Genomic DNA, 57,671 nt, shown 5'->3' on the forward strand with positions numbered 1-57,671 from the left:
CTCAGTGACAACTTGCAATTTAAAGGACATCGAATAGTCCTTCTGTGTACGCTTAACGTACTGTGAATGATTGATTTCTTTCATAACGCTACTTTTTGTGTAACGCTATTTCAGGACGAGACACTATCACAAAAAAAGAAAGGTTGGTATTCTCTACCAACCCTTTCTCAATCAACCTAAACCTAAACTAAACCAAAAACCAAACCATCTCTATGGTGAGTAATTTTATTCAATCTTTGTTCTATGAAACAATCGGTTATAAAAAAGGTTTAAAACTTTAGTTCTATTCTTTAACTTTCAAAATGTACGATTCCAACGCTGGCAAATCGAGGTAAATGCTTCCCTCTCCTTCTTTTACAATCAGCTGTAAATCTTCACGTCCACTTAGTTGATCAACCAACGAAAATGTGCCGTCTTCAAGTTCCAATTGTTCAAGTGTTTCCTCATCGATTCTTAGCTGAAACGCATGTTCCTTTTCCTCAAAATTACTAACGATTATAAGCCGCTCATCGCCTTTCCAACGAACAAACGAAAACACTTTATCAGAATATCCTTCTGTATTTTGGCGGTTGAATGAATGAATCTCCCTGTACGCTCCCATCAGCGCTTCTGAATGTGCCGAGAAGCTCAGTAACGTTTTATAAAAATGATCTAGCTCTTTTTCAGCAGGACTCAACTGTCCCCCGTCAAATTTTCCGTTGTTCATCCAGCGCTGGTGTGCAGGGACTCCGCAATAATCGAAAATCGACGTCCGCGATTCGCTGCCAAAACCCATATCTCCGTCCCCCGGTTCTCCTACATTCTGCCCAAAGTACAACAGTATTGGAGAGGTGCTCAAGCAGGTCGAAACTACCATCGCCGGTTTTCCTTTTTCAGCATTTCCGGCAAAAGGAGCACTTGCAATACGTTGTTCATCGTGGTTCTCCAGAAAATGCAGCATGTGGTGTTCAATGTCAGCCAGACCGTTGTAAATTGCCGGAAGATGATCGGTACTTCCGTGGCCCTGCATAATGTGTTTCAAAGTATCATACAGTTCCACCTTGTCGTACAGATAATCCATTTTTCCCTTAAAAATGTAATCGCGGTACAAAGCCGGATTATAAACCTCGGCCAAAAGAAAAGCCTCCTTGTTTTTCATTTTGATCGCCGAATTCATGTAGCTCCAGAATTCAACCGGAACCATTTCTGCCATGTCGTAACGAAAACCGTCTACCCCTTTATCAAGCCAAAACAGTGCAATATCCCTGAATTTCTTCCACGAATCCGGGACATCTTTGTCTTTCCAAAATTCAAAATGCCCGCGGTAATCCTTTTTATCAAAACCTCCCGGCAGAACATCGAAATCATAGGTCCCGTCCGGACGAACTCCGTAATTCACTTTAACGGTTTCGTACCAGTCGTAAAAATCAGGTTGCGCTTTTCTCGAGCCATTTCCCGTCCATTTAGCCGGATATTCATCAAATTTACCGTCAGCCATCGGGTGCTTTTCGCCACCCAAAGGAAAGTAGCCATTTTTACTTTCAGGTACCTTAAAAGCTTCGCCCGGTATGTAATAGAAATTGTTGTTTCGTGCATATTCCACCGAAGTATCGTCGTTCTCACCAAAATCAGCTACACCTTCCGGGCTCGAAATTGAATGGTAATTCCGGGCAACGTGATTGGGAACAATATCGATGATTACTTTCATCCCGTGTTGATGCGTTCGGTCGATAAGCGCTTCAAATTCTTCCATTCTTTTGGCCGGATCAACCGCCAGATCAGGATCCACATTGTAGTAATCTTTGATGGCATAAGGCGAACCTGCACGCCCTTTTACCACATCCGGGTCGTCGTTCGAAATGCCATAAGCGGTGTAATCGCGGATCACATCGTGGTGCGGAACGCCGGTGTACCAGATATGCGTCACTCCCATCGATTTGATCTCATCCAGCGCCCGGTCGGTAAAATCATTGAACTTGCCAACACCATTCTCTTCAATGGTTCCCCACGGTTTATTGGTGGTGTTTGTATTTCCAAACAAACGGGTAAAAACCTGGTAAACCACCAGTTTCCCTTTAGAAGATGCTGACTGATCCGCTTCTTGTTTTTGAGGAGACTGGCAGGCAGAAAAAGCCAAAAAAATAAGTAGGATTGATAGTTTCTTCATAATTATGAAACGCTGATGACACGGTTATAACTGATAGCACAGATTATAACTGCGAAAATCTTCCTAATCTGTGTTATCAGTGTTCTTATTCGTTACTTTTTCAATTCAACAACAACAGCCGATTTTGCCGGAACAGTAATGCTGCTGATGTCTGATATTTGCTGTCCGCTTATAATTTCTTTCCCTGAACGATAACCATCCATCACTTCCTTAAAACGATCTGTAGTAATCGTTTTTTCTTCTTCGTTTTTATTCAGAATGACCATCACTGCTTCGTTATCGGTATAACGGAAATACGCATAAGTTCCGTTTTCAGGAATAAAATGCATCAGTTTCCCGTTGTGAATGACCGTGGCATTTTTCCGCCAGTTCTGCAGGTTTGCCACATATTTCTGCATGTCTTTGGCTGCATCGCTTAATCCTTCGCCGGTAAATGCATTCACCTTGTCACCTGCCCAACCTCCGGGAAAATCAGCGCGAATATCGCCGTGCTCGCTGCCATCGTGCCGCATTAGTATTTCTGTGCCGTAATAAATTTGTGGAATTCCGCGTGTGGTAAGGAAAAATGCCACTCCCATTTTCAGCAGGTTCACATCTTCTCCCACCTGAACAAAAAATCGCGACATATCGTGGTTATCCGGGAAAATAGTCAGTTTGTACGGATCGGGATAAAGAAAGTCGTTCGAAAGCGCTTCATAAATCTGAATCAAACCGGTATCCCAGGTTTCATCGTTTTTCAGACCACTGGCAACGGCACTCTGCAAGGGAAAATCCATCATGCTGGGCGCGTAGTTTTTATATCCGTCCTGGTTGTATTTCCCTTTTTGCCAGTACGAAACAATGGCCGGATTACCGCTCCATTCTTCTCCCACAATATTGAAATCGGGGTATTCTTCGAGCATTTCTTTGGTCCATTCGCTCATCATATTTTTATCGGGATAGGGCCAGGTATCCTGACGGATTCCTTCCAGTCCAACATACTCAGTCCACCAAATGCTGTTTTGAATCAGATACCTCGCCACAAAAGGATTTCGCTGATTCATATCGGGCATTGCCGGGACAAACCAACCATCTACCATGCCACTGATATCGACCTGCGAGGCGTGCGGGTCTTCGTTTACCGTCCGGCGGTGATTGGTGATCTTCATGTCCGGATAATTATTAATCCAGTCTTTCATGGGCATGTCGTGCATCCACCAGTGCTCCGAACCGCAATGGTTAAAAATCATATCCATGATGAGCTTCATTCCCCGTTTGTCGAGCTCTTTATTCAATTCGCGGTATTCGTCATTCGTTCCAAAACGCGCATCCACCTTGTAAAAATCGGTTGTTGCATACCCGTGATATGATTCCTTTGGCATATCGTTTTCCAGTACCGGATTCAGCCAAACAGCCGTATAACCAAGATTCTGCAAATAATCAAGTGAATTTATAATACCCCGAATATCGCCTCCGTGACGCCCCCATTTGTAACTCCTGTCCAATCCTTCTTTCATGCCCGGCACTTCATCGTTACCCGGGTCTCCGTTTACAAAGCGATCGGGTGTAATCAGGCAGATCATATCCGAAGCATTAAATCCTACGCGGTTTGCTGAATTCGCTTCCCGTTCCCATAATTCATACAAATAAGTAGCCACAAGCTTTTTCCCACGCTTAAATTCGATGTTGAATTTCCCGGGTTTAACGTTGCTTGCCAGTTTAAGATCCAAAAACAGGTAATTCGGATTTTCAACTTTTGTTACCGATTCCAGATTCACACCCGGGTAATTTAAGGTCACGTCGGTTTGTGAAATGTTTTCTCCATGAACCAGCAGCTGGAGTTGTGTTGATTTCATCCCGGCCCACCAGTTGGGCGGTTCAACACGATCCAGGTTCTGGGCGCTTGCCACAAATGTTAGTATTGTAAATAAGAATGTTATGAATGTCTTCATTATCTCAGTTTTATTGAGTTTTCGCTATTTTTTAAAAGTTGTTTCGCTGTTTCCTTTTATCAACGATTCGTCTCCCCAAACCGTCACCGGCACATCCACATTTGAATGATTGATGACCGTAAACACATTTCGCTGATTTCGTACTTCAAGATGAGCCCCACCAAAATTGATTTTGAATCCGTAAGAATTCCATTTTTCGGGCAGAAAAGGTTGAAACGTGAGTTTACCTTCCTTCACCCGCATTCCACCAAGTCCCATTACAAAGGCCATCCAGGTTCCTCCCATGCTGGTGATGTGAAGCCCGTCCTCGGTATCGTTGTTGTAATCATCCAAATCCAGACGGGCGGTGCGCAGGTACATTTCGTACGACTTCTCGCTATACCCGATGCGCGCGGCCAGAATGGAATGCACACATGGCGAAAGCGACGATTCGTGAACCGTTAACGGCTCATAAAAATCGAAATGCCGACGCAATTCATCGATTTCAAAATTTTCCTGGAACAAATACAGACTCTGAAGCGTATCCGCCTGTTTGATATACGGCGCGCGCAAAATTCGGTCCCACGACCATTTTTGATTGATCGGCCGGTCTTCAGGCGATAATTCCGCAACCGGTGTTAAATCTTTGTCCAGAAATCCGTCCTGCTGCAAATAAATTCCGCGTTTTTCATCCCTCGCAAAATACATGTTCTGAATAATATCTGCCCAGCGTTCGGTTTCATGAAGTTCGTTGAATTTCCATTTCTGAATCAGCTCTTCAAAAAGATAAGGATGTTCCGTTTTCAGGTATTCAATAACTTCCAGCGTATACTTTAAGGTCCACACAGCAATATAGTTCGTGTGGAAATTGTTGTTCACATTATTTTCGTATTCGTTGGGACCGGTTACACCGAGCATCACATATTTCTGCTTATCCTGCGACCAGTTTACGCGCTGACACCAGAACCGGCTTATCGCCAACAATACTTCAAATCCCTGAGGTGCGAGATATTCCCGATCGCCGGTATAGTTCACATAATCGTAAATTGCATAAGCAATTGCGCCATTCCGGTGAATTTCCTCAAAAGTAATTTCCCATTCGTTGTGACATTCTTCGCCATTAATGGTTACCATCGGATAAAGTGCAGCGCCACCTGTAAAGCCTAGTTTTTCTGCATTTTCAATGGCTTTCTGAAGGTGCTTATGACGGTATATCAGAAGATTTCTGGAGACGATTTGCGGAGCAGTACTCAGGTAAAACGGAAGACAATAAGCCTCCGTATCCCAATAAGTTACGCCGCCATATTTCTCGCCGGTAAATCCTTTCGGGCCGATGTTCAACCGTTCATCCTCTCCCGAATAGGTTTGATTCAGCTGAAAAATATTAAAGCGAATGCCCTGTTGCGCTGCCACATCTCCTTCGATACGAATATCGCTGGTTTCCCATTTTTCGAGCCAGTGGTTTTTATGACTTTCGAACAGTACATCAAATCCGGCAGAAGCGGCCAGTTCTATTACTTCCGTTGCTTTTTTCACCAGCTGTTCTTTTGAATAATACAGCGAAGAAACCGTGGAAGAAAGCTTTTCGATTACCAGTTCGTCCCCTTTTTTCACCTGGACTTTTTGGGTTGCTTCAAGATATTTTTCCCGATCAATATAAGTGATCTCTGAGTCTACCTTTTTACCGTTCCGTGTGATCTGAAACCACATTCCGGTACACACCCAGAATTCTGTTTTGAGCGTTTCCACCGTCAGGTAAGCTTTCTGCCCGCCAATGGCACGTGAAACTTCCACCCAGAATTTTTCGTCGTAGTTGGAATCTTCGTTCACCACATCTCCATCCAAATACGGCGAAAATTTAATCTCGCCCGAGAAATTCAAGGCTTTAACCGAATACCGGATCGCCCCAATTTCGGTGGCATTGATACTCACAAAACGATGAGAACTTACCTCTACCTGGTTCCCGTTCTTAAGCTCGGCTACAAAACGCCGCGAGAGCAATCCGTGCTGCATATCGAGCTCACGGGCAAACGAAAGCACTTTTACTTTTGCCAGGTCCAGCTCTTCACCGTTGATCCGGATGTTAATCCCAATCCAGTTTGTCGAATTGATGATTTTGGCGAAATACTCCGGATATCCGTTTTTCCACCAACCCACACGCGTTTTATCCGGATAGTAAATTCCGGCGACATAGGTTCCGTTCAGCGAATCGCCCGAATATTTCTCTTCGAAATTGGCACGCTGTCCCATTTTTCCGTTTCCAATGCTGAAAAGACTTTCAGAAATACGGTTAAACTCAGGATTGAAACCCTCTTCTATAATTTTCCATTCGTGATGGATTATATAATCCTTCATTGTTTCTTTCTAATAAGTTTATTTTTCTGCTGCTACATCTTTCACAAATAGCACCATAACTGCCGCAACCGCCATGGACACTCCTCCAAAAACCAATGCATAAATTGCTTCGCCATTAAACAGGTCCTGCACCATAAATCCAAGAATTGTGGCTGCGAGTATCTGCGGAATTACGATGAAGAAATTGAAAATTCCCATGTAAACTCCCATTTTCTGCGCCGGCAACGACCCCGTGAGAATGGCGTAAGGCATGGAGAGAATACTCGCCCAGGCAATGCCGACTCCAACCATGGGCAAGATCAACCAGTTCGGATCTTTGATCAGGTAAATGGATGCCAGGGCAACACCGCCAATCACTAAACTTATGGCATGTGTGATTTTCCGGTTGGTAAGTTTTGCCACCAAAGGAAGCGCAAAAGCAATCAATGCAGCCACACCGTTATACACGCCAAAAAGCAGATTTACCCAATCGGCGCCATCGTTATACAATTTTGAGGTAGTATCTGACGTACCATAAACATGACTGGTAATACCGGCCGTTGAATAGATCCACAACGAAAAAAGTGCGATCCAGGTAAAGAACTGAACCAGCGCCAACTGTTTCATCGTAAGTGGCATGCGCAACAAATCGCTGAATATTTCTACCAATGCACTTTCTTCTCCTTTTTTGCTTTTCAAGACAACTGCCACCAACATCAAAAAACAGAACAACAGCAAAATACCTCCGAGGATATACAGTTCTTCCTTGAAATGTAAAACGCGGGTGAACACAACGATCAGCAAACCGATCAAACCGAAAATGCCACCAACTTTTACAAATTTGCCATTCGCTACCTCCAGTTCATGAGTAGCAACTGAATTCTCTGTTTGCTTTTTCTCGCTTTCTTCAAACTCCTTTAGTTTTTCGGGCGGATATTCTTTTGTCGACAAAATGGTCCAAAGAATCGCCGCAAAAAACACAGCCGCGCCAATGTAAAACGACCACCGAACTGAAGGCGGGATAATGCCCTCGGGCGCTGTATTCGGAATGTTCAGCCAATTGGTCATGATATATGGCAGCAGGGATCCAACCACTGCCCCGGTCCCAATAAAAAAGCTTTGCATAGCAAATCCCTGGGTTCGCTGTTCATCGGGAAGCATATCGCCCACAAACGCTCGAAAAGGCTCCATCGACACATTAATTGAAGCATCCATGATCCACAAAGTGCCTGCAGCCACCCACAAGGCAGGTGAATTGGGCATCAGCAGAAGTGCCAGAGATGCAAATATGGCCCCAAACAGAAAATACGGCCGTCGTCGTCCCAGGCGATTCCAGGTCTTGTCGCTCGCATGCCCGATAATCGGCTGAACAATAAGACCGGTTACAGGGGCGGCAATCCATAAAATAGGTATATCTTCAATTTTGGCACCCAGCGTTTCGAAGATACGGCTCACGTTGGCATTTTGCAGGGCAAAGCCAAACTGGATGCCCAGAAAACCAAAACTCATGTTCCATATCTGCCAAAAGCTTAACGTAGGTTTTTTACTCATAGCCATTGTCTTTTTGTATAAGTTAAGCTGTAAAAATGTAAATGAAAATTACAGCAAGTGAACTTTGCTGTTGAAAATAATATGGGAGTAACCGATGATTTTGCCTGAACAAATATAAAACAGAAGAATTCAAAAATCAAAATCAAAATCGCATGCAAACACCAACAAACATGAGCATTACAGAGCGAAACACCCATTTCAAACGTTTGCGGAAACTCAAATATATTCTACAACATATTTTCAGTAAAATCAAAAAATGCCTGTGAAAGCAGATGAAAATGTGCCGGGTGATGATTTAGCTCACAAAAACACAGACGACCCACGAACAATCAGGTTGGCATTGAGCACCCGTGTTTCCCACGGATAGTCGTTGTCGTCGTTGGTGATTCTTCGCAAAAGCATTTCTGTGGCGGTTGTCCCCATTTCGTAACCATGCTGATCGACCGAAGTAAGCGTAGGATCAGTGATTCCCGAAAAACGACCATCGGAAAAACCAACCACTGCAATTTCTTCCGGAATTTTCAGACCTCTTTTCTGAATGGTTTGCATGGCGCCAATGGCGGTCAGATCATTCACCGCAAAAACGCCGTCGAATTTCTTCTTCTCATTTAAAAGGCGCATCACAGCCATTCGTGCCTTCTCAAATGAGTCGGCTTCAATAATTAAAGAAGGGTCCACTTCAAGCCCCGCTTCCTCCAGGGCCTTGATATATCCGTTTTTACGATGTTGCCCGATCAGTAATTTTTGAGGACCCGCAAAATGCACAATGCGCTTCCGCCCTGTTTCAATCATATGCTGGGTGGCCCTGTAGGCAGCATCCATATCATCGATGATCACCTGATCAGCTTCCATTCCCGGTACTATCCGGTCATAAAATACCATCGGAATGTTGTTGTTCCTTAAATTATAAAGATGCTGAAAGTCTTCGGTGTTTTTGGAAATAGATACCAACACTCCGTCGACACGGCTGGCCAGCAAAGTACGGGCATTCGTCACTTCGCGTTCGTAACGCTCGTTCGACTGGCAGATAATTACGTTAAAACCTGCGTCGTAGGCCACGTCTTCAATGCCACTGATCACCGAGGAAAAAAAGTAATGTACAATTTCAGGAATAATTACGCCGATAGTGTGACTGCGTCGCTGTTTCAAACTCAACGCCACCGCGTTGGGCTGATAATTCAGCTTTTGTGCCAGCTCATTTACAGCACGTTTGGTTTCTTCGCTAATATCGGGATGATTTTTCAGCGCGCGCGAAACAGTTGATGCCGAAATTTTCAGTTCACGGGCTATATCTTTTATGGTAACAAGTCCGCTTTTCATAATTTTTTTCCGACAAGAACAGAATAAAGACCATAAAGTTGATCTCCGGTTTCATCGTTGTCTATACAAATATACATTTTTAACCCAATTCTGCCCCTTTTTTGAACGGCCTGCTTTTATCCCACCAGTAACTACCTGTTTTATAACATGTTCAATGCAAACGACACCGCAAACGTTTGCAGGAAACCCACTGTTAAAAAGCGTGAATTTTTCTTAACAAATACTATACATTCGCTCGTGGAATTTGATTTTGTTGAATATGATTAAGATGTAATCGGTTGATTTTTTGCCATTTAAACCAGTTAAAAATTATTTAACAAAAACAAGTAGTTACAAACTAATAAAATTAAAAATGAGGATTATTCGTAAAAACCTTAAAGTTGTCTTGTTTTTGGTTGCCATGCTGGGCTTTAGCTTTAGTTATGCGCAGGTAAAAACAATAACAGGTAAAGTTACCGACGCTGGTAGCGGCGAACCTTTACCTGGTGTTACCATTGTGGTAAAAGGCACTACTAACGGTACCATTACCAATTTTGACGGAGACTACTCGATTAAAGTAGACATGGACCAAATACTACAGTTCTCTTTTGTAGGCTACCTTAAACAGGAAATTACTGTCGGCAATCAAAATGTTCTCAATGTACAATTGAAAACGGATACTGAACAGTTAGAAGAAGTAGTAGTGGTAGGTTATGGTATTCAGAAAAAGCGTGAGATTGTTGGTTCTATCGCCAAGGTAGAAAGTGAAGATATCGGAAACAAACTTACCTCGTCGTTCGAAGGCGTTTTGGCCGGACAGGCATCGGGGGTAAGCGTAACAACCGGTAGCGGTATGGCGGGTTCAAGTGCCATTGTAAGGGTAAGAGGTGTTGCCTCGATTAACTCGGCCGGCGATCCGCTTTATGTTGTTGACGGAATTCCGATTACCAACGATATTTTTGGTTTGGGAGGAAGAACCGGCGGTATGAATGTTAACCCGCTTTCTTCGATCAATGCCAACGACATTGAATCTATTGAAGTACTGAAAGATGCCTCGGCAACCGGGATTTATGGTTCGCGCGGAGCCAACGGTGTTATACTTATTACCACTAAAAAAGCAAAGGGTAACGAAGTAAAAGTGGAGTTCAGTACCAAGCAAAGTATTAGCAATCCGACCAAGAAAGTTAATATGACCAATTCGGCTGAATGGTTGCAACTGTATAAAGAAGCCTGGGAAAACGATGGAAACACGGGCATTCCGACTGGACTTCCGGGTGGATTAACCTGGCAACAAGCTCAAAATACAGATACCGACTGGTGGGACCAGGTAACACGAACCGGCCACAAACAGGATTACAACCTGAATGCTAACTTTGGACTCGCCAAAAACCTGATTGCCAGAATCAACTGGGGAGTTACACAGGACAATACCTATTTGGTAGACAACGATTTGGAGCGTATCAACCTTGGATTGAATCTTCAATATATCCCATCATCCAAATTCAGTTCCTCATTCTCATCAACTTCAGCTCAAACATCCACCAGTCTTCCGGGCAATCCCTGGGACGGAGGTTTAGGTGCAGCCATGGGATACGCGTTGCCGATTTATCCTATTTATAATTCAGACGGTACTTTTTTCCGGGGAGGCGGAAACTCAGGAAACCCGGTAATGATGAACAAACTAAGAGACGATTCAAACGATGAGACGCGATTGATCAATGCCCTCACTTTTAATTATTCGCCCACCGAAAAAGTTTCGTTCAATTTTAGTGGAGCACTCGATTACATGAACTTCAACAACGATGGTACTGAAAGCGGTCAACTGCGAAGTTCAGGCTATGATTATCGTTGGGAAAACAACCGCAAAGTATACAACTGGAATTACAGCATTGTAGCCAATTACGACTTTCAGTTAGCGAATACCGATCACGACCTGAAAGCAATGCTTGGGCACGAACTGCAGGAATCGCTAACCACCGGTACTAACTACAACTGGGATTACAGCCGCGATGAAGTAAAGTCTACTGAACCCCTGAGAGACGAACACTGGCGTTTTATCAGTTTCTTCGGAAGAATGAACTACATGTATAAAAGTCGTTACATTGCCCAGGCAACGTTACGAACCGACGGTTCATCACGTTTCGGAAAGAACAACAAATACGGATACTTCCCCACTGTGGCTTTGGGCTGGATTGTTTCGGAAGAAAATTTTCTAAAAAACAGCAGTGTCATTTCATTCCTGAAACTAAAAGCCAGTTACGGGATAACCGGAAACTCCAATATTCCCAACTACGAACACATTGGAACCTACCGGATTTCAACCAACGAAAATGAAAAATACAATGAATTACCGATTCGTTATCCGGAAAAATTTGCCAATCCTGACTTAAAGTGGGAAACCACCAACAGCTATGACCTGGGTATTGATGCGCGTTTCTTTGATGGAAGAATATCAACTGAAGCAGCTTATTACTTTAAAGAATCAAAAGATGTGTTTGTGAACCTGGCCATTACGGCTACATCGGGCTACGGAAGTCAGTGGCAAAACCTGGCCACCATCGAAAACGAAGGCCTGGAGTTTAGCATTACCACTCAAAACCTTGTTGGAGAATTTGAGTGGGAAACCCAGTTCAACATCACCACTTTACGAAACGAAGTTACTGACCTCGGAGGTTTAACAACCGAAGAAATTGGCGGTGGAACAAACGACACCCGTATTTTGAAAGGCTATCCCGTTGGAACCAACCGTCTGGTTCGGGTTTCAAGAATAGACCCTGCTGACGGGCGACCGGTTTACCTCGACAAAGACGGCAACGAAACCAAAACCTACAAATTTGAAGGCGGAGAAGGATTTGCTGTAGCAGCCGGCAAAGTTATTCCCGATTTCACAGGAGGTTTCACCAATACTTTCAGGTACAAAAACCTTTCTTTAAGCGCTTTATTTACCTTTAGTGTTGGCGCCCAAATCTACGATTCATCGGCGAAACGTCAGATGGGGTTAGCATCAGACTGGAATTTCAGAACCGATATATTCGACCACTGGAGAGAGCCCGGCGACATTGCCAAATACCCAAGAATGTCGCGTGAGGGTGCTACCTACGGAAAAGACGGAGAACAGTGGTTCAACTCCACCATGTGGTTGTTCGATGGCGACTATTTGCGCCTGAAAAACCTGACACTCTCATACAGCATTCCGCCCAAGGCCTTAAATAAGTTCGGCATTTCCGGAACCAAGCTTTTTGTCACCGGAACCAACCTGCTGACTTTCACCAAGTACCCGGGTGCCGACCCGGAAGTAGCAAGGGACCATGATGATCCTCGTGACAGGAACATGAGTGCTAACGTAAGTTTCCTTACTCCTCCGCAAGAGAGGGTATATACCGTTGGTTTAAATGTCACATTTTAAAACTCTTATCAAATGAAAAAGAAATTTCTATATATACTGATGCTTACAGGGATCCTGTTTTCAGGTTGCGAAAGCATGCTTGAAATCAATCCGGAAGACGAAGGAGTAATCCTGGAATCGGATGCGTTAAATACGAAACAGGATTTAACCGAGCTACTTAATGCAGCTTACGATGTTGTTAATGGATTTTATGGTGGCCGGTTTCAACGCACCTCTGAATTATTAAGCGATAATGTTGTACTGCGTGATGGTATTACCGATGAGATGGTTAACATTTACAAACGGTATACCACCGGTTATTTTACCGATAACGAAAGCTATGACCAGGCGTATATCTGTATTCTTCGTTCAAACCTGGTGCTCGAAAACCTGGGCAATGTTTCCGGCCTGTCCGATACCGAAGCCACACAAATGGCTGCTGAAGCAAAATTTCTGAGAGGAATTGCTCATTTTGCAGTGGTGCGGCTTTTCGCACAGCCTTACGGGTATACTCCCAATAACGACCATTTGGGGATTGTTATCAAAACCAGTTCAAAAGTGGAGCTATTACCAAGAAACACGGTTGCCGAAGTTTACAACCAAATTATAACCGACTTAACTGATGCAGAGTCGGATCTGCCCGAAAGCAATTCGAATTTTGCCTATGCTACCACTTGGGCTGCAAAAGCTGCACTGGCACAGGTCTATTTTCAAATGCACGATTACGACAACGCTTTCAGTAAAGCCAACGATGTAATCAGCAATGGTCCGTTCACCTTTATTACTGATCTTGATGAAGCTATGCCGGGTTCAACTGAAGACATCTTCAGACTGGTATCGAGCCAAACGACGGGAAAAACTGTAGGTGGCGATTTTGGAGTATTTCGTTGCGATGGCACCAATATTCCCAACATCAGGATTGCACCCGATGTGTACAAAAACATTGTTAAAGCTGGCGCAGGTGACGCGAGAGTAAATGCCTGGTATCAGGTATTTAATGCAGGTGCCGAAAACGAATACGTTGGCCTAACAAAATTCAATACCAACTATCCTACCGTACCTGTACTGCGACTGACAGAGTTAAAACTTTTACGTGCCGAAGCCGGGATTTTAAAATCTTCTCCCGACAAAGCGACTGCTATTCAGGACGTCAATGACATCAGGGAAAGAGCCTATGAAGGCGCTTCCAAAAACCTGCTGGAAACTGCAACCGACGAAGCGGTTTTAAATGCAGCACGTACCGAGCGCCGCCTGGAACTGATGGGAGAAGGTTATCATTTGCACGATTTAAAACGACGCGGCGCCGATGGTGAAGATATCGTAGTCAGAGGCGTAGACTGGGATTACGTCGGACTGGTAATTCAATTTGCCGCCGCCGAGGCAAACGAAGTTTTTGTTCCGAATCCGGAACCTAATTAACCGTTCGCCCATAAAACTAAAGGAGATTTAAGCGAAAATAATCAAAAGAAAAAAAGAGATGAAAAAGATATTTTCCATACTATTTGTCACACTGCTGTTTTTCTCGTGCCAACCCGATGAGATTCCTCCTATCGGGGAACCAACCGACTACATCCCGATGTTGACAGGCACCTGGAATCTGGACAAATTTGAACAAATTGATGCAGACGCCGAATCAAAAAGCTTTCCTGATTTTGCGACTGTGAAGGATCTGACCCATGTATTTGCCGGCCATCCCTATACCGATTTCTCGATTACATTTAATGCCGACGGTACATTTACTTCTGACGCGGGTTCATCGTATATGCAGATGCTGAGCAGCGGAAACTGGGATGTGGATGACACCGAATACCCTTCTGCCATTATCTTAAGCAGTGGTTCCGAAACTCAAACCATTGCGCTAAGCAGCCTTGCCGATGTTATTCTGGGCAAAGTGGAGTTCAAGGAAGAACGCAAACAAGCCGACACCGGGAAGATCAAGATCAAATACGTTTATTCACTTTCTAAAAATTAGTGAGTTATGAGACAGATAATTATTTTATCCATAATGATATTCGGAACCTTTGTGTTGAAAGCACAGGATGCTTTGCCAAAATTTACGGTAACTCCTTCCGAAATTGACGCGTTAACCGAGAATGTTGTCATTGAATTTGATGTAACAGGCACAGCTGTGGCGGGGCTGACTGACGTTTACATTTGGTCGTGGGCCCCAGGACTCAGTCCGTCAGAAATGCTTTTGTGCTATGATCAGGGAAGCCCTAGCTGGGGTAGTATTTCCCAAAATGCCAAACTGGATCCGGTGCCCGGCCAACCCAATAAATTCAGATTAACCTTACCTAAAACGGTAACCCGTGCGGGTGTTGAAGTAACCTTTAACAACGTTGCCGAATTGTTTGGTGTAGGCGACACTCCGGGAAAGATTAAAGAATTTGGGTTCCTTCTTAGATCACAGGATGGGTCTAGCGAAGGCAAACAAACTCCCGGAGATATGAAAACCTCCATTACCTTATTGCCATTGGAATTCGAATCTTCCTACTTCAGAACGTTCCCGGCAAAAGTTTCCAGTAAAGATGTAATTACAGCTTATCTGAACCTTAGCTTAATTGAATCTTCTGAAGATCAGAAACTGGCCGTGGCAGACGAGATCACAGCAAAAGTTTCGCTTTTGGATGAAAACGGAACAGTACTGCTTACATCAGAGTCGATGGAAACAACCTTTACCAATGAAGAAGAATATGCTTTTTCGTTTCTCACAAATATGTTGGGAGAATTTCCGGAAGGCAGTTCGCTTGACGATGTTACCAAATGCCAGGTTGTTTTTTCAGGGAAAGTGTATAACCAGGATGGAACTTTCGAAACAGTCTCTTCAAAGGCTTTTGAATTTGATTTTCAGGATTACGAATAACTTAGTTTAATTACGATGAAGAAAATTATCAATTATATAGGTTTTATTGCCTTAATCGCCATGCTTTCGTCGTGCATGGAAGAAGTTGGCGATTTTACGGTAAACGGTGAAGCTATTACCGGATTCGAACTTCAGGGCCCGGATAATAACGACACGATAAAGATTAACACGCTGGCACTCACCGAAACTTACGTTTTTGAATGGGCAGCAGCAGAATCAGGACTCGAGAGCCCGATTGTCTACACGATTTTGTTCGATGCAGCCGACGGAGATTTTTCCAATCCTATATGGACGAAACTTTCCGATAATTCGGGTGCCGATGCCAAAGCCACCCTTACTTTCGACGAGTTAAAGCAAATACATGCAGCAGCCGGTGGTTCAGGGGTAGCTTCTCTCAAATGGAATGTAAAAGCAGAAAACGGCTCACCCAACGTAAAAATGGGTCAGGTTGCCAACAACTTAAAAATAGCTTTAAGTTCTGACGGTGTCAGTAATTTTGAGCTGGTAAGTCCTCTGGATAAAAGTATTTTGAAAATCGATGGCAGCAAGGAGACCGATCCGGTTGTTTTTGATTGGAACGATGCTACTTCAGGTTCGGGAACTGTAACTTACAAGTTATACATCGATGCAATAGACGGCGATTTCTCGGATCCACTCCTGACATTGGATGCCGATGACAACGGAACTGCCAGTCAAATTTCCAAAACAAACGGAGAATGGAATACGCTGTTGGAACAAAACGGCATTAAAGAAGGCTCGTTTATCTGGACAGTAAAAGCTATAAGTACCGATTTGGAATGGACCGACAACGTTTTCGAAGTTTATTTTGAATTCGTCAACTGGAACCGCCCGATATACGTGGTTGGAGACTACAACGGATGGGATAACAGCGATAATGCCAAATACATTATTTCTACTCCTACCAGCAACCGAACAGCCGAAGGATATATATATCTGAAACAGGGTGGAATTAAACTGGCTACTGACCACAGCTGGGATAATGCTCATACTTTCGGAGATGATGGTAGTGGCAATCTGACAAATCCGGGCAACAATATTTCAGTTCCTGCAGATGGGTACTACCTTGTAAGAGCCAATCTTAGCGAAATGACCTATTCGCTAACGGAAACTGTCTGGGGAGTTATCGGAGATGCCACAGCCGGAGGCTGGGGGAATCAAACAGATATGACTTATGACGCAGTTAGCCAGACGTTCCGATTGGGTATACATTTAACTTCAGGAGGTGCATTCAAATTCAGAGGAACATCTGATTGGGGAATCAACTACGGTAGTACTGCTGAAGATGGAACATCTCTGGATGCGGGAGGTAAAAATATTCCGGTGGAAATGGAAGACGATTATGCTATAACGCTTGATTTAAGTACACCAAATGAATATACCTACAGTGCGCACAGATGGGGTGTGGTTGGTGGTGCTACTCCTGATCCAACCTGGACGAATGATTTCAATATGACCTGGGATGCCGCTAATGAAGTATTCACCATCACAATAGATCTCAATCCAGGTGAATTTAAATTCAGGGCAGATGATGCCTGGAGTGTTAATTTTGGAGGTGACCTTAATGCTCTTACGCAGGACGGCTCCAACCTTTCAGTTGCAGAAGCTGGAAATTATACCCTCACGCTTGATCCGTGGAATAAAAAAGCAACAGTTACAAAAAACTAATTCTCTAATAACATTATCAGAAACCTCTTCATTTGAAGGGGTTTCTGTTTTCATAAACAGAAACTTTTTTCAAAGAAAAATTCAAAGCCATGCTTTCAAGAACTTCTTTCCTATTCATTTTCATCCTGTTGGTTTTTGCCGGAAATGCGCAGCTTACCACTAATCCTGCATTACCGGTAGCATCAGGCGCCGTAACGCTTACGCTAAATTCGGCCGAAGAAAGTCGCCTCGGATACTTCACGGCCGACTTGTATGCACACACCGGAGTAATTACCACAAACAGCACAAACAACGACGATTGGAAATATGTGATTGGAAGCTGGGCAAACAATACAACACAACCCAAACTTACCAACAAGGGAAACGGTATTTACGAACTCACCATTTCACCCGATGTTTATTCTTTTTACAGCGTTCCCAGTAGTGAAAAGATCCTAAAAATGGCTCTTGTTTTTCGCTCTGCCGACGGATCGAAACAAACCAACAACCTGTATGTTACGGTTTACGCCGAAGGCCTGGTGGTGGAAATCACAGAACCTTCGGGAAATCCGATTCTTGAAAAAAACAAAGCCGTGACTCTGTCTGCCACAGCGTCGCAGGAAGCAACTTTACAACTCAGCCTCGACGGTACACTTTTGTCGGAAACCAGCGGAACAAGCATCTCTACGCAATATACTTTTACCAGTGGAGGTACTTATGAACTGATCGCAAAGGCAAGTGTTGGCGAAGAAACAGTTTCTGATACTACAGAGATTTTTGTGCGCGACGATGTTGTCGAAGAAAGCAAACCGGCTGCCTACCGAAAAGGAATTAATTACGTGGATGACAATACTGCTGCCCTCGTGCTTTATGCTCCGTTAAAAGAATTTGTGTTTGTGATCGGCGATTTTACAAACTGGAAAGTAAACGCTGACTTTCTGATGAAAAAAGACGGCGATTTTTTCTGGCTCGAAATCCCAAATCTTGAAAAAGGAAAAGAATACATCTTTCAGTACTTCATCGATGGCGAAATAAAGATTGCCGATCCTTATTCAGAAAAAATTTCTGATCCGCTCGACAAATACATTCCGGAAGCCAATTACCCCAACCTGATTGCTTATCCTGATGGAAAAGCAAGTGGAATTGCCACAGTCATTCAAACCGGGCAAGAGCCCTACAACTGGCAGGTAAGCGATTTTGAAGCTCCTGAAAAAAACAAAATGGTGATTTACGAATTACTGGTTCGCGATTTTACCACCGATCAAAATTACCAGGCCGTTATCGACAAACTGGATTACCTGGAAGATCTGCGTGTCAATGTTTTGGAGCTGATGCCGGTAAATGAGTTTGAAGGGAACGACAGCTGGGGCTACAATCCTACGTTTTATTTTGCGCCGGACAAATTTTATGGCACCAAAAACAAGTTAAAAGAACTGATTGATGAATGCCATAAACGCGGAATTGCAGTGGTAATCGACATGGTGCTGAACCACAGTTACGGACAAAGTCCGCTGGTACAAATGTACATGGACAACTGGACAATAACTGCTGATAATCCGTGGTACAACATTTCATCGCCCAATTCGACTTACTCGTGGGGCTACGATTTTAATCACGAATCGGCAGCAACACAGGAACTGGTGGACAGTGTAAATAGCTTCTGGATCAACGAATACAAAGTGGATGGCTTCCGCTTTGATTTCACCAAAGGTTTTACCCAGAAAACCGGAGACGGCTGGGCCTACGACGCCTTACGGATTGCGATTCTGAAACGCATGGCAGATCAAATCTGGCAACGTGATCCGGATAACCTGATCATTCTCGAACACCTTACAGATAATTCGGAAGAAAAAGAACTGGCCAATTACGGACTTATGTTGTGGGGAAACATGAACTACAACTACGCCGAGGCCGCCATGGGATACACCGGCAACTCAGACCTAAGCGGATCGCTGTATACGAACCGGGGTTGGGACAGCCCCAACCTGGTAACGTACATGGAAAGCCACGACGAAGAACGCATTACCTACAAATGCGAACAATACGGAAATACAGGAACCAACTACAGCACAAAAGCGCTGTCGACGGCGCTCGACAGGATGGAACTAAACTCCTTGTTTTTCCTTCCGCTGCCGGGACCGAAAATGATTTGGCAGTTTGGTGAACGCGGCTACGATCTTTCCATCAACCGGTGCCAGGACGGGACTATTGCTGATGAATGCCGTACTTACCCAAAACCTCCGCACTGGGATTACCTTGAAAACACCGACCGTACCGATTTATTCCGGGTAATGGCCCAACTCAACGAACTCAAACAAAGCTACAGTGAGTTCTCACCTGAAAATATGACCAGCAGTTTAACCGGCGCCGTAAAATGGTACACACTGCAATCGGGGCAAAACCATGTACTGGCGGTTGGAAATTTCAATGTGGCGGGAGCAAGCACCTCAGTTAGTTTCCCTCAAACAGGGAAATGGTACGAATTCTTTACCGCCGATTCCACTACGATCAGCTCGGGGACACAAACCCTGACTTTGCAGCCCGGTGAATATCGCATGTACTCAACCCGAAAATTTAACGATCCACATGTAATCACTGATATTGAAGATATCGAATCGCTGGGAAACGGTTTGAAAGTATACCCCAATCCGGCACAAACCTCACTTTTCCTTTCTTCTGAAAAAGAAATTGAGCAAATCGAAATCTATTCGTTAACCGGAAAACTGATGTTGAAAAATGAGATACGAAGTAAAGATCGGGAGGTAAACCTGAACGGACTACCTTCGGGAATCTACCTGCTGAGAGTTATTCAGGAAGGTGAAGTTTCGACACAAAAAATCGCGGTTCAGTAAAAAAGAAAAAGGTGCTCCGGTCAAACCTACCGAGGCACCTTTTTTATAACTGTTTTTCAATTATTCTTCTGAGAAACTTTTACCGGTTTCTTTTAAATCTTCAAGGTCGTCCACATTAAAATCGCCATAAAAAGAAACGACCAGGGCATTCCCGTTCGGATTATTGTTTCGAATAAAAATATGGCATTCCGAATATTTACTTCTTTTTCCCAAAAGCCAGATTTCAGTATTTGAATCAGCTTCTTCATCTTCGTATTTGCGATACTTTGAAGAAAGCATGGACACTGCTTTTGAAATAAATGCATCTCCAGTCCATTCTCCCTTTTCAGGATTATAGGTCATAAACCGAACCTGTTTTAAATCGCCACTTACATTTTGCTCATCACCCTCATCCCCCAGATCGATGTTAAAGGCGTCGCTCAGATTTTTGGTAAACGTAAAACTTGTTACACCATCTGTATCAGCGAACGAATCGTACATCTTATCGGCCTTGCTTTGTGCGGCAGTCAAAAGTGTTGACAATAAAAGTCCGAGAATAAAAAAAAGTGTAGTTAATGTTTTCATTTCGGTATCAATGTTTGATTATGCGAATTACAAAAACTCGCCCCGAGGTATCAGCGCGAGTTTTTTCTATTGAATTATCGGATTACTGTACTCCTTCAGTTTCTTTTAACGTCAGGCCTTCCGGCTTCATTTCCCAGAACTTGCCAATCATGTCTTTGTCCCAGGTATTGGTCGTATTTTCAATGTCGTGAATAATCTCCTGCATTCCTTCGCCCAGGTAGATGGTCTTTCCTTCGGGCACTTTCACAGTGATGTAAACTTCCTGATTTCTCCATTTATCACCTTCTCCAAGGAAAAAGTAAGGATCAAAAACGATGGTTGAATCGGTTGCGGTATAATTGTACACCACACTTTGGCTGTTTTCTTTGGCCTGATCTCTTGAACTACCGCGGGAAACACTTTTTACGGTTATCACAAATTCATCAGAACCTGAACGTACCACATCCAACTGCGGTTCTCCCACAAATACTTCTTCACCGTTTACCACATACACATTGAAACCTTCGATATCTGCATCGAGCTTGGTGTAGTCTTCGTACTTGTTATCCGCAATATTCAGATAAAGTGTCCGGCACGAGTCGCAATCAACCACCTGACTTGTTGTTATAGACGAGCGGTCTTTGAAATGTTTTAGCTGGGTGGCTGAAACCGACAGTAAAACAATAAGTGCAACAAACCAGGCTCCGATCATCGACAGCACAATGGCCGCATTGTTTGATTTAAAGCGAAAAACCATTTTCACTCCTACAAAAAGCAACGCCAGTAAGGGTATCCCGATTAAAAGACCAAGCAAAACCATTCCGAATGAAACGATGCCCGGCTCAACAAAATAATTCATAATATCGGGCACATAAACTTCAGGACTCCAGATCAACGGCCAGCTCGAAACAAAAGAATGGCCGATCACCATCGATGAAATCAATCCGAGCAACCCAAAGAACCCCGAGATAATCAGAATAACTCCAATAACTATTACAAACACCTTTAAAATGACCTTGAATACGTTATAAACCACGTCTCCGGCACCTTCTACCGATCTTTTTCCTTTTGAATAGGTATCCGATTCTTTAAACTTCTTGTAACTCTCTTTTACTTCCTTTACTTCCTCTTTTATCGATTTTTCAATGTTTTTCACCGTAGCCTCCTGGCCTCTCATTTCCAGCCGTTGAGCAGTATTGGTAGCTTTGGGCACCGCAATCCATAAGATAATGTAGGCCGGAAGCGCCACCCCTGAAGTAGCGATGAACAGGACCACAAAAATGATTCTCAAAATCACCGGATCCATGTTAAAATAGGCTCCCATACCGCCGCAAACACCACCCAGCACCCGATGCTCGGGATCGCGATACAGGCGACGTTTACGTTTGGCTTCGTAAGCAGTAGATTCATCTTCGCCTTCTTCTTCAGCAAAATCCTCGGGAGTACCCATGGTCTGAATGACTTCATTTACCCACTCCAGCGTAATTACATTTTTATCGTTATCAGACTTTGCACTAAAGATCTCTGCAATTCGGGCCTCGATGTCGGCAAGAATTTCTTTTCCTTCTTCATCGGCTCCAAAATGATTTTTCAGATTGATCAGATATTTCTGCAGCACTTCGTACGCATCATCTTCGATGTGAAAAATCGTCCCGCTTATATTAATTGTGAATGTCTTCTTCATCTTGTTTTTTGTTTGAAATTATCCGGTAATGATTAAGCTTTTTTGGTTTTTATCGTTTCAATGGCGTTGACCAGTTCGCTCCACGAATCCCCCAGTTCGGTCATTAAACTACGCCCCGAATCCGTTAATTCGTAATACTTTCTTGGTGGTCCCTGTGTTGATTCTTCCCAGCGATATGCCAGTAAACCGGCATTTTTCAAGCGGGTAAGCAGGGGATACAACGTTCCTTCCACCACAATCATTTTGGCTTCCTTCAGCGCCTCAATAATATCACTGGCGTATAATGGTTTTCCATCAAGGACGAGTAAAATACAGTACTCCAGTACCCCCTTCCTCATCTGTGCTTTTGTGTTTTCTAACTTCATTACGTGTCCCTCGTTAAATGATCCTTTGTTGTTAATCTCTCTCAGCTCTGTTTCATCTCTTCACTAAATGCCCCATACTGCTTCAGATGTCATCCAGTCTTCCAACTCAAGCGCCTTTTCGGCAGGTTCGAACAAGTTTTCATCCATCATCCATGGTTCCAGTTCCAACGGAGTGTCGGTGGCTGTTTCGATGCTGAATGTAGCCGTCGAAAACCGGGAATCGTCTGTCATCCAACTTTCCACCTCCAGTTCCGGTTCAAGTTCTGTGGCAAATTGAAAGAAACCTGCATTTTCGTGATTTGCTTCTCCTTTGCTGTAGTCAGCGTCTGCCATTGCCAATGCAATGTCGCCAAAACTACTGTTGGCCAATAATCTTTTCCAGAATTCCTGTGCGCTTACTGTGTAGCTAATCAGTACAAGGCTTACAATTACTGCTCCTGTCCTCAATACTGCTTTCTGAACATTGTTTCTTGTTTTCATGGTGATCTGTTTTTAGTTTTCTGTTAATTGTTTCTTGTTTTCATGGCCTGTTTTCAGGCTTTTCTGCTTCTTGTTTTCTGTTGTTAAGACGATGTCTTTTTCTTTCCGTTACACTGTGCAAAGAACTTTTTTTAAAAAACTACTAAGTTTTACACTGTTATTTGCATTACAAATATATGTCTTTTTTATGGTACCATGCAACACATAGTACCATAATTTTAATAAAATATTTGACCACATCTACACATAACACTCTATATCAGCTATTTAATTACACATAAGCCGTTAAATAAAATTTGAAAATTTGGATGTGATTTTTCAATACTTAACAATAATGTGTAGCCGGGCTTATCCCAAACTTGAGAAAACCGGCTCACTCACCTGTTGAAAACATCTTTATAACATGTTAACAACTATGTTAATTTTTTTAACAACTATATCTGTGATCATTTGTTTTTGAGTGCGATTAATAGCATTTTTATTCGCACAATGGTTTGTACTGAAGGGAAGAAGACTCAATAAATAATTTAACTTCTGGTTAGCATAAAGTTCACAAAGAAAGGTTTCCTTTGCGCTGTTGTTGAAAGACTGAATAACAGGAAAGAACAAGAAATAAAAACACACTGTTATTGACATGAATTTTGGTTATTTAGAAATAAAGCAAATACCCCATTGGAAAACTCTGCCAACGCCATTGTCATACTTCAAATACTCACATGCAATAACTCAATATTAAAAAACATTTATATTAATCCAAATCAAAAGTTTTATGAAAAGAATTAGAATTTTTGTCGGTGTGATATTGTTTATTACAATTATCATATCACAAGTTCATGCACAGGTAACCACATCCAGTATGAGTGGACGTATTACCGATGCAGATGGAGCTGTAATTGGTGCAACCGTGATTGCAACACACACCCCTTCCGGGACGACTTATGGCACTGTAACCAACATAGAAGGCCGGTTTAACCTAAACGGTATGCGTGTAGGCGGACCTTATTCTGTAATCGTTACTTTCATTGGATATGGTGCATACACACAAAACAACATTACGCTGAGTTTAGGTGAAAACTATGTAATGAATGCTGTACTCTCAGAACAGTTATTCACGTTAGATGAAGTTGTTGCAACGGCAACCCGCACAAGGTTCTCGAATGAGAAAACCGGAGCAGTAACCAATATAACCAATGACCAGATCGATAATTTGCCTACTGTAAACCGGAGCATTATGAACATTACCCGCCTTTCTCCGTATGGAGGTAATGGTATGAGCTTTGCCGGCACAGATGGTCGTACGGCCAACTTTACTGTGGATGGAGCTAATTTCAACAACAACTTCGGGTTGAGTGATGCGCTTCCCGGCGGAGGCAATCCAATCTCGATTGAAGCGATTGAAGAATTGCAGGTTGTAATCGCTCCATATGATGTTCGTCAAACCAACTTTATTGGAGGCGGTGTAAACGCTATTACAAAATCCGGTACAAATACCTTCAAAGCCAGCGCTTATACATACCACAGAAATGAAAACATGCGCGGCGATGCAGTCAGAAATCAACAAATCGAGGGAGCCCGAGATAAAGACCGTAATACCACCTACGGTTTCACTTTAGGTGGTCCGATTATCAAAAACAAATTGTTCTTCTTCGTAAACGCTGAAAAGGAGAAAACACCAACCATAGTCAACCGCTGGAAAGCTTCAACTGATGGTGTGGCTGATCCGGACAATTACATTTCACGCACAACAGAAAGCGATCTTAAGACGGTTTCCGATTTTGTGAGAAGTAAATATGGATATGAAACAGGATCTTACACCAATTTCCCGGCAGATGAAAGCAACAAAAAGCTTCTTGCCCGTATCGATTGGAATATCACAGACAAACATCGTTTAGCATTACGATATAACTACACGAAAAACGTTTCATGGAGATCTCCGAATGCTTCTTCTATGGATGGTGGTACTCGTATGTCTGAGGCAAGAATGTCACAGGCCTCCATGTCATATGCCAACTCGATGTATTCGATGGACAACCTTGTTCACTCCTTCTCTTTTGACTTAAATAGTCGTTTATCGGAAAACATCTCTAACCAATTCCTGGCAACATTCTCGAAACTTGACGATATCCGCGGAACAAGCTCTGCTGAATTTCCTTTTATCGACATTCTGAAAGACGACCAGGCATACCTCTCTTTGGGTTACGAGCTTTTTACCTGGAACAACGGTGTTCACAACAATGTCTGGAACATTAAAGATGAGATCTCCTATTATTTAGGTAATCATAAAATTGTTGGCGGTATTGCTTACGAATATAAAATGGCCGATAATGCTTATATGCGTAATGGTACAGGTTACTATCGCTACACAAGTCTTGATGCCTTTTTAAACGAAGAAGCTCCTGAAATTGTAAACCTGACCTATGGTTATGACGAAGAAAGCAATCCAGCCGCGCGTGTAACAACAAACAAAATTGGAGTATATGCCCAGGACGACTGGAGTATTAACGAAAGACTCAAGCTTTCGTATGGTCTTCGCCTTGATGCACTTTTCTTTAACAACAGCGACCTGATGACCAATCAAGCCATCAAGGAACTTGATTATTCTGGTCGCAGTATTGATACAGGCGAGTGGCCTTCTACCAATATTATCTTCTCTCCCCGTGTTGGTTTTGTATGGGATGCTTCCGGCGACAAGAGCTTGAAAGTTCGTGGTGGTACCGGTCTTTTCTCGGGTAACTTACCGCTGGTATTCTTCACCAATATGCCAACCAACGGCGGAATGGTACAATATCAGGCACAAATAAATGCTTCGAACGCAGCAAAAAAAGGTTTCACAATGGATGAATTTGCCGGCGGACTTGTAACTGATGCCAACGGAAAAGCCAACATTACTGCACTTTATGACAAGTTAATCTCATTGGGATATCCTTCAACTATTTCACCCGAAGATGGAACAGTTCCTTCTGCTATTGCAGCTGTAGATCCAGATTTCAAAATGCCGCAAGTATGGAAAACGTCACTTGCTGTTGACTATGCATTCCCAACATCTTTCCCATTCTCTGCAACAATTGAAGGAATCTACAACAAAACCATCAACGGTGTTTCAATTTCTGACTGGAGTATTCCATCGGCAGGTGGTTTCGCCCGTTTTAACGGAGTTGACAACCGTCCAATTTACCCTGATGGTTATCGTACCGGCACAAAGGCATTTGTATTGGAAAACACAAGCCGTGGTTATGGCTGGTCTGGCAACATCACTCTTAATGCCAAACCTGCAGAATGGATCAGCTTAATGGCCGCTTATACACATACCGTTGCCAAAGATGTAACAGGCATGCCGGGATCTAATGCAGAATCTGCATTTACCTACGTTCCTACAGTGGAAGGTCCTAACCACATTAAATTACATAATTCTCAATACAACACTCCCGATCGTTTGGTGGCATCGATTACTGCCCACGACAAGAGCGGTAACCACTATGGCATTATCTATGAAGGATGGCGCGGTGGAGCCAACTACTCCTATATGACGGTTAACGACATTAATGGTGACGGTTATAACTACGATGCAATCTATGTTCCAACTGATGATGAAGTGACAAACGGCGACTTCCGCTTTGTTTCAACTGACGATCAAACTCGTTTTATGGACTATGTGCATGCCGATGATTATTTGAAAAATCAACAAGGCAAGTATGCAGAAGCCTATAGCGTTTACTCTCCATGGGTACACCGCGTCGACTTCAGCTACAAACATGATTTTGCGCTTAAAGCAGGTAATAACGGACACAAACTGCAACTTAGCCTGGATATCAAAAACGTGATGAACTTCTTCAACTCTAACTGGGGTGTGGCTAAATATTTGAACCCGGAAATTGGTTCGGAAGCCCGTATCCTCAAATACGAAGGTGTTGATGCTGACGGTGTAGCTACATTCTCTACACCCGCCTCAATCCATGGCAATACCAAAACATTTACGCCAAGCTACTCAATTGGTCAATGTTGGTATGCATCAATCGGTATCAAGTATATTTTCAACTAATAAAAAAGAATAGATAATATGAAATTAAAATATTTATTCCCGATATTCATCGCAATACTTGCCTTAATGACAAGTTGTGACGATGAAGAAACCATGACTTTACTTCCAGAGATTCAAGTATCGTCGTCGTTCGTCACTCTCCCCCAGGGCGGAGGTTCTACATCCATCAACGTAACAGCTAAAGCCAGCTGGACGGCAGAGAAAGTAACTACCGAGAAAGATGCCGTTGAGTGGTTAACAATCTCTTCAACTACCGGCGAGGCAGGCGAGACAGAGATTAGCTTTTCTGCTCCATCTGCCATTGATGGTCGTACTGCAGAGGTTCTGCTTAACTGCGGAGGCGCAACTCAGAGAATTAACATCATGCAAGGTTTGGCACAGATTTCCGAAGCTACTGTTGCTGAGGCTAAAGCTGCTCCCGACGGGAAAACTCTCCGTATAACAGGGGTTTGTACGAAAATTACCAACACACTTTATGGCAACTGGTATTTAACTGACGAAACAGGAGAATTGTATATCTATGGTACTCTTGACAAGAAGGGTGTAGACAAAAACTTCCTGAGTCTGGGTCTTGAAGTGGGAGATGAAGTAACCATTGAAGGTCCAAAAGGTTCTTATAAAGGAGACCCACAAATGGTAAATGTAATGGTGATCCAAATCAACAAATCACTGGTGAAAGTTGATTCGGTACAAAACGCAACGCTTCCTGTCGATGGTGGTGAATTTATTGCATACCTTACCTGCAAAGGACAAGGCGTATCGGTAGAAATTCCTAATGATGCCAAATCCTGGTTATCCATTTCATCTATCCAGTCAGCAGGAAACAATACTGTTGTGAAATTCAAAGCCGAAGCGAATGCCGAAGGAGATCGTGAAACGACGCTCACCTTCAGCACTACCGATGGAAGCAAAACCTATACAACACAAACAACGCTGAGCCAGGCAGGAGCGATTGTAGATGCAACCATTGCAGAATTCCTGGCTGCAGAAGTTGGTGACAGACAATATCGTTTAAAAGGTATTATTACCAATATTTCCGATGCTACATCCGGCAAGTTAAACCTGAGAGATTTCTCAGGCGAAACCTATGTTTATAAAATTCAGGATTTTGCCACAAAAGGGTTAAAAGAAGGTGATATTATCACAATTGTTGGAAAACGTGCTGCCTATAATGGATCTCCTCAGGTAAGTGGTGCAGTGTTGGAGAGCGTTATTTCCCACGTAATTCCCGCTACCGTTACAGAGGCGCTGACTAAACCTGACGATGCCAATACTTACTATATGGTAACCGGTGAAATTACTTCAATTGCCAGCGAAACATATGGTAATCTTTATTTGAGTGACGGTACCAGTGAAATCTACGTATATGGCTGTTATCCGGGCTATGGAGCAACCGGTAATGACAGAAAAGGTTTGATTGCTGCCAAAGGTCTGAAAGTAGGTGATACACTAACAATAATTGCACCGAAGATTACCTACACAAATGCAACAACAGGAGTATCAACAATTGAACTTTCACCCAGTTTCTATTTCAGCCACGTAAGTGCAAATTAAATGAACTATTCTTCCATTATTAAATAATGGAGTAAATAAAGAAAGCCGCCTCGTGCGGCTTTTTTATTTTGATTCCACTAATTTTACCTCTTATTTTTAAAACCGAATAAAATAAATTTCTGTTATTTGTCCTGAAAATCTCTCAAAATAAAGAAAATGCACTATTCAATAAGTTGGAAAAAATCAGTTGTTTTCACGTTTTTGATCTGCCTGAACGGAATTCTCCTGGCCCAGCCAATGGGGTATTATAATGGAACGGAAAACCTCTCGGGTGAACAGTTAAAGTCAGCTTTGCATGAAATCATCAACGACCATGTGGACTTTTCGTATGCACGAGTACGAGACATCATTAATTACTCCGATGCTGATCCCAACAATCCCAACAACGTGATACTGTTCTATTCGCAAGTTTCCAGAAATGCCAGTAATTACGGAACCGGTGGCGACTACATTAACCGTGAACACGTTTGGGCCAAATCACATGGCGATTTCGAAGATATACGATCGATGAATGGCGACGCGCTAAATCTTCGCCCGGCTGATGCATCGGTAAACGAGGATCGGAGTAACCTGGATTTTGACAACGTTCAACCCAACGGAACCCGACACCCCGAAGCCACCGATTGCTGGTACTCTGCTGAAGCCTGGGAACCCGGCCCCTTAACCAAAGGACAAGTGGCGCGCATCTTGTTTTACATGGCCACGCGTTACGAAGCTGATGGCGATGAAATTGATCTGGAACTAGCAGACCAGCTTAACACCTACCCCCTGCCCAAATTCGGAAAATTGTCCACCCTCATTAAATGGAACAACGACTACCCTCCCTCCGATTTCGAGCGCAGGAGAAATGAACGCATTTTCCGCATTCAGCAAAACCGTAACCCGTTTGTCGATCATCCCGAATTTGTTGATCTTATTTGGGGCAACGGCGAACCCGCAACAACGAGCATTAACGAATTAAATATGCAGCCCGAAAAACCTCTTCCGGGCGAAAATGTAACCATTTCCTGTCGTGTTTCATCCAACACTACTCCCGACAGCGTTATGCTGTACTGGGGGCCAAACTACAATTCTGCCGAACAGTCTGTTCGCTTAAATAAAACCGACAACCTCTATAGCACTACGATTCAAATCAACGAGCTGCCGGACGAAATGATCTACTTTACAATCAAAGCCCGCTCAGGTGCAGATTCAGCCATTATGAGGGGTAGTTACCTCATCCCCGAAATAATTCAGGCTGAAAACATCACCCCGATAAAAACCGTTCAGGGAACAGGTAATAACAGTCCCTTGACGAATCAAACGGTTACTATTTCAGGAAGAATAACGGCCAACTTTGATTATTCGTTCTACATGCAGGATAGCAAAAGCCCGAGAAACGGAATTAATGTGTACAACACTTTATTCACCGGAAACGTAGGCGACAGTGTGGTGATACGCGGAAAAGTAGCGGAGTACTCAACCCTTACCGAAATTTTGGATGTAGAGTACTTTTACAATTTTGGAAATAAACAGGAAGTTAAACCGGTTACAATTACCTGCTCTCAAATTGGAGAAGATTACGAAGGAGTGCTGGTGCAGTTAAAAAATGTTTCCTTTACAAATGCGGGACAGCTTATTTCCGAAGGCAATAACACCTATAGTTTTTCTGACGAAACGGGCCAGTCGGTCTTGTTTTCAGCCTCTAACTCCCGCCTTATCGGGAAAAAACTGCCATCCAGCGAAAATAACATCGTTGGTGTAATTTCGCAATACAACGGAGTATATCAGCTATTAGCCCGCGACATTACTGACTTAAGTATTGTTACGGGAATTTTTGATGTTCGCGAAAACAAAGAACAGGTAACGGTTTACCCGAATCCGGCACAGAATATTCTTCATATTTCTGATGCTTCAGGCCTGAAATACATTCGCATTTTCACCACACAAGGTTCTCTGGTTCTCGGGAAAGAGTTGAATTCGAATCAGGTTGATGTCAGTTCGTTAAATCCGGGAATTTACCTCATTCAATTTGAAACAACAAAAGGGAAAAACGCCTTTGCCAAATTCAGCAAACAATAAACTCCTGTAGTTTACTAATTTTAAATTTGTGGGGATAAGAATTCATTTATAATAAACCAGACCCGATATCGTAATGTTATTTTTAATGAATTATTACTTTTGCGGTCTTTTAAAGGAATTCTAAAAGGGAAATGATGGAACAGACAAGCATCAATAACATGTTGGAAGAAAAGGGGTTCATCGACGAAGCGATTGATCCGGCGATTAAACTGGTAGAAGAAATTAACCGGTTGAAAAGGGAAAAGAACGCGGTGATCCTGAGTCATTTTTATGTGGATGGCCCTTTACAGGACGTTGCCGACTATGTAGGCGACAGCCTCGGACTGGCACAGGCGGCAGCCGAAACCGATGCCGAAATGATCGTTTTTGTGGGCGTTCATTTTATGGCCGAAACTGCCAAGATCATCAATCCTTCCAAAAAAGTTATTCTTCCCGATCTGAAAGCAAGCTGCTCGCTGGCAGAATCGGCCCCTGCCGACAAGTTTGCCGCATTTAAAGCTCAATATCCCGACCATAAAGTGGTGACCTATATTAACGCTACAGCGGCCCTTAAAACGATGTCTGACATTGTTTGTACTTCGGCCAACGCAGCAAAAATTGTAGAAAGCTTCCCGAAAGACCAAAAGCTGATTTTTGCCCCCGATAAAAACCTGGGGAACTACATCAACAGCATTACCGGCCGCGATATGGTGCTTTGGGACGGCGCCTGTATGGTTCACGAACAATATTCGGTAGAACGAATTATAGAGCTGATGGAACAGCACCCCGATGCTGAATTTATCGCGCATCCCGAATGTGAAAAACCGGTTCTGTTACTGGCCAAACACATCGGCTCAACCACTGCTTTGTTAAACTATGTACAGAAAAGCGCTGCCAAAAAATTTATTGTAGCTACCGAAAGCGGCATCCTGCACCAAATGACCAAGGCCTGCCCCGATAAGATCTTTATTCCGGCGCCTTCGGCCGATTCAACCTGCGCCTGCAACGACTGTTCGTACATGAAGCTGAACAGCCTGCAAAAGCTGTACATCTGTTTGAAACACGAACTACCGGAGGTTACACTTCCCGCAGATGTAATTGAACAAGCCAGGATACCGATTCAGCGGATGCTTGAAATCTCGAAGTAGTCAGATTTCTGCGGCTTCCGTTTTCATCGCGCTAAAAGAATTAATAAAAGAAGCTTTGCTTTTTGCCGTGCTTTTTAAGGCTTCGGTATTCCCAGGGCTGCATTTTTACCGAAGCCCTGAAAACTGTGAAAAACTGCTTTGTGAAAAGCCCATTATCTTTCCAATTTCCTTGAAATTTAGAGCGGTTTGCGCCACCAGGTCGCAAGCCACCAGCCGCAGGTATTCGTTAACCCAGCTGTGAACACTCATACCGGTCAGGCAACGGATGGCTCCGTCGAAATGACGAAATTCAGCCCCCATCCTCCGGGCATATTCTTTCGCGTCAACCTTTCCATACCTGCGTACCATATCGGCAAACACATCGACGTAATTATTTCCGCTGGGCTTGTTTTCCCGAATCACACCGGCCAGTTTCAGAGCGCCGGGGTTCGCATTAAGGTTCTCTGTCAACCCTGCGTATACATGTTCGGGTAAAATGGGTGTGTAACTGATTGCGGGCATCACTTTGTTTTTTATAAAAATAGCAACAATCGGGTCAATTTACATACTACTGATCGTTAAAATTAAATTCCAAGCATTTTGCGAAAAAGTCCTGATAGGACTTCCGACTCTATCCCGAGCGTTTAGGAGAAGCACTCATTTACACACTATACCAAAGACTAACGCATTACGAGTTGTATTCCTACGAATATCTTCAAAGGTTTAACTGCCGTCTTTCATTCAAACTAATGCACGGAAAAGGGATTGGTGAATTTTATTCGCCATTGTTCCTGACGCGTTTAAAAACCACGTCTCCCCTCGTAATCTCCTCATCATCCCGCTTATTCTTTATGAAAATATGGTTTTTGATAAAACATTTAAACCAATATTTTATCAAAATATACATTCTCCTAAAGTTTAGAAAGCTTTATTCGGGGAAAAACTCCCGGGGGAAGCCATGTACGAACTAAAACTTTAGGAAACTATTCATTTCGATAAAAAATCGCAGTCATATCTTTATGAAAATGTGGATTTTCATAAAAAATACAAACACAGAAACAATGCCGGCGACTACTGGCAAGGTATTCTCTTCTGTTGAAAGAAAGACCTCAGTCCAGAGGGCTTCTTCCGGTTGCTTTGAGAACTATTTCTGCGCCGTGTGGTTCATCGTGGAATCGGCTGCCTCTATCAGGTTTTGCACCAGCAAATCCTGCCGCGAAATTTCGATGGCACGCAACAGGGTTTTGTCAATTTTCTGAATGATCGGATAAAAGCCCGTATCCCCAATAATATTTCGGGCAATGTATGCTTTCAACTGTGTATTGATGATTATTCCCGATTCTTTCAAGCCGGCTGCATCCTTCTGAACGCCCTTTTCCTGCGCGTATTTCACGAAATCGTCGATGGCATGGTGTTTCTCCAGGTAAACGTCAAATTCGTCGGCATTTTTAAATTCTGAAAGTTCTGCGCGATGCTGATCGGCGTACATGTAGGCAAACGAGTAAATCAGCCCGCGGCGGTACAGTTTGCTGTAGTATTCCGAATTGCCCGTGGTATCGACCGGCACAAAAAAGTCGGGCATAATTCCACCGCCGCCATACACAATACGACCGCCTTTGGTGGTGTATTTCAGCGAATCGTTAAAATGAATACTGTCGGCCACCAGCTGCTCCATGTTGTGGAAGCGCTCGTAAATATGGTTGTAATATTCTTCGTTCCCGTCTTCGTATGGACTTTGAATGCAACGCCCGCTTGGCGTGTAAAACCGGGCTATGGTTAGGCGCAGCGCCGAACCGTCGTTTAACGGAATCTGTTCCTGAACCAGGCCTTTCCCGAACGAACGGCGCCCGATAACAATCCCGCGGTCGTTATCCTGAAGTGCACCGGCAAAAATTTCGCTGGCCGAAGCCGAAAACTCGTCGATCATCACATACAATTCTACTTCGCCAAAAGAGCCTTTGCCCGAGGCGTTGTAGGTTTTCCGGGGTTGATTTTTACCTTCGGTGTACAACATCGCATCGCCTTTGTTTAATACCTCATCCAGCATTTGCAGCACGCCCATCAGCGAGCCTCCTGGATTTCCGCGCAAGTCGATAATCACACGTTTGGCCCCTTCGTTATTCAGTTGGGTCATTCCCTCAACAAACTCTTTGTAGGTGGTGTTGGCAAAGCGGCTTATTTTTATGAATCCGGTTTCGGGATCGATCATATAGGTAACCTCCACACTAAAAAGCGGGATGTCTCCACGGGTAATTTCAAAATCAAGCTGATCGTCTTCGCCTTTCCGCAGGACGCCAACGCGCACTTTCGAATTTTTCTCGCCGCGAAGCAAATGAAGAATATCGTTACTTTCCTTCCCTACGCCAGCAATCAGCGAATCATTCACGGTAACAATGCGGTCGCCGGGTTGAATCCCGACCTGGCTCGACGGGCCTCCCGAAATCACCTCAATCACGCGTACGGTATCTTCCATCAACGAAAACTGGATGCCGATTCCCGAAAAATTGCCCTGCATCTCTTCGGTTACCTCCTGCATGTTGCTTGCCGGAATATAGGTGGTGTGCGGATCGAGCTTTTTTAGGATCTCGGGAATGGTTTCTTCCACAATTTCGCCGGTGTTCACACTGTCAACATAACCATGATCGATCAAATCGAGGATGGTGGAAATTTTATTGGGCTGACTCATGGCCAAACCACTAAATCCGCTGTTTGAATTGGTCTTCAGCATGTTTCCCATCAGCATGCCGATGGCGATGGAAATAGCGATTAAAATGGGGATCAGTATGACTATTTTCTTATTCATTGTTTCTGTTTTCCGGTTTGATACTAAAGGAGCAAAACAAACTAACTATCGACTTGTTCGACCTCGATACCTGCTCTTTTCAGCAAGTTAATTCCATCTTCGAGGCGATAACTCTCCGTAAAAACTACGCGCTTAATTCCGGCCTGAATGATCAATTTTGAACATTCGAGGCAAGGGGAAGAAGTGACATACAATGTTGCTCCATCGCTGCTGTTGCCCGATTTTGCCACTTTGGTAATGGCATTGGCTTCGGCGTGCAGCACGTAGGGTTTGGTTTTATTATCCTCGTCTTCGCAAACATTCTCAAAGCCCGCTGGCGTACCATTGTAACCGTCTGATATAATCATCTTGTCTTTGACGATCAGCGCGCCCACCTGGCGGCGTTTGCAGTATGAATTTTGCGACCAGATGTCGGCCATTTTCAGGTACCGCTGATCGAGCAATTGTTGTTTATTATCCTTAGCCATAGTTGCGTAATCTTCTAAATTGGTAGCGTTTTTCTATCCCGATTACAAAAGTAACATTGATTTTAGAATAACGGTCTTAATATAACAGCCTGAGCCCTTCGGGGTTTGATTTTAATTTTTTTTAAACCTTTTGCGGGGAAAATGACACTTCCTAAAACAAAATAACCATCATTATCAGCTATCGCCAGCAGAAATAAAAGTATAATTCGCTCCTAACTTAGAGGATATGCAAAGAGTAAAGATTCACGCAAAGAACGCCAAGCTTTTTACCAGGACCGCAAAAACAGAAACTAAGATCCTTTGAGAGAACTTGTTTTAAACTACTTTGGGAACACTTGCATTGAACAGCAAACTGTTCGTTATATGCTTTGAAGAGCTTTCGCAAAACATAACAATCATGGTGCTCAGCAATCACCAACAGATATGAAAGTATGACTTTTACTCTCCCTCACTCCCTCTCTATGCCTAGAGAGGGAAGATTGTGTCGCAGGCACAATCAGGGTGAGTCAGACAACTTTGAAACTTATTTTGCTATTGATCGTCAAAAGACTTTCAAAACAAAAAACGCCGCAAATTGCGGCGTTTAAAAATTCAAAAATGAAATATTATTCTTTGATCAATAGCCAAACATCAGAATATTTTTCGAATGTCTGTCTGATTTGCGCTACTCTGCTTCGCGCTTCTGTTTCGTTTTTGTACGAGTTTACACAAACACGGTAGTAACCGGTTTCGCTGTGTAAAATAATCGGGGTGAAACCTTCCTGCAACAAAGTAGCCCGGTAGTTTTTAGCATTGTCTAACTGACCAAACGAACCAATAATTACAAAGAATGTATTGCCTTCGTTTTTACTTTGTTCGAGCTGATCGGTAAACGATACCTGTTCTTTACGGATGGCAATGGGTTTTTCATCTGCCACGGTTTGCACAGGCTTGGCTACTTCGGTTTTGGTTTCGGCTGACGGAACCGTAAATACTTTTGTTGGAGCGGTGTTGTCGCTCGTGTACTCCGACTGAGCGGGTTGCTTAACTGTTTTACATGCGCTTAATGCTAAAACAAGTGCTACGATAAATGCTATTCTATTCATTTTTTCCTGTTTTTCATCTGTTTATAATTGCCTATTTTAATGGTAACAGATGGAACTCCCATTGATCATTCCTTCTGTACGCGAAAGTCTCCTCTTTTGGTCGTTTCAGTTTTTAAACAAAACGAAGATACACATTAAGCGTACCATCGATACATGAAACGAGGGCAAGTTTTACACAGAATTCTGTTTGCAACTAAAAAACGGAGAGGTCGGGTGTTTATTTTGTTAACATCTTGCTTTTGCCCCGCCGCCACCAAAAAAAAGCATTACTCCCAACAGGTAACCAAAGTTGTACCACCCGCCGGCATTGGGAAAGGCATAGATCTCATAATCAGTAAAAAGGCTTGCAATAAAACTGAAAAGCAAAATAAATCCGTGCAGCAATCCTTTGAGAAATCCCGGAGGATCGGTAATGTTTCCGAGCGACTGCGTGGCGCATCCGGTAAACAACAAACCGGCAAATAGCACCACAATCAAAAAAGGTAAATAGCGTTTCATACTGGTAATCGTGTTTTTGATGAATATTTCCTCAAGTTATCATTCTCCTGGATAAGGAACAAAAAAAATCGTGATTTCGGGGAATCACCAACAGAAATGAAAGTTAAGATGCTTACTCTTATCCAGAATATCCAATGTAGAATTCCCAATATCCAATTTCCCTGATTTTATTGGATATTTTACATTCAAAATTGAGAATTGAATATTTTTAAAAATTGACTTTCAGAAAAACGAATCAGCAGGACATCACTTCTATTCCAGAATAATTGCCTGCATATAACGGATAAATTCAGGGGTATTCAGCCGGGCATTTAGCATGACAAAATGTGGATTAATCAGATCCTCGCGGTTGTATTGCAGGGTCTCGAAACTATCGTGGCGCAACACTGCTCCACCAAACTCCTCGACCATTAACTGACCGGGGGCGGTATCCCATTCCGAACAGGGACCGGCTTTCAGGTACATATCGGCATTTCCCTTCACCATTTGCACCTGCTTGCGCGAGCTTCCGCAATGTACAATCTCGACGTTAAAATTTCGCTGAATTTTTTCGATCAGCTCTGCCTCGCGTGGTTTAAAAAACGACCGGCTGGTAGCAATGCAAATTACATCGCGTTCGATTACAGGCTGTTTTAACTGATGGATTTCTCCTTTTTCATTGAATTCCCAGATCCCTTCGCCTCGTTTACAGTACCACCCTGTTTTTATCAATGGCTGGTATATCCACCCCATTTCGGGCAAAGTTCCTTTTATTAAGGCCAGGTTGGTGCAAAACTCTCCGTTGCGTTTTATAAACTCTTTGGTACCGTCCAGGGGATCAACCAAAAAGTACTTTTCCCAGTTTTTCCTGACTTCGTATGCGGGAATGGATGTCTCTTCATCCAGCACGGGGATATCCGGAAACAACGCTTTTAATCCTTCGTTTATAATCTTACTGGAAGCTTTATCTGCCCGCGTAACCGGTGTATGGTCAGCTTTGGTTTGAGCGGCAAAATCTTTGCTGTTATACACTTCAACAATGGCTTTGCCGGCATCTGCGAGTATTTTAAATATCTGTTCCAGTTCTGATTTTTCCATCGCGGGTTATTGGTTTCCGTAAAATTAATCCGAAACCAACTCCAAACGATTATTCCTGCCAACAATTCAAAATCATTTAAATGTTTGTTTACAATCCTCCGGGCAGGTTTGCTTCTTGCGAACGTCAAACCAACTTCCACCCGGCATTTATACCTATCCCTTTTCGCCTATCAGTGGGGAACAATTCTTTCTTGTCGTTTAATTAAAGGTCAATCATTCCGGTTTCGCCTGGAATCGCGAACCTTCATTAACCATTTTTCTAAGCCGTACGAGAAATGGGCTTTAACTTAATTCTTTTAGCACGATGTTAAAGAGATTACTATTTTTAGCATTACATTAAGTAAAAAATGAAACAATTCGTTAAAAGCCTGCTGAAGAATTATTTTCTGATCGCAAAAATTAGAAATCGGTTTTATCCTTCAACTCAAATAACTCAACGCCAGTTATTCCACTATTATCAGGAATGTAAAAGAAATGAATGCTTACCAAAGCTCACAGATACCGGTTTTCGCGTCTTTTCTCAGTTCGAGGAAGACGGAAAATTGTTATTTATCTTCTCAGTGATTGGAATGACCAATAAAACATTCGTAGAAATCGGTGCTGATGATGGGATCAATAGTAATTGTGCTAATTTACATTTTAATTTTGGCTGGCATGGTCTTTTTATAGATGGAAATCCCAAGGCTATAAAACGAGGTCAAAGATTCTATAAAAAATATCCTCACTCGTGGAACTATGCTCCCATATTCAAATGTGAAAACGTAAAACGGGAAAACATCAATCATATCATTGAAGATGCGGGATTCAAAGGAGAAACAGGGCTACTTTCAATTGATATTGATGGCAATGATTATTGGATTTGGGACGCTCTCCATATTATAAGTCCTCAGGTTGTTATTATTGAAACACATAATGAATTTGGATATGAAGATATAGTTGTTCCTTATGATCCTGATTATTCCTTTCCGGGAGAACATCCGGTCTATCATGGTGCATCTCCTGTTGCCATGACAAAGCTAGCCAAACAAAAAGGCTATCGCCTAGTTGGCTCGAATCAGCTGGGATTCAACTTTATATTTATCAAAAATGGCATTGCCGAGAAAGAGATTCCTGAAGTTAGTGTAGAATCACTTTTACAACATCCATCTGCCATAGAAGGCTTTCGAAAATTTAACGAAATTCGGGATTGGGAATATATAAGAAATCGACATTAATTTTCACTCAGGGTTACCATTAACTTGTAACATACAGCAATCAATTGATCTATTTCTTCGTTTGTGTGGTGCAAGGTGCAAAAGCAATCCGAACAGAGCACCATCCTTACATATATTCATCACCGGATCAACACACAAATACTCCACGTGATCAGCATTCGCTTTAACAAACTTTTTTCAATATAAAAACCCAACTAATAAACACGGAGTAACTCTCAGATTATTTTTTTAATGAAAAACCTCCTTTAAAACCTTTAGCGATTTGATCTCTCCCAGGTTTTCAAAATGAAGCTGGTAATAATCGACCAGGATTGAAAGCAATGTTTCACGCATTGACCGGGAAAGCCGAAAATCAGCCAGTTCGTTGATTTTTAGTTTTGATAAGGCGACCAGTTCAGCCGTCGCTTCTTTGTTGGCAAACATCGGATGAGAGGGCTCGTTGGGAACCAGCGCACCTTTCCGAAGATCGAACCACGATTCAAAACTTGTTTTCTGGGTGTCAGGCAAAAATCCAAAATATTCGGTGAGGCGAAAAAGAAAGTAGAGGTGAAAATTCTGCCAGCCGTCTTCCGTAAGATCGAAATACAGCAGGGCGCTTTTTATGAAATCGTAAAGCTCGGGATAACTTTCCTGTTCGTGAATGGTTTTATACAGCATCTCGGCCAGGAAAATGGCCTGTGTCGACTTCTTTATATCAAAAGGAATGTTCTGGTAGGCATGCGAACTTTTTAGTTCTTTTACGCGCTGAATATCCCTCGATTGCTTTTGGTACACTTCCAGATCGAGCAGAAAAAGAGGTTGCAACAGCCCAGCTTTGTTTTTCGATTTCCGGCTTCGCGAAGCATTCACCATGAAACTCTGGCGGCCAAAGTCGCGGGTGAAAATGGTCGCAATAACACTGCTTTCACCGTATTTAATGAAATGAAGCACTATTCCTTCTGTGGCAGCGAGCATACTTCTGACTAGCGTTTAATGTTTAAAATAGGCAAGCACAGTGGGCCATTGACAATTGAGTTCGCAGTTAATCTGTACATATTCTTTTTCATTTACGCATTGTAGCATTTCTGCATTCGCAAATTCAGCCCTTCAATCCTTCAGTCCCTCTGTCCTTCAATCCCTCTGTCCCTAATGAATAAACAGCAGCTTGGTAATATGGGTTTCATTCCCGTATTTATCGTTACAGAAAACGAGGTAAACCCCTGTTTTCACGCGATTTCCGTTCAGGTTTTTACCATCCCAAATTGCTTGGCCTCCCTGCGAAGTGGTTTTAAAAACCAGGTTTCCGGCAATATCGGTAATTTTTACATCGGTATCGGCCATTAATCCGGCAACGGTAACCGGCCCGTCGTAGGTTTCGCGCACCGGATTCGGATACACATACACATCGCTGTAATCGTTGTTTCCGCCACTGGCATCGCTTTGATAGGAAATCAAGCCTTTATCGGTTCCGAAAAAAACTTCTCCGGTTTTATCGTTAATCGCAATTGATTTTATATTGTTCGACAAAAGCGGACTGTTTTCAGCCGTAAAGTGTTCCACTTCACTTTCCCCCGATTCGGAAACCAGAAAAACACCCGAACTTTTAGTTCCAAGCCATTTCCGGTTCGCCCCGTCTACAGCAATGGCCGTTACGGTTTCTGTTGACAGCAACGGATGATAAATACCGTCGTTCAGGTCCAATCCGGGCTGAGAAGCATAAAAGGGACTTGTACTCCAAATCCGGTAAGGATTCGAGTAAACCGCCACACCTACCGACGTGCCGATCCAAATGGCTCCGTCCTGGTCTTCGGCAATCGAATACACATCGCTCATTTCTGTCAGGTACTCGTCCTTGCTGTTACTAAAATAACTGGTTACCGCCAAGCGGTATTTGTGATCGCCTGTTTTATCGACCACATAAGCATTATTGTTACGCGGAACAAGTATCCACTTATCGTCGTTAGCATTGACCAGCAACTGACCTGTGGCTTTTCCGAGCGCCTGGCTCATCGAAAAAGATTCCCATTCGCCATCCGGACTCAGGCTGTGCAGATTATTTCCGGAAACCGCCCAGGTGCAAATCCATAAATTCCCCTGAGAATCGAAATCAATACCGCCAATACGAACGTAAGGTTCATCGGGTTGTTGAGGCAAAGCCGATTGCAACGGGCTGTTCTTGTTCGTATAACGAGCCACCAGCTGACCATCGCGAATCTCGAGCAGACCTCCGCCCCAGCTTCCTGCAAAAATATGGTTCGGGTCGTTGGGATCAACCGCCAGACAAACAATATCGTTAAAACCATCAAACCCCGGTATCTCCGATGTGCTGAAATTGGTCCACTCGCCTGCCCTGAGCAGCTGAAAACGGGGCGCTATCCAACTGTTGTTCCACACATCCGTCCTTCCTCCGGCGGTCACCCACAAATCGGATTTATTGGCCGTCAGCGAAAACACACTATTGTCGACGGGACCATTGGGCATCAGCGATTCAAAACGATCTCCGTCGTAACGAATGAGCGCTCTACTGTTGTCCGCAATCCAGATCTCTCCATCCGCTGCCACAACCGTACTATTGGATGAAATGGACGAAACCGTTCCTCCATACAATTGGTAACGGTTGATCTTTCCCACGATTACATTTCCGGCATCCAGCAAAACAACTTCCTGTTTACCCGTGAAACTTAAATAATTGCCATCGGCTCTCATTTCCAACACTTCCGACATTCCGGAGTAATAATCCGACCAGGTGTTTCCATCGAAACGAAACGATTCATCACCTCCGCTGTCCGGCGAATAACAGGCAATCAACTGCCCCGCATGAACTTCGAGTTGAATAAATTTTCCGCCGGCATGGGGCACCGCATTTTCTTCCATCCACGAAGTGTAATCGAGCAAATTTGCGCCGCTTTCAGGAGCTTTCAACATTCCTTTTTCTGTTGCGGCATAAATCATTCCCTGGAAAAAATCAACATCGTATACGGCCACTTGTCCGCCATCGTCACCAATAAAATAAGTATCTTTAATCTCTGCCTTTTCGAGATTTACCGCCACAATCCCAAACCCGCACGACAGGTAGGCATCGCTTCCCCGGAAAGTAATATTATGGATGGTTTTATCGGCGGTAATGGTTTTTCGTTTTATATCTGAAAGATTGATTACTTCTCCGTCTTTCAAAATATCGAGATTACTGTTGGTGTAGGCTACCAGCAACAAATTGTTTTCAGTACTGTAAGCAATGGTTTGTATCCCAAAATCTGACAGGTTGTTGATCTTGTTTAAACTGTTGTCTTCGGTATCGAAGTAAAACAGACCGCCTTCGGTAGCACAATAGATTTTACTGTCGGAAGCCGCAACTTTTATGGCATTTGAATACGACAAATAGTCTCTCCATTTGCCCAATGTTCCTTGCGAATACGACGCCCATACTAAGGAAATGCCAAGCAGCGATAGTATAAATTTCCTCATAAACTTTTATGTTCGGTTCCCTTCAGGTGTTCGACCAGTTTCTGCACTGCCCTGCCCCGGTGGCTTATTTTATTCTTTTCCGAAAGTTCCATTTCTGCGAACGACTGATCCTTCCCGTCGGGCCTGAAAATAGGATCGTAACCAAAGCCGGCACCGCCCCTTCTTTCCTGCAAAATCTCGCCATTTACAATACCTTCAAAAAGTACTTCTTCGCCGTTCACCACCAGCGATATCACGGTTCTAAAACGTGCCTTTCGATCATTTATTTTCTTGAGCTTATCCAGCACCTTTTGCATGTTTGCTTCTGAATTTTTTTCTTCTCCGGCATAGCGGGCCGAATAAACGCCGGGTTCTCCGTTGAGGGCTTCAATTTCCAGGCCGGTGTCGTCGGCAAAACAGTTGTAACCGTATTTGTCGTACACATAAAAAGCCTTCTGCGAAGCGTTTCCTTCAAGGGTTTCCTGTTCTTCGGGTATATCTTCTTCGCAAGCGATGTCTTTCAGGCTAAGCAACCTGAATTCATCCCCTAAAATCGCCTGAATCTCTTTTACTTTGTGTGCGTTATTGGTAGCAAAAACCAGTTCCATTTTTCAAATTTTTCGTAAAAATAAAGAAATCAATCAGGTTGCCACCCGAAATACAACATTCTTTACCGCCGAAAAATGGAGGGGGAAGTAAAAATTGGTTTGGTATTAAAAAATTTGAAAATTTATTCGCAGGTGCAGGAGTGAAGACAATCTACGATCTGACTTAAAATATCGAATTTCAGGTAGTAATAAGTATTTTTCCCATCGCGTTTTGAGCACAATACTCCTTTATCCCTAAGAATTCCAAGATGATGAGAGGTGGTAGATTGTTCAATATTCAGAAGTTCGTGAATCTCGGTAACTGTCAGTTTTTTACCGCCTTCCAGGTGTTTCAAAATAGCAATACGCATGGGGTGAGCCATCGCTTTCAACATGCTTGCTGCCATTTCCAATCTTTCAACATTTAGTTCCTTTACCACTACCATCTTAGTTTTTTTACGCTTGCAAATATATAAATAATTAAGAATAACCGCTTTCCACTTCGGGTAAAACCTTTAATACCAGTTCAATGATAACTTTTTTTTTTGAAACAATCTTTTTTTAATTGAAATTGTTTTATGTTCGTTCACCAAAAGAAATCAGGACAGTTCAGAAAATGAATGCATTACAAAAAATAAAGGCCCCAATAGAAAAAGAGTTAATTGATTTTGAACCATATTTCAAAAACTCGTTACAAAGTGATATTCCGCTTCTTGCGACAATTTTAAATTACCTCTACCGTACAAAAGGGAAACAACTTCGGCCCATGTTCGTTTTTTTGTCGGCCAAATTACATGGTGGCACCAACGAATTTTCGAAGCTGGCTGCCTGTTCGGTGGAGTTGCTGCACACGGCAACACTAGTTCACGACGATGTGGTGGATGAATCGTACGAACGCCGCGGAGCTTTTTCGGTAAAAGCGCTTTGGAAAAACAAACTGGCGGTATTGGTCGGAGATTACATCCTGGCAAAAGGATTACTTCTTCAGCTTGAAAACAAAAAGTACAACTTCCTGCACCTGATTTCCAGAGCCGTTCAGGATATGAGCGAAGGCGAAATTCTGCAGATGAAAAAAAGCCGGAAACTTGATATCGACGATGATACCTATTTCGAGATCATCCGTAAAAAAACAGCTTCGCTGATTGCAACCAGCATGGCCATTGGCGCAGCTTCGGCAACGGAAGACGAGGAGATTGTGGAAAAAATGTACCGGATCGGGCAGGATGCAGGCATTGCCTTTCAGATTAAAGACGACATTTTTGATTACCAGTCGAAAGGCTTAATCGGAAAACCGATTGGAAACGATATCAAGGAAAAGAAAATTACCCTGCCACTGCTGCACATCCTGAATAATTCGGACAGTTCAGAAAGAAAACGGATACTTCGGATGGTAAAACGCCGGAACAAAAACAGCAAGACGGTAAAAGAGCTGATTCAACTGGTTATCAATCGCGGTGGACTGGAATATGCAGAACTCCGCATGATCGAATTTAAGGACAAAGCCATTGCCGGTTTGATGGAATTTCCGGACAGCGATGCCCGCGAATCGCTGATCGAACTGATGGAGTACATTACTACCCGGAAGAAATAAAATAACGCTGTTGTTCGAAAAAACAAGGATGACATCTGCCGGGGCGATACCCAACAGATGTCATCCTTTTTTATGCCTCCAGACTAATAAAATAGCCGTTGTGCTTGCGTACATTCATTACATTGCTTTCATCCAATATCAGGTACTGGCCTTTAATTCCAGTCAGGGTTCCCTCTATCACGGGTTGTTTGTCGAAACCAATGCTGGTAATTTTCTCCGGGTATTTGTCAACCGGGTAATCAATCGCAGTCACCGCATCATCGGGCTCGGCATATTTCCTGAGTTCTGCCGGTAAAAGATCAATTACCTTTTTCTTTTCGGCAAGAAGATCAAATTCCTGAAGAATTTCGTTTTTCAACATCGCCCGCCAATTGGTTTTATCGGTGAAATAATTTTTCAGAAAAACCTCGATTACCCCGGCAATATGGCGGTTGGGTGTTTTGGCCACTTTAATCGCAAAACTGGCTCCCTGGTCGATCCAGCGGGTGGGAACCTGATGATTTCGGGTAACTCCTATTTTCATTTCGCTGGAAACCGCCAGGTAAACGTAATGATCGATCAGATCGTGTTTTTCGGCCCATTCGAGGTCGCGTGCCATGCCAAAATGTGATTTCGAAAATTCGGGGCGCATAATTGACTCGCTGGCTTCGGGGGCGGTTTGCAGGCAGTTGTAGCAAAATCCCTGCCCAAACGATGTTTTGGTTTGCTTTCCACATGAAACACAGTTGATCCGGCCATCGAACCTCATTTTTATGTTTTTCCCGATCAGGGCATTCATGTCCACCCATTGGTCGCCAATGGGCAATTGGTAATTCACCGGCTTTACCAATTCTGTTTTCATTTTCAGGATGTTACCTTCGTATTGCATAAAATGTAAGTCTATTTTTCCAAAGGTGAAGATAGTACAGAACTTGCACCCTGCAAAGTTTGAAAAGCTTTAATCATCAAAGCCGGGACGCTTAAAATCCATTACCCCGGGAAAGGTCTTCAACAATTGTTTTTTTAGGGAAGACAATTCGGCCAGAAAACCCAGGATATCGTCCTCCCTCTCCTTGAAATCGTCATAAAAAACCGACAAGGCATCCATTGAGCGCTCAATGGCAATAATGGCAATTTTTGCCGATCCCAGGTTATCAGAATAAACGCTGTATTCATCCTCGGGATCATTCTGTCGCTCTTCCAAATCGAGGTGTGCCCGGTGAACCTTAGTTCCGATAAAAAAATAATACCACTGAAGTACCTCCAACGCATCTTTGTACTTAACAATCAAAGCTTCGTCGGCAATCATCACCAGTTGTTCCGCCTTTTCAGCAATATATTCCCGGTTCTTCTCCAGCCAGTCGTGCATTTTAAAACCGTAGTCTTTTGCCCTCACTTCCAGCGGAGTTTCAATGTGTTCCGGCAGTTCAATTTCAGGAACATTATTCAGATCAATGCCCAGGCGATCGGCATCTTCCTCAATTAATTCCATGGTAACTTCCCAGGCCAGACGAATCTGTTCCCAGAAGTGCTGGTTCTCGTCGTCTGAATTTTGCGCATCCGCTCCTTCTTTCATCTCCTGTTCGTGCAGGTAAGTCAAACATTTCCGGGTTTTAGTACAGCGCTCGCACCAGCGGTCGCAATAATTATAGATTCCGGAAACCAGATCTTCATTTTTGGCCAGATCAAGCATTGTTCGTTTATAGCGTTCTTTTTTTGAATTCATGTTTGATAATTCTACAACTCTAAACAAGGAAAAATGCTAAAAAGTTGATCAAGGCGCTTTCAATACGTTCAATTACCACCCTCGTTGGCAATTCCCATTACCCCAAGGTAAAGCAGTTTGGCGGCATCTTCCATAATTTCAGGAGTCAGCACATCGGTTTTATCTTTTGGATGGTGATAATACACGGGATAAACGCTGCCTGAAGTCCACAGGCTAAAAGTAGGAATGCCGGCATTTTCAAAATTTGATGCATCGGAACGTGGACGGCCATAATTTTTGGTAACTGCATTGGTCTGCAATTTCCGGTGAATCCACGCTTCATTTGCCGTTTCGAAATGCCGGTACAAATCGACGTACGTTTTCCCTCCTGTCAGAAAAAAACCGGTTCCGTTACCCACCATATCCAGGTTGATCATCAAACGGGTTTTTGTTATGGGGAACAAAGGGTTTTCAGCATAATATTTTGATCCGTACAAACCACATTCTTCACCACCGATCAGGATAAAAAGAATCGAACGTTCAGGCTTGATTTCTGAACTCGCAAAAGCTTTTGCAGCTCCCAGAATATCCGCCACTCCCGAACCATTGTCGAGCGCACTCGGAAACGCCACATCTCCCAGTTGCCCCTGGCCATCGAGGTGACCGCCAATAATGATAACTTCCTCTTTCAACACCGGATCTGAGCCTTCGATCATCCCCACCACGTTGCAGGACCGAGCATCGGGAAAGTATTTTGTTTGAGCGGTAATTTTTATTTTTTGCCCAGCGCCAAAAGCAAACGAAGGAATTTCGCCGTTCTGAAGTTGCTTTTGGGTTTCCGCATAATCCTTCCCGGCATCTGAAAAAATCTGTCCGATCAAATCAGGACTCACATGCGCATAAACAAAGCCATCGATATTAACCGTGTTGGGATTTGCGGTCAAATTGGTATAAATCATACCCGCAGCACCGTGTTTTACTGCATTTCTGAATTTATACCGATGGTAGGCATACGGTGTCCATTTTGCCATTGTAGTGTCGTTTTTTGTATAGGGAATTCCCGATTCCAACACAATGATTTTTCCTTTAACATCCACATTTTTGTAATCGTCGTAATCGAGTTCGGGAGCGGTAATCCCGTAACCCACATAAACCAGGTTGGCGTCTACGGTTCCGCTTGCAGAATTAGATCCCGGAAGATACTCATCAGGAAATTTTAGCGTGCGTTTGTTGTCACCATTCGAATATATCACCTCTCCTAAAGAGGGGACTTCGGAATATTCATTTTTAAAAAACTGAAAGTAGCTTCCATTATTGGCCGGCTGAATCCCCCACTCCCGGAACTTTCCGGCACACCACTCGGCGGCAGCCATATACTCGGGAGATCCCGACAAACGCCCTTTGTATTGCGGAGCGCTCAATTCTTCCACATACCCAAGAATCTCATTACTGGATATGCTATGAAAAGTCGTCAATAATTTTTCCTTGTCGGTCTTTTCCTGTGCGTTTACATGGAACATGCTCAGCAGCAACAGCAAACTGGCTGCAAATGGTACTATTTTCATGTTGATCAAATTTTCAAAAGCACTAAAAATACAATTTTTTGAACGGACAGTATCTGAGATATAAAAAATCTAAAATAGTTGAATTGCAGGTTCGAAAATTGATTGTCCGAAGTTGCTGTGGAATCTTAACCCTACTGATTTAACGCCCTGTTTTACAACACAAAAGCTTCTTTTACATAACTTTCATACGCTAACTTTAAAAATCAAAAAAATGAAAATTTTAAGAGGAACTGTTTTCGGAGCGATTGCATTTTTCTTCCTGGGCTGGCTGGTTTGGGGAATTTTACTTATGGATTTTTCAATGAACAACTACAACCAAGACGTTTATCTTCCTGAGAATGAAATGATCTGGTGGGCCATGATTGTTTCCAACCTCGCACTGGCCTTGCTGTTCACACTCATTCTGAATTGGGCCGGCGCTAAAACGTTGGTTGACGGCGCTAAAATCGCTGCCATTGTTGGTGTGTTATATGCCCTTAGTATTGATCTGGGATTTTATTCCATGACCAATGTGATTCTGAATCTTTCAGCCATTGTTGTTGATATACTGGCTTATCTGCTGATTTCAGCCATTACCGGGCTGGTCATTGTATTGACCTGGGGAAAGAAGGAATAAACCCATTCACAATAAAAAAACCTGCCAGAATTGCTTCTGCCAGGTTTTGAGGAATATTTATAATTGAGGGACTATGATTTCTTTAAATTCTGTAAATCATTCCTGTTAAATTTTACATGGAAGGCGGAGTAGCCATCGGTACCAGGTTTTTAACCGGCTTAATACTTTTCAAATAGGCAAAAATGGCTTTGAGGTCTTCCAACGGCATTTGGCTGTACGATTGCCAGGGCATCGGGGGCAGCAGCGATCTGCTGTTCTCAAGACCTTTCCATTTTCCTTCTTTCATTGCCCTGATAAACTGTTCCTCGGTCCAGCTACCAATGCCTGTTTGATCGGGAGTGAGGTTCGCGGCATAAGAGGTTCCCCACGGGCCAATTGCTGCAGTGTTATTCATATTGAATAGTACATACGACTGTAATACTTTTTTATCGTATTCAGGTAAAGGCTCGGTGGCGGGATGACCTGACAAAAGCCTCAAAGAATCGGGAACCGGCCCCATGGCGGTCATTACTTTGGGCGAATGGCAATCGTTACATCCCATTATGGTCACCAGCTTTTCTCCTTTATCAATCATTTCTGATAAAGAAATTTCGACAGTTACTGCAGGGATTTCGCTCTTCTTTGGCGCGCATGCAACAAAAAGCAGCGCGATAAGTACTGTGAATAAAGAAATTGTTTTCATGCTTATTGTTATTAGTAAATTTTTAAAATCAGTACGCTTTTAATGATTGCTCTTCATGCCAATTTGCAACGTAACGGCAGATGTCACGTTTTATATCGGTTATTTTAAAAAGGTATGGCCCATAAAGTTGCCTTCCCACATTCACGTTAATGAAGACGAAAGTGTTGGTGTCGGGTACATAAAATAATTGAGTCGAACAACCAATTCCATCACCCTCGTGTCCGAATTGCGGGGAAGAGCCAGGGTTAAACTGCCAGTATTCGAAACCCTCTCCGTATTCCGGTTCGGTCGAGTTTACTCCCTCTACCCAGTTTTGCATTTCGAGTAATGAATTAATGGAAACAATCTGCCCTGCAAGCAGAGCCTCGTGAAAACGTATTACATCGGCCGGCGTAGCAGCAAGAGCACCGTAAGCATCGCTGGCGTTAGCAAGTGCATTGTTCCATTTTGTAATATTCTCCAGCTGTTCATTGGCATGTCTATCAAAATAGTAATTCGGAAAGCCAAGGGTTACAACTTGCTGGTTCTGCAAGCCATAATAAGTATGCCTAAGTTGCAAAGGCTGAATAATTTGCTCGTCGAGCAATTGCCAGTAAGTCTTTCCGCTTACATATTCCAGAATAAGCTGTAGAAGAAGATAATTTGTATTCGAGTACAAAAAATCTGTTCCTGGTTCAAAAGCCAGCGGCTCATTTTTCATCATATTTAATCGTTGTTCAATAGAAGGTTGATCCAAAGGGTTGTTCAATTGACCAACAACAAACTCAGGAAGATCAGTAACATTCACAATTCCTGATGTGTGGTTTAACAACATTCTGACAGTCACTGGTTCATGACCCAATATTTTGTCAAGCACATCTTCAGGAAGATACGATGTTATCGATTGGTCAGGATCAATTTCCCCGGCTTCAATCTGTTTCATAACAAGCGCTGCAGTATAAGTTTTCGTTATGCTGAACAGCCAGGTTGTTACACCTGAGCGAAAAGTCTCCCCGGTTTCAATTTTGGCATACCCGTTGGTAACGTGCAACCAACCGTCATCATTTTTGATAACCACCTGAACTCCCGGAATTCCTTTAGTTACATATTTGCCCATTATAAATTCAAGCGAGTCCTTCATCGGATGATCCGGATTGGATACAAAATCTTCGGCTGATGGCTGATTATCCAACTCAAACAATTTGTTTTCACATGAACTGATTAATGTCAAAACTACAAGTGCTAAAAGGTATGGATAGAAAGTTTTCATGTTATTTCCGTTAATAGAGTTGAAATTTAAAACCACAGCTGATCGTTGAATCAGGCAGAGGATCAAAATCAGGATTATACCCCAAAAGAGCCTGTAATTGGTAAGCAATAAATGGAGTAACTGCAAAATAGGCGAGACGAATCGATCGGAATCCAACGCTAAACTGCAAGGGTATTTGGAAAATTCCTTTGAAATTTTTGCCCTTTTCCCATAAATCTCCATCCCAGCTTAAAGTCTTTGTAGGGTATCCCGACAATCGGTAGCCAGCTCCAAAGCCGACTCCCAGTTCAATTTTTCTCAAAATAACCGGTAAAAACTGTGCTATAAATTGCAGACTTGATGCATTTCCCAGATACTGGCTTTGCTCATATTGAAATTGAAGGCCAACAGAAAAAACTTTCTTTTGACCTAACATTCTGTTGAGTCCTACTGAAGTAACAAGTCCGGGATTATCCCATTTTAAATTTTCAACCGGTGCATAAAAAGCATGTATTCCTGTCGAAATATCAAATTGCCATTTAGTCTCTTTTACTTGTTCTTCTGCTCTTGATATACAAAAAAGAAGAAGGAGAAGAAGCAGCAACATAATTGCTTTTTCAATCATGCCATTTAGAAATTTGTCCCGGTCTTCTTTTAGACCGGGAACAAATTCTTGCTCATTGTTTTCTGTTTTTATTGTTTTCATTTGCTTAACTTCAATGCTTTCGAGGCAATCCCGTACATTCGGGAAAATTCGCATCATATTTCAGAACTGACTATCTTACCATGCCCAATCAATGCTGTAATACATGTTACAAATTTCAGTATTCCCGGCGAGGTGTAAAATCACATACTTATGTGAAAATGAGCGTTGAAACGGTTAAAAGATGTGATTAAGAATCACATTCTATTTTTGAAACAATCATTCCTGGATTGCCAATGCCGACAACTGAATTCCGAGCGTTAGGAAATCGTCTTCAGGCATGCTCTCTCCCATTCGTTCCATCAGTGCATGAAACCGGTCGGTCGGCATGTTATTGCGGATAGCTCCGAGCATCATCCGGTTCTCCGCGTCATTTTGTGCAGGAATCATGTGCTTGAGCCATACAGCATAGGTCTCAGGATCCATTTTTGCGACAATTGATGCCCGAATGGCCAGTTGCTCTTCCCCGGAGAAATGCTCCCAAATCAGCCTCTGAGTCAGCGTTTCTTCCTCATCAATGTGTTCGAGATAGAGGCAGTAAAACTTTGCAAACTCAAGGTAAAAGTCGTGTGCTTCATCGGTTCTTACCGAAGTACTTAAAAGATTCAAATGAATTTCAAGTGAGCGTTGAAGTCTTTCAATTTTTACATGATCGTTTTTATCGTGATCGGTCGCTCCCGGAACTTTTTGTTCGAGGGCCTTCAAAATGATCCGGTCTTCGGTTTCGGCATGAGAGCTTAGCAGGAAAAACATTTCCCGCCCTGCTTTTTTAAGTTTGGCAACTGCTCTCATGTTGTCAAAATTGGTTTGACCGATCATCACCATAAAATCGGCTATGGTTTTTCTGAGCGCTTTATGTGGCGCCGCAAATAGTCTGATTGTTTCCATTTTGTTTTCTGTTTTTCGGGTGTGTTTTTATTGCTTCATTAATTCGGTGTTGTACACTCTTCCATCCTTGTTTAGGATATTCAGCACATAGGTTCCGGCTGTAAAATACCCGGTGTTAACTGAAATGGTGGGAGTTGAAAAAATTCCGCTAAATACTTTTTGCCCGGTAAGAGACAAAATATTCACCTCGTAGGTGGAAAGTTGCGAATCGTCGATGTGAATATTTAGTGAGTTGTTCACCGGATTGGGGAACACTTGTACATTATCAAGCAACTCCACAACAGGAACATCGGTTGTGAAATGCAGAAAACTGCTGTAAAGAAATTTCGAAATATTCGCCGGTTCTTCCATGCTGGGATCACGATACCGGAAAACCATTTGAGTAACATCGTCCGACTCGTTGTACGTGAGATCAAAAAAGAGCTCCATTTCGGCGTACCACTCGGTGCCGTCCCAACTGCTGTAAACAACCCCGGTCTGGTTTCCCCTGCCATCAATTGAAGCAAGGTATTTTTCCTTCTTCTGCCACTCCTCTTGTCGCCAAAGCTCAAGCGTAATCTGCTCTTCGGTATCAGTACTGGTATACGTTTCTCTTTTTTCGTTTACCCATTCGTTGTTTTTCCAAAGCTGAATAACATCGGTAAACGTATTTCCATTTCGCGACGAAGAGAAGCGCTCGGCATTCTCCCATGCTCCTTCCTTCCACAATTGAAGGGTGTAAGCTCCCAGCTCCCGTTTGTTCCAGTTTGTCCACGTAATGTCCATTGTCTTGCTGTACGCATCCCATCCGGTACCGTTCCACGTGTACGTTTCCATTTCGGTTGGAACATTCTGAGCATTCAAGGTGTATACATCTTTTGTTTTGTTTACCCATTCGAAATTTTCCCAGGTTTGGTGAGTAACTCCGGTAATATCACCATTGCCATTAACCGTATAAACCGATTTCTCCCCCGCCGAAATAATCCACTCATCAACTCCCCTTGTATAGGCAATATCTTCCGTAATATTCCCAAAGTAATCGTAATCGTAGGAATTCCGGAACAGGTAAAGATCTGTTCCTGCATCCTGAATGACTTCCCCGGTTGGGGCGCCCACATCGTTGTAAGAATAGGTAGTGTTTGTTACATACATCCACCCTCCCGATTCTTCATCCCAGGAAAAATCCTGGCTGAATCCGGGTTCAGAAAACTGGTCTCCGGTAAGCGTAAGATGCCTTAATTCATTCACCTTGGTACCGTTGTTAAGCGCGATGCTTTTAATATTTAAGCGCGGCAGTTTCCGCCCCTCCAACGATTTTTGTTTTGCGTTAACGCCAATTCCGAACATAACCAGCATAAAAAAAATACAGGTAAATCTTGTTTTCATAGCTTTCATGTTTCTGATGATTAAACAGAAGCAAAGTAACTGTGAATACCAGTGAGGTACAATCGCATGAAAATGTGAAAAGAGTTAGCTTCCAAATAAAAAAAGATGTGATTGCTCATCACATCTTTTACTCCATTTAAAATCCAAAAAAAAGAGGTTAACATCGAAAAACATATTTATTACTGAATTATCCTGAGCGAATTGGTGAATTCGAGGCCTTTCATAACCCGCTCGTTATCCGGATCAAGCACAGGTACCTCATCCACAATAAAACGGTATTCGTTAATCCCCGCTTCGCATTCAACGGTTGTCACCCAGCCCTCTTTCTGTTTCTGCATCGGAATGGTTTTCCGGGCCCAATTGTTAAACGTTCCGGTTAAAAACACTTCCTGCGCATCCAGGTGTCCTTTTAGTTTGAATGTTTCCTGTTTAAAAACCGGTGGATTGCCTTCGGTAAATTCCAGCCAGTTCGCCAAAAAAGTTTTCTTCTTTGAGTCGGTTGCACTTGTAATGCAATCGTTTAACGCAAGTTTGTAGCTTTCATACAAAGCCCTATTCGCTTTTTCTGAAATATCGGGCGTAACTCCAACTCCTTCCCAGTTTGAATGGGTTACGGGGCTGAGGGTTGTTCCGTTGGGTATAAAAGCGCTAAAATGATCATTCAACCGCATACTTATTCCCGGATTTGCACCTCCCCTTGTCTGTTCTCCAACAACCGTTATTCGCCCCAAAGCCTGCATATTGTAGCTAAATGCTTCACCTCCGGAGAAAGTCCGTGCGCTGGTTACTACATACACCGGCTTATTCAGGTAACGCTTCCCCGGAAGATAGGAATAAGTCCACTTTTGCTCCGTTCTGTTCCCTCTTCTCCAAACCAGGTCGTTCAGGTGCACAGATTCGCGAAAAAAGTAGCTGGCAAAAAAGCTGATGCCATCCACTCCCATCGCACCCCTGCAATTTCTAAGATCGATAATCAGGGCATCAGTATGCGACAGATAATCCATAATCGCTGCATATTTTTTACCGGCTTCATCGGCCCCAAAAATGCAACTAAAGTCGATCAGCCCGATATTCCCTTTTAAAATGTCAACCTTCCGAATACCAAAATTCTCCTGTACCGTGAACCGACGCACCATTTCTTCTTCTTCGGCAGTAAAAACATAGGGATCATTGTTTTGATCCGGTAATACAGTTTTAGAATATTCCTGTCTTAAATGTTGATCGCGACCCGATTTTCGCAAATCAGCACTAATTTGAGCAGCAAAAGTACGCTCATCAGAGATCGAATTATAACTGCCTTTTTTTTGCTCTTCGCGAATAAACTGAATGGCTTGCTTAGCCTTTTCGGGAAAAACATAGTATTGTTCCAATTTAGCACACAACGAATCGATAAGCAGATGTTTCTCTTGTGCGGTAAGTTGTGCCTTTATTGCGCCGGAAAGCAATAAGGTAAATGTGAATAAGATGATCGTTTTCATGTCTTCTGTTTTTAACAATTGTTCAAGGCAAAGTAAGCCCATTGAACAACGTCGTAAAATCGCATGATTATGTGAAAATGAATGGGAGAAGACGACAGAACACGAACGAATCTGCCCTAAACCAGCTTGTCTTTAAAAGCTTTGGCAACGGCTTCGCTTTTGCTGTTTACCTGTAGTTTTTCGTAGATCTTCTTGATGTGCGAACGCACCGTATCGATGGCAATAAACATTTCGCTGGCAATCATCTTATAGCTGTAACCATTCACCAACAGTTGCAACACTTCCTTTTCGCGGTCGCTCAGGTTGTATTCGTGGTTTTTCTGCGCAGGCAATTCTGAAAACATCTTAAGTACCTGCGTTGCAATCGACGATGTCATTGGGGCGCCGCCGGAAGCCACATCCTCGATGTATTCCAGCAACTTCGCAGGCGGTGTTTTCTTCAGGAGATAGCCGTTTGCACCGTTTTTAAGCGCTTCAAAAACATTGGTATTATCATCGAAAACCGTCAGCATCAGCACCTTTACCTCCTGGTTCACTTCCCTTATTTTTTTCAGCCCTTCAATTCCGTTCATTGCTGGCATATCAATGTCCATCAGAATCACATCCGGATTCCAGGCTTTCACTTCCGCAATAATATTGGAGCAGTTTTTAAAAGAGGCCACCACATTAAAACCTTCGCTGCCGTCAATCAGCATGGTAAGGCCTTCCCGTAGCTGGGGATTGTCTTCGTATATTAATACCTTCGTCATCAACCTTGTTTTAGTCAAAAATACGGAACCCTGTAGATTTTTTGTCCACATAAATATGTGAAATTTCAACCCGTTACAGGAATCAGCAGCAAAATCCGGGTACCCTTTCCTTTCTCACTTTCAATTCTAATTTCGCCCCGCAAAGCTTCTGCCCGCTTTTGCATGTTTCCCAACCCGTTTCCCGAATCGGCTGTTTGAGATTTAAACCCAATACCGTTGTCGGCTATCCTGATTTTCAATTCTTTGTGTTCGTGCATAATAAAAACATCCACTTTTGTGCAGCGGCTGTATTTGGCGCTGTTGTTCACCGCCTCTTTAAAAATCAGAAACACATCGCGGCGGGTCTCCATATTCAAGCGCAAATCGTAAATCTTTTCCTCCACGTGAAACGAAACATCCACATTCCGGGGTTCCAGAATGGAGGAAGCATATTCGCGCATCCTTGCTACGATCTTTTGCATGTTGTCGTTGTCCGGTTTTATGCTCCAAACAATGTCATCCATGGCTTCCATCATCTGCTGGCTGTTATCGGTAATTTTTGAAATGTATTCGCTGGTTTTTACCGGGTCGGTCAGCAGCTTTGTTTTGGCCATCGAACTTAAAATATTGATCGTGCTAAGCGTAGAACCCACATCGTCATGAAGATCGCGGGCCACTTTTATCCGGATACGTTCAACGGCCAAAAGTTTGTTTAGTCGCATCCGGTAAAAGAGATAGGTCAGTCCAGCTATCAACAAAAAAAACAGAGCTATAAACCACCTTGTTTGGTAAAAATGCGGAAGGATCGTCATTCGCAACGTTGTTGTGTTAAGCGATTCCAGTCCCTGCATGTTGATACATTTCACGTGAAAAACATAATCTCCGGGAGCCAGGGTGGTGTAACTGGCTGTCAGATTATTTTCTGCCCTGTTCCAGTCTTTGTCAACACCATCCATTTTGTAGTAATAAACCAGCTGGTCTTGCTGGGTAAAGCTCAACGAAGAAAAGTAAATGGTAAACGAATTTTCGTGGGGCTGAAATACGACTTTTTCACTGGACAAAAGTGAATCAAGCGGGATAAAAGTATCGAACAGTTTAAAGTCGGTTAATGTCACATCGGGTGGAGCGGTCTTAAATTTCAATCCTTCGGGTCGGAATCCAAACAGCACGTTTTCGCCACCAAACCAGAATTCCCCGTTTTGCATTCTGAACTTCGCATTCGTGGATTTATCGGCCATAATAATCCCGTTTCGTTCGTTGTACGACACAAAAATGTTGTTTTCGTAATTGTAACTTACCAATCCGTTGTTGCTGGTAAACCAAAGCACGTCTTTGTCGTCGATTAACATTTGCGATACATTTCCCCCCGGAAGGCCCTGGTATTGGGTCAATACTTTAACCTCTCCCGAACTTATATTGATGATATCGAGAAAACCGCTACTGACAAAAAATATACTGTCGTTCAACTGCACAATATCCTGCACGCTGTTTCCGGTATTTTGTGTTTCACGAAAGGGCTTTTCGGTAAAATGATACAACACATCCGATGCCGACGGGTCCATTGCAAATACACCGTCGCTGTGTGTTCCAACCCAAATACGATCTTCCCTGTCTCTGTACAGCGTAAAAACGGCGGTCTTGAAATCCCTCACTATTTCAAAGTTTTCATCCGAAATTTCCGTTCCGTATCTCCACCTGATCAACTTACCACTTTGCGTTCCAAACAAAAGGTTTCCGTCTTTGTCTTCAAGCACTTTGCGAATGGTGCTGTACTTAAAAACCGGCGGCCAGACAAAAGCAACCGGGCTTTTTTTGCCGGGATCAAAAACTGCTATGGCACCACCCTGGCAAACCGACCAAACATGTCCCGACAAAGAATGCTGGCATAAATCCCACACCAGGTAGTAATTGGGAAGTTTATCCTTGGGTAGCGATGAATACATTTCGTGTTTTACCGGCTTAAACTGATCGTCAAAAGTCAGAATCCCATTCCCCCAGGTCCCCAGCCAGTTATCTTTACTTCGCGTCTCCAGTATCGACGTCACCATGATATCCTTGTCTTTGCTTTGTGTTTCGAATACATAATTCATCACACTTTTTTCAGGAGTCAGAATATACAAACCATTGTCGGTACTCAACCAGCTGTTGCCCT

At 43.1% G+C, this 57,671-nt stretch carries 43 protein-coding genes (1 of these 43 running past the window's edge); 13 read left to right on the top strand and 30 right to left on the bottom strand.

Going from position 1 to position 57,671, the window contains the following annotated elements; translation table 11 throughout:
• Positions 1–283: 283 nt before the first annotated feature.
• The 5 genes from MR764_RS17570 to MR764_RS17590 all read right to left on the bottom strand — a co-directional run bounded on the left by MR764_RS17570 (position 284) and on the right by MR764_RS17590 (position 9,261).
• Positions 284–2,146, bottom strand: coding sequence for an alpha-amylase family protein (locus MR764_RS17570; RefSeq protein WP_247980760.1), 1,863 nt, complete (start codon positions 2,144–2,146; stop codon positions 284–286).
• 92 nt (positions 2,147–2,238) lie between these two features.
• Complete coding sequence (locus tag MR764_RS17575; RefSeq protein WP_247980761.1) at positions 2,239–4,077, bottom strand: glycoside hydrolase family 13 protein; 1,839 nt, start codon at positions 4,075–4,077, stop codon at positions 2,239–2,241.
• 24 nt (positions 4,078–4,101) lie between these two features.
• Positions 4,102–6,411, bottom strand: coding sequence for a family 65 glycosyl hydrolase domain-containing protein (locus tag MR764_RS17580; protein ID WP_247980762.1), 2,310 nt, complete (start codon positions 6,409–6,411; stop codon positions 4,102–4,104).
• An 18-nt stretch (positions 6,412–6,429) separates the two neighbouring features.
• Positions 6,430–7,941 carry an MFS transporter gene (locus MR764_RS17585; RefSeq protein ID WP_247980763.1) on the bottom strand — a complete coding sequence of 504 codons (1,512 nt, stop codon included), beginning with the start codon at positions 7,939–7,941 and terminating at the stop codon, positions 6,430–6,432.
• 300 nt (positions 7,942–8,241) lie between these two features.
• Positions 8,242–9,261 carry a LacI family DNA-binding transcriptional regulator gene (locus tag MR764_RS17590; protein ID WP_247980764.1) on the bottom strand — a complete coding sequence of 340 codons (1,020 nt, stop codon included), beginning with the start codon at positions 9,259–9,261 and terminating at the stop codon, positions 8,242–8,244.
• A 352-nt stretch (positions 9,262–9,613) separates the two neighbouring features.
• Between MR764_RS17590 and MR764_RS17595 the strand changes: the two genes are divergently transcribed.
• From MR764_RS17595 to MR764_RS17620, 6 genes are all read left to right on the top strand, one after another.
• Complete coding sequence (locus MR764_RS17595; RefSeq protein ID WP_247980765.1) at positions 9,614–12,646, top strand: TonB-dependent receptor; 3,033 nt, start codon at positions 9,614–9,616, stop codon at positions 12,644–12,646.
• A gap of 12 nt (positions 12,647–12,658) precedes the next feature.
• Entirely contained in the window at positions 12,659–14,044 is a 1,386-nt protein-coding gene (locus MR764_RS17600; protein WP_247980766.1) for a RagB/SusD family nutrient uptake outer membrane protein, read from the top strand.
• Positions 14,045–14,102: 58 nt separating this feature from the next.
• Positions 14,103–14,597: a DUF5004 domain-containing protein gene (locus MR764_RS17605; protein ID WP_247980767.1), complete on the top strand. Its 495-nt coding sequence runs from the start codon at positions 14,103–14,105 to the stop codon at positions 14,595–14,597.
• A gap of 6 nt (positions 14,598–14,603) precedes the next feature.
• Positions 14,604–15,488 carry a hypothetical protein gene (locus MR764_RS17610; protein ID WP_247980768.1) on the top strand — a complete coding sequence of 295 codons (885 nt, stop codon included), beginning with the start codon at positions 14,604–14,606 and terminating at the stop codon, positions 15,486–15,488.
• A 15-nt stretch (positions 15,489–15,503) separates the two neighbouring features.
• Entirely contained in the window at positions 15,504–17,174 is a 1,671-nt protein-coding gene (locus MR764_RS17615; protein ID WP_247980769.1) for a SusF/SusE family outer membrane protein, read from the top strand.
• 89 nt (positions 17,175–17,263) lie between these two features.
• Entirely contained in the window at positions 17,264–20,005 is a 2,742-nt protein-coding gene (locus MR764_RS17620; protein WP_247980770.1) for an alpha-amylase family glycosyl hydrolase, read from the top strand.
• 60 nt (positions 20,006–20,065) lie between these two features.
• Here MR764_RS17620 and MR764_RS17625 read toward each other — a convergent pair whose 3' ends face one another.
• From MR764_RS17625 to MR764_RS17640, 4 genes are all read right to left on the bottom strand, one after another.
• Entirely contained in the window at positions 20,066–20,569 is a 504-nt protein-coding gene (locus MR764_RS17625) for a DUF4252 domain-containing protein (protein ID WP_247980771.1), read from the bottom strand.
• Positions 20,570–20,651: 82 nt separating this feature from the next.
• Entirely contained in the window at positions 20,652–22,232 is a 1,581-nt protein-coding gene (locus MR764_RS17630; protein WP_247980772.1) for a PspC domain-containing protein, read from the bottom strand.
• Positions 22,233–22,264: 32 nt separating this feature from the next.
• Entirely contained in the window at positions 22,265–22,597 is a 333-nt protein-coding gene (locus tag MR764_RS17635) for a PadR family transcriptional regulator (RefSeq protein WP_247980773.1), read from the bottom strand.
• Positions 22,598–22,660: 63 nt separating this feature from the next.
• The gene (locus MR764_RS17640) at positions 22,661–23,077 is read right to left on the bottom strand and encodes a hypothetical protein (RefSeq protein WP_247980774.1); all 417 of its coding nucleotides are present in this window, start codon (positions 23,075–23,077) and stop codon (positions 22,661–22,663) included.
• A gap of 769 nt (positions 23,078–23,846) precedes the next feature.
• On the opposite strand from MR764_RS17640, the gene MR764_RS17645 reads away from it, so the two are divergent.
• From MR764_RS17645 to nadA, 4 genes are all read left to right on the top strand, one after another.
• Complete coding sequence (locus tag MR764_RS17645) at positions 23,847–27,116, top strand: carboxypeptidase regulatory-like domain-containing protein (protein ID WP_247980775.1); 3,270 nt, start codon at positions 23,847–23,849, stop codon at positions 27,114–27,116.
• An 18-nt stretch (positions 27,117–27,134) separates the two neighbouring features.
• Positions 27,135–28,670 (top strand): BACON domain-containing carbohydrate-binding protein, encoded by a 1,536-nt coding sequence (locus MR764_RS17650; protein ID WP_247980776.1) that lies wholly within the window; start codon positions 27,135–27,137, stop codon positions 28,668–28,670.
• A 156-nt stretch (positions 28,671–28,826) separates the two neighbouring features.
• Entirely contained in the window at positions 28,827–30,731 is a 1,905-nt protein-coding gene (locus MR764_RS17655) for an endonuclease (protein ID WP_247980777.1), read from the top strand.
• 134 nt (positions 30,732–30,865) lie between these two features.
• Positions 30,866–31,858 carry a quinolinate synthase NadA gene (nadA, locus tag MR764_RS17660; RefSeq protein WP_247980778.1) on the top strand — a complete coding sequence of 331 codons (993 nt, stop codon included), beginning with the start codon at positions 30,866–30,868 and terminating at the stop codon, positions 31,856–31,858.
• A gap of 105 nt (positions 31,859–31,963) precedes the next feature.
• Here nadA and MR764_RS17665 read toward each other — a convergent pair whose 3' ends face one another.
• From MR764_RS17665 to cysQ, 6 genes are all read right to left on the bottom strand, one after another.
• Positions 31,964–32,359 (bottom strand): hypothetical protein, encoded by a 396-nt coding sequence (locus MR764_RS17665; RefSeq protein ID WP_247980779.1) that lies wholly within the window; start codon positions 32,357–32,359, stop codon positions 31,964–31,966.
• A gap of 622 nt (positions 32,360–32,981) precedes the next feature.
• Complete coding sequence (locus MR764_RS17670) at positions 32,982–34,640, bottom strand: S41 family peptidase (RefSeq protein WP_247980780.1); 1,659 nt, start codon at positions 34,638–34,640, stop codon at positions 32,982–32,984.
• Positions 34,641–34,681: 41 nt separating this feature from the next.
• Complete coding sequence (locus MR764_RS17675; RefSeq protein WP_247980781.1) at positions 34,682–35,107, bottom strand: dCMP deaminase family protein; 426 nt, start codon at positions 35,105–35,107, stop codon at positions 34,682–34,684.
• Between the two features lie 605 nt (positions 35,108–35,712).
• On the bottom strand, positions 35,713–36,192 hold the full coding sequence (locus MR764_RS17680) for an SPOR domain-containing protein (protein WP_247980782.1): 480 nt from the start codon (positions 36,190–36,192) through the stop codon (positions 35,713–35,715).
• A gap of 225 nt (positions 36,193–36,417) precedes the next feature.
• The gene (locus tag MR764_RS17685; protein WP_247980783.1) at positions 36,418–36,690 is read right to left on the bottom strand and encodes a hypothetical protein; all 273 of its coding nucleotides are present in this window, start codon (positions 36,688–36,690) and stop codon (positions 36,418–36,420) included.
• 252 nt (positions 36,691–36,942) lie between these two features.
• Positions 36,943–37,767, bottom strand: coding sequence for a 3'(2'),5'-bisphosphate nucleotidase CysQ (gene cysQ, locus MR764_RS17690; protein WP_247980784.1), 825 nt, complete (start codon positions 37,765–37,767; stop codon positions 36,943–36,945).
• Positions 37,768–38,114: 347 nt separating this feature from the next.
• Here cysQ and MR764_RS17695 point away from each other — a divergent pair, with 347 nt between their 5' ends.
• Complete coding sequence (locus tag MR764_RS17695) at positions 38,115–38,981, top strand: hypothetical protein (RefSeq protein WP_247980785.1); 867 nt, start codon at positions 38,115–38,117, stop codon at positions 38,979–38,981.
• A 228-nt stretch (positions 38,982–39,209) separates the two neighbouring features.
• Here the strand turns inward: MR764_RS17695 and recO are convergent, their stop codons facing one another.
• The 4 genes from recO to MR764_RS17715 all read right to left on the bottom strand — a co-directional run bounded on the left by recO (position 39,210) and on the right by MR764_RS17715 (position 43,437).
• Positions 39,210–39,935, bottom strand: a complete 726-nt coding sequence (recO, locus tag MR764_RS17700) for a DNA repair protein RecO (RefSeq protein WP_247980786.1) — start codon at positions 39,933–39,935, stop codon at positions 39,210–39,212.
• Between the two features lie 171 nt (positions 39,936–40,106).
• A complete protein-coding gene (locus tag MR764_RS17705; protein WP_247980787.1) occupies positions 40,107–42,425 on the bottom strand; it encodes a two-component regulator propeller domain-containing protein in 2,319 nt (772 codons plus the stop codon).
• A complete protein-coding gene (locus MR764_RS17710) occupies positions 42,422–43,012 on the bottom strand; it encodes a non-canonical purine NTP diphosphatase (RefSeq protein WP_247980788.1) in 591 nt (196 codons plus the stop codon). The genes MR764_RS17705 and MR764_RS17710 overlap by 4 nt, the downstream gene beginning before the upstream one ends.
• A gap of 122 nt (positions 43,013–43,134) precedes the next feature.
• Positions 43,135–43,437 (bottom strand): metalloregulator ArsR/SmtB family transcription factor, encoded by a 303-nt coding sequence (locus tag MR764_RS17715; protein WP_247980789.1) that lies wholly within the window; start codon positions 43,435–43,437, stop codon positions 43,135–43,137.
• A gap of 170 nt (positions 43,438–43,607) precedes the next feature.
• On the opposite strand from MR764_RS17715, the gene MR764_RS17720 reads away from it, so the two are divergent.
• Entirely contained in the window at positions 43,608–44,582 is a 975-nt protein-coding gene (locus tag MR764_RS17720) for a polyprenyl synthetase family protein (protein ID WP_247980790.1), read from the top strand.
• A 70-nt stretch (positions 44,583–44,652) separates the two neighbouring features.
• Here MR764_RS17720 and MR764_RS17725 read toward each other — a convergent pair whose 3' ends face one another.
• The 3 genes from MR764_RS17725 to MR764_RS17735 all read right to left on the bottom strand — a co-directional run bounded on the left by MR764_RS17725 (position 44,653) and on the right by MR764_RS17735 (position 47,831).
• A complete protein-coding gene (locus tag MR764_RS17725) occupies positions 44,653–45,450 on the bottom strand; it encodes a DUF2797 domain-containing protein (RefSeq protein WP_247980791.1) in 798 nt (265 codons plus the stop codon).
• A 69-nt stretch (positions 45,451–45,519) separates the two neighbouring features.
• Entirely contained in the window at positions 45,520–46,287 is a 768-nt protein-coding gene (locus MR764_RS17730) for a hypothetical protein (protein ID WP_247980792.1), read from the bottom strand.
• A gap of 68 nt (positions 46,288–46,355) precedes the next feature.
• Positions 46,356–47,831 carry a M28 family peptidase gene (locus MR764_RS17735; RefSeq protein ID WP_247980793.1) on the bottom strand — a complete coding sequence of 492 codons (1,476 nt, stop codon included), beginning with the start codon at positions 47,829–47,831 and terminating at the stop codon, positions 46,356–46,358.
• A gap of 211 nt (positions 47,832–48,042) precedes the next feature.
• On the opposite strand from MR764_RS17735, the gene MR764_RS17740 reads away from it, so the two are divergent.
• Positions 48,043–48,447 carry a hypothetical protein gene (locus tag MR764_RS17740; RefSeq protein WP_247980794.1) on the top strand — a complete coding sequence of 135 codons (405 nt, stop codon included), beginning with the start codon at positions 48,043–48,045 and terminating at the stop codon, positions 48,445–48,447.
• A 112-nt stretch (positions 48,448–48,559) separates the two neighbouring features.
• Here MR764_RS17740 and MR764_RS17745 read toward each other — a convergent pair whose 3' ends face one another.
• The 8 genes from MR764_RS17745 to MR764_RS17780 form a co-directional block, all read right to left on the bottom strand.
• Complete coding sequence (locus tag MR764_RS17745) at positions 48,560–49,129, bottom strand: hypothetical protein (protein WP_247980795.1); 570 nt, start codon at positions 49,127–49,129, stop codon at positions 48,560–48,562.
• 28 nt (positions 49,130–49,157) lie between these two features.
• A complete protein-coding gene (locus MR764_RS17750) occupies positions 49,158–50,378 on the bottom strand; it encodes a serine hydrolase domain-containing protein (RefSeq protein ID WP_247980796.1) in 1,221 nt (406 codons plus the stop codon).
• A gap of 10 nt (positions 50,379–50,388) precedes the next feature.
• A complete protein-coding gene (locus MR764_RS17755) occupies positions 50,389–51,063 on the bottom strand; it encodes a hypothetical protein (protein WP_247980797.1) in 675 nt (224 codons plus the stop codon).
• Positions 51,064–51,279: 216 nt separating this feature from the next.
• Positions 51,280–51,948 carry a hemerythrin domain-containing protein gene (locus MR764_RS17760; protein WP_247980798.1) on the bottom strand — a complete coding sequence of 223 codons (669 nt, stop codon included), beginning with the start codon at positions 51,946–51,948 and terminating at the stop codon, positions 51,280–51,282.
• A gap of 27 nt (positions 51,949–51,975) precedes the next feature.
• Positions 51,976–53,313, bottom strand: a complete 1,338-nt coding sequence (locus MR764_RS17765) for a T9SS type A sorting domain-containing protein (RefSeq protein WP_247980799.1) — start codon at positions 53,311–53,313, stop codon at positions 51,976–51,978.
• Between the two features lie 179 nt (positions 53,314–53,492).
• Positions 53,493–54,791, bottom strand: a complete 1,299-nt coding sequence (locus MR764_RS17770) for a S41 family peptidase (protein ID WP_247980800.1) — start codon at positions 54,789–54,791, stop codon at positions 53,493–53,495.
• Between the two features lie 116 nt (positions 54,792–54,907).
• Complete coding sequence (locus MR764_RS17775) at positions 54,908–55,540, bottom strand: response regulator transcription factor (RefSeq protein ID WP_233379943.1); 633 nt, start codon at positions 55,538–55,540, stop codon at positions 54,908–54,910.
• Positions 55,541–55,605: 65 nt separating this feature from the next.
• Positions 55,606–57,671 carry the 3' portion of a sensor histidine kinase gene (locus MR764_RS17780; protein WP_247980801.1) on the bottom strand. The gene runs 997 nt beyond the window's last position, so the window shows 2,066 of its 3,063 coding nt (coding positions 998–3,063); the start codon falls outside the window, past its right edge; its stop codon occupies positions 55,606–55,608.

It is taken from the genome of Maribellus sp. YY47 (genome assembly GCF_023111095.1).
GTDB lineage: Bacteria > Bacteroidota > Bacteroidia > Bacteroidales > Prolixibacteraceae > Draconibacterium.

Bases quoted from the DNA above. Each gene is read 5' to 3' on its own strand.
- MR764_RS17755 (WP_247980797.1), bottom strand. From the start codon at position 51,063: ATGAAAACAATAAAAACAGAAAACAATGAGCAAGAATTTGTTCCCGGT.
- MR764_RS17665 (WP_247980779.1), bottom strand. From the start codon at position 32,359: ATGCCCGCAATCAGTTACACACCCATTTTACCCGAACATGTATACGCA.
- MR764_RS17570 (WP_247980760.1), bottom strand. From the start codon at position 2,146: ATGAAGAAACTATCAATCCTACTTATTTTTTTGGCTTTTTCTGCCTGC.
- MR764_RS17580 (WP_247980762.1), bottom strand. From the start codon at position 6,411: ATGAAGGATTATATAATCCATCACGAATGGAAAATTATAGAAGAGGGT.
- MR764_RS17765 (WP_247980799.1), bottom strand. From the start codon at position 53,313: ATGAAAACAAGATTTACCTGTATTTTTTTTATGCTGGTTATGTTCGGA.
- MR764_RS17735 (WP_247980793.1), bottom strand. From the start codon at position 47,831: ATGAAAATAGTACCATTTGCAGCCAGTTTGCTGTTGCTGCTGAGCATG.
- MR764_RS17770 (WP_247980800.1), bottom strand. From the start codon at position 54,791: ATGAAAACGATCATCTTATTCACATTTACCTTATTGCTTTCCGGCGCA.
- MR764_RS17615 (WP_247980769.1), top strand. From the start codon at position 15,504: ATGAAGAAAATTATCAATTATATAGGTTTTATTGCCTTAATCGCCATG.
- MR764_RS17760 (WP_247980798.1), bottom strand. From the start codon at position 51,948: ATGGAAACAATCAGACTATTTGCGGCGCCACATAAAGCGCTCAGAAAA.
- MR764_RS17720 (WP_247980790.1), top strand. From the start codon at position 43,608: ATGAATGCATTACAAAAAATAAAGGCCCCAATAGAAAAAGAGTTAATT.
- MR764_RS17745 (WP_247980795.1), bottom strand. From the start codon at position 49,129: ATGAAAACAATTTCTTTATTCACAGTACTTATCGCGCTGCTTTTTGTT.
- MR764_RS17730 (WP_247980792.1), bottom strand. From the start codon at position 46,287: ATGAATTCAAAAAAAGAACGCTATAAACGAACAATGCTTGATCTGGCC.
- MR764_RS17775 (WP_233379943.1), bottom strand. From the start codon at position 55,540: ATGACGAAGGTATTAATATACGAAGACAATCCCCAGCTACGGGAAGGC.
- MR764_RS17740 (WP_247980794.1), top strand. From the start codon at position 48,043: ATGAAAATTTTAAGAGGAACTGTTTTCGGAGCGATTGCATTTTTCTTC.
- MR764_RS17600 (WP_247980766.1), top strand. From the start codon at position 12,659: ATGAAAAAGAAATTTCTATATATACTGATGCTTACAGGGATCCTGTTT.
- MR764_RS17605 (WP_247980767.1), top strand. From the start codon at position 14,103: ATGAAAAAGATATTTTCCATACTATTTGTCACACTGCTGTTTTTCTCG.
- cysQ (WP_247980784.1), bottom strand. From the start codon at position 37,767: ATGGAAAAATCAGAACTGGAACAGATATTTAAAATACTCGCAGATGCC.
- MR764_RS17625 (WP_247980771.1), bottom strand. From the start codon at position 20,569: ATGAAAACATTAACTACACTTTTTTTTATTCTCGGACTTTTATTGTCA.
- MR764_RS17685 (WP_247980783.1), bottom strand. From the start codon at position 36,690: ATGAAACGCTATTTACCTTTTTTGATTGTGGTGCTATTTGCCGGTTTG.
- nadA (WP_247980778.1), top strand. From the start codon at position 30,866: ATGGAACAGACAAGCATCAATAACATGTTGGAAGAAAAGGGGTTCATC.
- MR764_RS17640 (WP_247980774.1), bottom strand. From the start codon at position 23,077: ATGAAAACAAGAAACAATGTTCAGAAAGCAGTATTGAGGACAGGAGCA.
- MR764_RS17670 (WP_247980780.1), bottom strand. From the start codon at position 34,640: ATGAATAAGAAAATAGTCATACTGATCCCCATTTTAATCGCTATTTCC.
- MR764_RS17585 (WP_247980763.1), bottom strand. From the start codon at position 7,941: ATGAGTAAAAAACCTACGTTAAGCTTTTGGCAGATATGGAACATGAGT.
- MR764_RS17680 (WP_247980782.1), bottom strand. From the start codon at position 36,192: ATGAATAGAATAGCATTTATCGTAGCACTTGTTTTAGCATTAAGCGCA.
- MR764_RS17620 (WP_247980770.1), top strand. From the start codon at position 17,264: ATGCTTTCAAGAACTTCTTTCCTATTCATTTTCATCCTGTTGGTTTTT.
- MR764_RS17675 (WP_247980781.1), bottom strand. From the start codon at position 35,107: ATGGCTAAGGATAATAAACAACAATTGCTCGATCAGCGGTACCTGAAA.
- MR764_RS17725 (WP_247980791.1), bottom strand. From the start codon at position 45,450: ATGCAATACGAAGGTAACATCCTGAAAATGAAAACAGAATTGGTAAAG.
- MR764_RS17715 (WP_247980789.1), bottom strand. From the start codon at position 43,437: ATGGTAGTGGTAAAGGAACTAAATGTTGAAAGATTGGAAATGGCAGCA.
- MR764_RS17590 (WP_247980764.1), bottom strand. From the start codon at position 9,261: ATGAAAAGCGGACTTGTTACCATAAAAGATATAGCCCGTGAACTGAAA.
- MR764_RS17650 (WP_247980776.1), top strand. From the start codon at position 27,135: ATGAAATTAAAATATTTATTCCCGATATTCATCGCAATACTTGCCTTA.
- MR764_RS17695 (WP_247980785.1), top strand. From the start codon at position 38,115: ATGAAACAATTCGTTAAAAGCCTGCTGAAGAATTATTTTCTGATCGCA.
- MR764_RS17630 (WP_247980772.1), bottom strand. From the start codon at position 22,232: ATGAAGAAGACATTCACAATTAATATAAGCGGGACGATTTTTCACATC.
- MR764_RS17575 (WP_247980761.1), bottom strand. From the start codon at position 4,077: ATGAAGACATTCATAACATTCTTATTTACAATACTAACATTTGTGGCA.
- MR764_RS17710 (WP_247980788.1), bottom strand. From the start codon at position 43,012: ATGGAACTGGTTTTTGCTACCAATAACGCACACAAAGTAAAAGAGATT.
- MR764_RS17610 (WP_247980768.1), top strand. From the start codon at position 14,604: ATGAGACAGATAATTATTTTATCCATAATGATATTCGGAACCTTTGTG.
- MR764_RS17635 (WP_247980773.1), bottom strand. From the start codon at position 22,597: ATGAAGTTAGAAAACACAAAAGCACAGATGAGGAAGGGGGTACTGGAG.
- MR764_RS17705 (WP_247980787.1), bottom strand. From the start codon at position 42,425: ATGAGGAAATTTATACTATCGCTGCTTGGCATTTCCTTAGTATGGGCG.
- MR764_RS17645 (WP_247980775.1), top strand. From the start codon at position 23,847: ATGAAAAGAATTAGAATTTTTGTCGGTGTGATATTGTTTATTACAATT.
- MR764_RS17655 (WP_247980777.1), top strand. From the start codon at position 28,827: ATGCACTATTCAATAAGTTGGAAAAAATCAGTTGTTTTCACGTTTTTG.
- MR764_RS17750 (WP_247980796.1), bottom strand. From the start codon at position 50,378: ATGAAAACTTTCTATCCATACCTTTTAGCACTTGTAGTTTTGACATTA.
- MR764_RS17595 (WP_247980765.1), top strand. From the start codon at position 9,614: ATGAGGATTATTCGTAAAAACCTTAAAGTTGTCTTGTTTTTGGTTGCC.
- recO (WP_247980786.1), bottom strand. From the start codon at position 39,935: ATGCTCGCTGCCACAGAAGGAATAGTGCTTCATTTCATTAAATACGGT.